Annotated in this window: 51 protein-coding genes (2 of these 51 cut by a window edge); 18 read left to right on the top strand and 33 right to left on the bottom strand. The window is 41.4% G+C overall.

What is annotated here, in order from left to right:
• The 8 genes from E0Y80_RS00520 to E0Y80_RS00485 form a co-directional block, all read right to left on the bottom strand.
• Positions 1-119: the beginning of a nitroreductase family protein gene (locus E0Y80_RS00520; RefSeq protein WP_156305376.1), read on the bottom strand. It extends 907 nt beyond the left edge of the window; only the first 119 of its 1,026 coding nucleotides appear in the window; the start codon lies at positions 117-119; its stop codon lies off the left edge, out of view.
• Complete coding sequence (locus E0Y80_RS00515) at positions 88-1,629, bottom strand: MATE family efflux transporter (protein ID WP_156305375.1); 1,542 nt, start codon at positions 1,627-1,629, stop codon at positions 88-90. The genes E0Y80_RS00520 and E0Y80_RS00515 overlap by 32 nt, the downstream gene beginning before the upstream one ends.
• Before the next feature lie 16 nt (positions 1,630-1,645).
• Positions 1,646-2,926 (bottom strand): nucleotide sugar dehydrogenase, encoded by a 1,281-nt coding sequence (locus E0Y80_RS00510; RefSeq protein WP_156305374.1) that lies wholly within the window; start codon positions 2,924-2,926, stop codon positions 1,646-1,648.
• A 45-nt stretch (positions 2,927-2,971) separates the two neighbouring features.
• Positions 2,972-3,940: an SDR family oxidoreductase gene (locus E0Y80_RS00505; RefSeq protein WP_156305373.1), complete on the bottom strand. Its 969-nt coding sequence runs from the start codon at positions 3,938-3,940 to the stop codon at positions 2,972-2,974.
• 15 nt (positions 3,941-3,955) lie between these two features.
• A complete protein-coding gene (locus E0Y80_RS00500; RefSeq protein ID WP_156305372.1) occupies positions 3,956-4,435 on the bottom strand; it encodes an adenylyltransferase/cytidyltransferase family protein in 480 nt (159 codons plus the stop codon).
• A gap of 20 nt (positions 4,436-4,455) precedes the next feature.
• Complete coding sequence (locus E0Y80_RS00495; protein WP_156305371.1) at positions 4,456-5,835, bottom strand: nucleotide sugar dehydrogenase; 1,380 nt, start codon at positions 5,833-5,835, stop codon at positions 4,456-4,458.
• Positions 5,836-5,881: 46 nt separating this feature from the next.
• Positions 5,882-6,394: a helix-turn-helix domain-containing protein gene (locus E0Y80_RS00490; protein ID WP_156305370.1), complete on the bottom strand. Its 513-nt coding sequence runs from the start codon at positions 6,392-6,394 to the stop codon at positions 5,882-5,884.
• 312 nt (positions 6,395-6,706) lie between these two features.
• Complete coding sequence (locus tag E0Y80_RS00485; RefSeq protein ID WP_156305369.1) at positions 6,707-6,973, bottom strand: transcriptional regulator; 267 nt, start codon at positions 6,971-6,973, stop codon at positions 6,707-6,709.
• A 1,033-nt stretch (positions 6,974-8,006) separates the two neighbouring features.
• Between E0Y80_RS00485 and E0Y80_RS00480 the strand changes: the two genes are divergently transcribed.
• From E0Y80_RS00480 to E0Y80_RS00470, 3 genes are read left to right on the top strand one after another with little or no spacing between them, the layout of a single operon-like run.
• Positions 8,007-11,162: a SusC/RagA family TonB-linked outer membrane protein gene (locus E0Y80_RS00480; RefSeq protein ID WP_197091426.1), complete on the top strand. Its 3,156-nt coding sequence runs from the start codon at positions 8,007-8,009 to the stop codon at positions 11,160-11,162.
• Between the two features lie 4 nt (positions 11,163-11,166).
• Positions 11,167-12,543, top strand: a complete 1,377-nt coding sequence (locus E0Y80_RS00475; RefSeq protein WP_156305367.1) for a RagB/SusD family nutrient uptake outer membrane protein — start codon at positions 11,167-11,169, stop codon at positions 12,541-12,543.
• A 26-nt stretch (positions 12,544-12,569) separates the two neighbouring features.
• Complete coding sequence (locus E0Y80_RS00470) at positions 12,570-14,096, top strand: TlpA family protein disulfide reductase (RefSeq protein WP_156305366.1); 1,527 nt, start codon at positions 12,570-12,572, stop codon at positions 14,094-14,096.
• 90 nt (positions 14,097-14,186) lie between these two features.
• Here E0Y80_RS00470 and E0Y80_RS00465 read toward each other — a convergent pair whose 3' ends face one another.
• A complete protein-coding gene (locus E0Y80_RS00465) occupies positions 14,187-14,522 on the bottom strand; it encodes a hypothetical protein (protein ID WP_156305365.1) in 336 nt (111 codons plus the stop codon).
• Between the two features lie 24 nt (positions 14,523-14,546).
• Complete coding sequence (locus tag E0Y80_RS00460; protein ID WP_394350212.1) at positions 14,547-14,990, bottom strand: MauE/DoxX family redox-associated membrane protein; 444 nt, start codon at positions 14,988-14,990, stop codon at positions 14,547-14,549.
• A 205-nt stretch (positions 14,991-15,195) separates the two neighbouring features.
• Between E0Y80_RS00460 and E0Y80_RS00455 the strand changes: the two genes are divergently transcribed.
• The 5 genes from E0Y80_RS00455 to E0Y80_RS00435 all read left to right on the top strand — a co-directional run bounded on the left by E0Y80_RS00455 (position 15,196) and on the right by E0Y80_RS00435 (position 20,176).
• Positions 15,196-15,345, top strand: coding sequence for a hypothetical protein (locus tag E0Y80_RS00455; protein WP_156305363.1), 150 nt, complete (start codon positions 15,196-15,198; stop codon positions 15,343-15,345).
• Positions 15,346-16,107: 762 nt separating this feature from the next.
• Entirely contained in the window at positions 16,108-17,064 is a 957-nt protein-coding gene (locus E0Y80_RS00450; RefSeq protein WP_156305362.1) for a hypothetical protein, read from the top strand.
• A gap of 117 nt (positions 17,065-17,181) precedes the next feature.
• On the top strand, positions 17,182-18,177 hold the full coding sequence (locus tag E0Y80_RS00445) for a histidine kinase (protein ID WP_197091425.1): 996 nt from the start codon (positions 17,182-17,184) through the stop codon (positions 18,175-18,177).
• A gap of 10 nt (positions 18,178-18,187) precedes the next feature.
• Positions 18,188-18,937, top strand: coding sequence for a LytR/AlgR family response regulator transcription factor (locus tag E0Y80_RS00440; protein ID WP_197091424.1), 750 nt, complete (start codon positions 18,188-18,190; stop codon positions 18,935-18,937).
• 72 nt (positions 18,938-19,009) lie between these two features.
• Positions 19,010-20,176 carry a hypothetical protein gene (locus tag E0Y80_RS00435; protein ID WP_156305359.1) on the top strand — a complete coding sequence of 389 codons (1,167 nt, stop codon included), beginning with the start codon at positions 19,010-19,012 and terminating at the stop codon, positions 20,174-20,176.
• A 169-nt stretch (positions 20,177-20,345) separates the two neighbouring features.
• On the opposite strand, the gene E0Y80_RS00430 is transcribed toward E0Y80_RS00435, so the two are convergent.
• From E0Y80_RS00430 to E0Y80_RS00390, 9 genes are all read right to left on the bottom strand, one after another.
• On the bottom strand, positions 20,346-22,058 hold the full coding sequence (locus tag E0Y80_RS00430) for a hypothetical protein (protein ID WP_156305358.1): 1,713 nt from the start codon (positions 22,056-22,058) through the stop codon (positions 20,346-20,348).
• Between the two features lie 46 nt (positions 22,059-22,104).
• Positions 22,105-22,983, bottom strand: coding sequence for a glucose-1-phosphate thymidylyltransferase RfbA (gene rfbA, locus E0Y80_RS00425; RefSeq protein ID WP_156305357.1), 879 nt, complete (start codon positions 22,981-22,983; stop codon positions 22,105-22,107).
• An 8-nt stretch (positions 22,984-22,991) separates the two neighbouring features.
• Positions 22,992-23,858 (bottom strand): dTDP-4-dehydrorhamnose reductase, encoded by an 867-nt coding sequence (gene rfbD / locus E0Y80_RS00420; RefSeq protein ID WP_156305356.1) that lies wholly within the window; start codon positions 23,856-23,858, stop codon positions 22,992-22,994.
• An 8-nt stretch (positions 23,859-23,866) separates the two neighbouring features.
• Entirely contained in the window at positions 23,867-24,433 is a 567-nt protein-coding gene (rfbC, locus tag E0Y80_RS00415; protein ID WP_156305355.1) for a dTDP-4-dehydrorhamnose 3,5-epimerase, read from the bottom strand.
• Between the two features lie 129 nt (positions 24,434-24,562).
• Positions 24,563-25,621: a dTDP-glucose 4,6-dehydratase gene (gene rfbB / locus E0Y80_RS00410; protein WP_156305354.1), complete on the bottom strand. Its 1,059-nt coding sequence runs from the start codon at positions 25,619-25,621 to the stop codon at positions 24,563-24,565.
• A 525-nt stretch (positions 25,622-26,146) separates the two neighbouring features.
• A complete protein-coding gene (locus E0Y80_RS00405; protein ID WP_156305353.1) occupies positions 26,147-26,932 on the bottom strand; it encodes a tyrosine-protein phosphatase in 786 nt (261 codons plus the stop codon).
• A gap of 113 nt (positions 26,933-27,045) precedes the next feature.
• Entirely contained in the window at positions 27,046-28,035 is a 990-nt protein-coding gene (locus E0Y80_RS00400; RefSeq protein WP_156305352.1) for a mannose-1-phosphate guanylyltransferase, read from the bottom strand.
• A gap of 2 nt (positions 28,036-28,037) precedes the next feature.
• The gene (locus E0Y80_RS00395; RefSeq protein ID WP_156305351.1) at positions 28,038-28,562 is read right to left on the bottom strand and encodes an exonuclease domain-containing protein; all 525 of its coding nucleotides are present in this window, start codon (positions 28,560-28,562) and stop codon (positions 28,038-28,040) included.
• Between the two features lie 26 nt (positions 28,563-28,588).
• On the bottom strand, positions 28,589-29,869 hold the full coding sequence (locus tag E0Y80_RS00390; protein WP_156305350.1) for a replication-associated recombination protein A: 1,281 nt from the start codon (positions 29,867-29,869) through the stop codon (positions 28,589-28,591).
• A 160-nt stretch (positions 29,870-30,029) separates the two neighbouring features.
• On the opposite strand from E0Y80_RS00390, the gene E0Y80_RS00385 reads away from it, so the two are divergent.
• Positions 30,030-31,121, top strand: coding sequence for a tetratricopeptide repeat protein (locus E0Y80_RS00385; RefSeq protein ID WP_156305349.1), 1,092 nt, complete (start codon positions 30,030-30,032; stop codon positions 31,119-31,121).
• Between the two features lie 226 nt (positions 31,122-31,347).
• A complete protein-coding gene (locus E0Y80_RS00380) occupies positions 31,348-33,468 on the top strand; it encodes a carboxy terminal-processing peptidase (protein WP_156305348.1) in 2,121 nt (706 codons plus the stop codon).
• An 82-nt stretch (positions 33,469-33,550) separates the two neighbouring features.
• On the opposite strand, the gene E0Y80_RS00375 is transcribed toward E0Y80_RS00380, so the two are convergent.
• Entirely contained in the window at positions 33,551-35,149 is a 1,599-nt protein-coding gene (locus E0Y80_RS00375; protein ID WP_197091423.1) for a M20/M25/M40 family metallo-hydrolase, read from the bottom strand.
• Positions 35,150-35,479: 330 nt separating this feature from the next.
• A complete protein-coding gene (gene pgi, locus E0Y80_RS00370; RefSeq protein ID WP_156305347.1) occupies positions 35,480-37,141 on the bottom strand; it encodes a glucose-6-phosphate isomerase in 1,662 nt (553 codons plus the stop codon).
• Positions 37,142-37,212: 71 nt separating this feature from the next.
• Between pgi and prfB the strand changes: the two genes are divergently transcribed.
• Positions 37,213-38,296, top strand: a protein-coding gene (gene prfB / locus E0Y80_RS00365; RefSeq protein ID WP_156305346.1) for a peptide chain release factor 2 whose coding sequence is annotated in 2 segments (ribosomal slippage) — positions 37,213-37,272 and positions 37,274-38,296 — 1,083 coding nt in all. Because the reading frame shifts where the segments join, the coding sequence is not laid out codon by codon here.
• A gap of 200 nt (positions 38,297-38,496) precedes the next feature.
• Here the strand turns inward: prfB and E0Y80_RS00360 are convergent.
• The 4 genes from E0Y80_RS00360 to E0Y80_RS00345 form a co-directional block, all read right to left on the bottom strand.
• Positions 38,497-39,030 (bottom strand): dihydrofolate reductase family protein, encoded by a 534-nt coding sequence (locus E0Y80_RS00360; protein WP_156305345.1) that lies wholly within the window; start codon positions 39,028-39,030, stop codon positions 38,497-38,499.
• 70 nt (positions 39,031-39,100) lie between these two features.
• The gene (locus E0Y80_RS00355) at positions 39,101-39,838 is read right to left on the bottom strand and encodes a helix-turn-helix transcriptional regulator (RefSeq protein ID WP_197091422.1); all 738 of its coding nucleotides are present in this window, start codon (positions 39,836-39,838) and stop codon (positions 39,101-39,103) included.
• A gap of 300 nt (positions 39,839-40,138) precedes the next feature.
• Positions 40,139-40,675 carry a dCTP deaminase gene (dcd, locus tag E0Y80_RS00350; protein ID WP_156305344.1) on the bottom strand — a complete coding sequence of 179 codons (537 nt, stop codon included), beginning with the start codon at positions 40,673-40,675 and terminating at the stop codon, positions 40,139-40,141.
• Between the two features lie 140 nt (positions 40,676-40,815).
• Positions 40,816-40,965 (bottom strand): PDDEXK family nuclease, encoded by a 150-nt coding sequence (locus E0Y80_RS00345; protein ID WP_156305343.1) that lies wholly within the window; start codon positions 40,963-40,965, stop codon positions 40,816-40,818.
• Positions 40,966-41,413: 448 nt separating this feature from the next.
• Between E0Y80_RS00345 and E0Y80_RS00340 the strand changes: the two genes are divergently transcribed.
• The 3 genes from E0Y80_RS00340 (at position 41,414) to E0Y80_RS00330 (ending at position 43,945) form a co-directional block, all read left to right on the top strand.
• Positions 41,414-41,977 (top strand): nitroreductase family protein, encoded by a 564-nt coding sequence (locus E0Y80_RS00340; protein ID WP_156305342.1) that lies wholly within the window; start codon positions 41,414-41,416, stop codon positions 41,975-41,977.
• Between the two features lie 173 nt (positions 41,978-42,150).
• Positions 42,151-43,131: a type IV toxin-antitoxin system AbiEi family antitoxin gene (locus E0Y80_RS00335; RefSeq protein WP_156305341.1), complete on the top strand. Its 981-nt coding sequence runs from the start codon at positions 42,151-42,153 to the stop codon at positions 43,129-43,131.
• Positions 43,112-43,945 carry a nucleotidyl transferase AbiEii/AbiGii toxin family protein gene (locus E0Y80_RS00330; protein ID WP_156305340.1) on the top strand — a complete coding sequence of 278 codons (834 nt, stop codon included), beginning with the start codon at positions 43,112-43,114 and terminating at the stop codon, positions 43,943-43,945. The genes E0Y80_RS00335 and E0Y80_RS00330 overlap by 20 nt, the downstream gene beginning before the upstream one ends.
• Positions 43,946-44,214: 269 nt before the next feature.
• On the opposite strand, the gene E0Y80_RS20940 is transcribed toward E0Y80_RS00330, so the two are convergent.
• Entirely contained in the window at positions 44,215-44,307 is a 93-nt protein-coding gene (locus E0Y80_RS20940; protein ID WP_156305913.1) for a helix-turn-helix domain-containing protein, read from the bottom strand.
• Between the two features lie 162 nt (positions 44,308-44,469).
• Between E0Y80_RS20940 and E0Y80_RS00320 the strand changes: the two genes are divergently transcribed.
• Positions 44,470-45,516 carry an AI-2E family transporter gene (locus E0Y80_RS00320; RefSeq protein ID WP_156305339.1) on the top strand — a complete coding sequence of 349 codons (1,047 nt, stop codon included), beginning with the start codon at positions 44,470-44,472 and terminating at the stop codon, positions 45,514-45,516.
• Between the two features lie 79 nt (positions 45,517-45,595).
• Here E0Y80_RS00320 and E0Y80_RS00315 read toward each other — a convergent pair whose 3' ends face one another.
• The 4 genes from E0Y80_RS00315 to E0Y80_RS00300 form a co-directional block, all read right to left on the bottom strand.
• Entirely contained in the window at positions 45,596-46,234 is a 639-nt protein-coding gene (locus E0Y80_RS00315) for a 4'-phosphopantetheinyl transferase family protein (RefSeq protein WP_156305338.1), read from the bottom strand.
• 181 nt (positions 46,235-46,415) lie between these two features.
• On the bottom strand, positions 46,416-47,186 hold the full coding sequence (locus E0Y80_RS00310) for an enoyl-CoA hydratase/isomerase family protein (protein ID WP_156305337.1): 771 nt from the start codon (positions 47,184-47,186) through the stop codon (positions 46,416-46,418).
• Position 47,187: 1 nt separating this feature from the next.
• Positions 47,188-49,635 carry a DUF5686 family protein gene (locus E0Y80_RS00305; protein ID WP_197091421.1) on the bottom strand — a complete coding sequence of 816 codons (2,448 nt, stop codon included), beginning with the start codon at positions 49,633-49,635 and terminating at the stop codon, positions 47,188-47,190.
• A gap of 194 nt (positions 49,636-49,829) precedes the next feature.
• A complete protein-coding gene (locus E0Y80_RS00300) occupies positions 49,830-50,279 on the bottom strand; it encodes an RrF2 family transcriptional regulator (protein ID WP_156305335.1) in 450 nt (149 codons plus the stop codon).
• Positions 50,280-50,478: 199 nt separating this feature from the next.
• Between E0Y80_RS00300 and hmpA the strand changes: the two genes are divergently transcribed.
• The 3 genes from hmpA (at position 50,479) to E0Y80_RS00285 (ending at position 54,184) form a co-directional block, all read left to right on the top strand.
• Positions 50,479-51,687 carry an NO-inducible flavohemoprotein gene (gene hmpA, locus E0Y80_RS00295; protein WP_156305334.1) on the top strand — a complete coding sequence of 403 codons (1,209 nt, stop codon included), beginning with the start codon at positions 50,479-50,481 and terminating at the stop codon, positions 51,685-51,687.
• Positions 51,688-51,766: 79 nt separating this feature from the next.
• The gene (locus tag E0Y80_RS00290; RefSeq protein ID WP_197091420.1) at positions 51,767-52,273 is read left to right on the top strand and encodes a hemerythrin domain-containing protein; all 507 of its coding nucleotides are present in this window, start codon (positions 51,767-51,769) and stop codon (positions 52,271-52,273) included.
• A gap of 228 nt (positions 52,274-52,501) precedes the next feature.
• Positions 52,502-54,184: an AsmA family protein gene (locus E0Y80_RS00285; protein WP_156305333.1), complete on the top strand. Its 1,683-nt coding sequence runs from the start codon at positions 52,502-52,504 to the stop codon at positions 54,182-54,184.
• On the opposite strand, the gene E0Y80_RS00280 is transcribed toward E0Y80_RS00285, so the two are convergent.
• The 3 genes in view from E0Y80_RS00280 to nuoL are tightly spaced (at most 20 nt apart) and all read right to left on the bottom strand, a layout consistent with a single transcriptional unit that may run on beyond the window.
• Positions 54,181-55,563, bottom strand: coding sequence for an NADH-quinone oxidoreductase subunit N (locus E0Y80_RS00280; RefSeq protein WP_156305332.1), 1,383 nt, complete (start codon positions 55,561-55,563; stop codon positions 54,181-54,183). The genes E0Y80_RS00285 and E0Y80_RS00280 overlap by 4 nt on opposite strands.
• 20 nt (positions 55,564-55,583) lie before the next feature.
• Positions 55,584-57,032, bottom strand: a complete 1,449-nt coding sequence (locus E0Y80_RS00275; RefSeq protein WP_156305331.1) for a complex I subunit 4 family protein — start codon at positions 57,030-57,032, stop codon at positions 55,584-55,586.
• 18 nt (positions 57,033-57,050) lie between these two features.
• A protein-coding gene (gene nuoL, locus E0Y80_RS00270) for an NADH-quinone oxidoreductase subunit L (protein WP_156305330.1) crosses the window boundary here: on the bottom strand, positions 57,051-57,671 show its 3' portion. Its footprint extends 1,302 nt past the window's final position; 621 of the gene's 1,923 nt are visible here — the last part of the coding sequence; the start codon falls outside the window, past its right edge; the stop codon is at positions 57,051-57,053.

The raw sequence follows: 57,671 nt of genomic DNA, 5'->3' as shown, positions 1-57,671 counted from the left end.
AATATAAAGTCTATTAAAAAATTATGGATTAATCCTAATAAATTTCTAACCCATAAATAAATTTTCACTAGCTTATTAAATAGGTTTTCACCTAGGATTTTTTTTATTATATTTTTCATAAAAATTATAAAATATGTTTTTTAAAAAAAAACGTTCTTCTTTTTTCAGTCCAAGCGACCATATCAAAATTAATGAGAGCAAAATTATTCCACTAGTATTTAGGATTAACTCCATCCAATTTTCCGAAGTGCCCGTTTTTTTGTAGAGAAATAATACAATTAAAATTAATGTAAAAAAAACAAAACCCATTTTTAATAAATAATCCCTTAGAAATTTCTTAACGTCAAAACCAGGAATATTTTTTAAAAAGAGCATCCTAGTAAAAAGAGCCAAAAAATTAAACAGGATAATTGAAATAAATATAATTGAAGGGTCTTGAATAATATTAAGCAGTAAAAAATTGACAGGTAGATTTAATATAAGAATAGTTCCAATTATTATTTGATATACTTTAATTTTTCCAGTGGCCTGAACTATTGTCATCAACGGACCAGAAATTGAATCTATTAATATACCAATTAAGGCCAATTGAACAAAAACTATTGTATTAGAAGGAAACTCTTTCAACCATTTTTCCAAGATAAAATTCATACTAAAACATATAGGAACTATGATCATCATCATTAAAAAAAATGAAAACTTAGCTCCCCTCATAACCAAATTCGAAGATTTTTCAAAATTTTGACTCGCATAATTTTGAATTATTTGCGGATTAAGAGCTAATTGAAAGTTACTTACAAACATTAGAATTGCAGATTGCACCTGCATCATTATTCCATAAGCAGCATTAATCGTTGTTCCAAAAAACAGATTTAAGACTATGTTATTTCCTTGTACTCGTGAAACAGCTGCTAGGCTCCCAAATAAATTCCATCCGGAATATTCAAGAAGTTCTTTAATATAATCCTTATCAAAAATTAAAGAAAACTTACTCTCTTTAAAATTGAGTCTACAATAGATTTGGTAAAAAACTCGAATTATTAAAGCTACTATAAAAGTCAAAATTGAATAAGTAACTAATTTATCATTACCGAAAGAATTAAGTAAAAAAACTATTATCAACTTTAACATTATTTCGAATATTGACATATATGCAAAAACATTCATTTTTTCCCTAGCCAATATCAAGGAATTATATGGAACTTGAATTATACCTAAAAGAAATGTAAATATTGAAAATTGGTATAAAATACTAACTGCATTAACCCTTTCGATAGGAAAAATCATTCTATTATGAATATACCACAATCCTAAAGTCTCTGCTAAAATCAATAATAGTATGGCAATAATAATATGAATAGTTAGAGCCGAACTAAAAGTTTTTTTTAATTTTTCTTCATTGCCTACTCCAATGTCATAAGACAAATATCTTTGTGTTGCTGCTGACATGGAAGCGTTGAAAAAACCCAGCATGGAAACAATTCCCCCTACTAAACTATAAATTCCAAAATCATTCACACCTAACTCAATTAAAACTATTCTTGAAGTATAGAGTGAAACTCCCATTATCAAAAACATTCTTACATAGAGAAGGAAGGTATTTTTTACTATTTTTTTTGAAGTAGACATGAACTATGTTGCTATTTTAAAGTTTTTTATCTGATTTTTGTAAAACCCCTTTTACATCATAAATAACACATTTGTCTTTTTCTAATAATTCCAGATTTATTACTTCAAATTCCTTGTGAGACACTCCAAGAACAATTACATCAAACAATTTTTCTGGAATTTCATTTAAACTTTCAATCCCATATTCGTGCTTTACCTCAATAGGATTAGCCCAAGGGTCAAAAGTTGTAACTTTAACTCCATAGTCTTCCAAAGCAGTAATAACATCCACGATTTTTGTATTTCTAACATCAGGACAATTCTCTTTAAATGTTACTCCTAACATTAAAGCTTCCGCACCATTAACATTAATTCCTTTTTTTATCATAGTTTTTACTACCTGAGATGCCACATATTCTCCCATAGAATCATTTAAACGACGACCAGCCAGAATAATTTCAGGATGATATCCATGTTCTTGAGCTTTTTGAGCTAAATAATAAGGGTCTACACCTATACAATGACCGCCTACTAATCCCGGTTTGAAGGGTAAGAAATTCCATTTTGTTCCTGCGGCCTCAAGCACTGCATGGGTATCTATTTCAAGAATATTAAAAATTTTAGCCAGTTCATTAACAAAAGCAATGTTAATATCACGTTGTGAATTTTCAATTACTTTAGCTGCCTCAGCAACTTTTATAGCTGGTGCTAAATGAGTACCAGCAGTAATAACTGACTTATATACATCATCAACTTCTTTTCCTATTTCTGGAGTTGAACCTGATGTTACCTTCAAGATTTTCTCAACAGTATGTTGTTTATCTCCTGGATTTATTCTCTCTGGTGAATACCCCGCAAAAAAATCGACATTAAATTTTAAGCCAGACACTCTTTCTAAAACTGGGATACATTCTTCTTCTGTTACTCCAGGGTAGACTGTAGATTCATAGACTACAATATCTCCCTTCTTCAACACCTTACCAACAGTTTCAGAAGCTTTGTATAATGGCGTTAAATCAGGCCTATTGTTCTTGTCCACTGGTGTTGGAACAGTTACTATATAAAAATTTGCATCTTCGATATCTGAAATTTGGTTGGAACAATAAAGACCAATAACTTGATTCTTGAGAGGATTCTCTTTAACTAAAACATTCTGAAGAATTTCATCGTCTACTTCAAGTGTTGAATCTTTTCCTAATTTTAGTTCTTCAATCCTTTTCTGATTGATATCAAATCCTATTACGGGATATTTTGTAGCAAATAATCTCGCTAATGGTAATCCTACATACCCCAAACCTATTATAACTATTTTTTTCATTAATCTTATTTTATAATCCAGTAACGTATTTATCACCTATAAAATTTATTTTAAATTGTTCCAATACCAAATTGTTGCTTCTTTTAATCCATCTTTGATAACATGACTTGGTTCATATCCTAAAAGATGTTTAGCTTTTTCAATAGATGCCAATGAATGAGGAATATCTCCCTGCCTATTAGGACCATGAATCACCTCTACATTCGCTATTTCTGAATCAAATTCAGTTAAAAATTCTTTTAAGTAACCCACTAATTGATTCAAGGTGGTTCGGTCACCTACCGCTGTATTGTAAACTGTATTAACGGCTTCAGGATTATCAGTCAGCATTGCTCTTTCATTCATTTGTATCACATTGTCGATATAGGTAAAATCTCTAGAGTAATCGCCTGTTCCATTAATTACTGGGTTTTCATGATTCATAAATTTCTTAACAAATAATGGGATAACAGCTGCGTAAGAACCATCTGGATCTTGGCGTCTACCAAATACATTAAAATATCGTAATCCAATAGTTTCTATTCCATATGTTTTAGAAAATATTTCAGCATATAATTCATTAACATATTTTGTTATGGCATATGGAGAAAGTGGCTTTCCAATTTTGTCTTCCACTTTAGGAAGTGCCTCCGAATCTCCATATGTTGAAGATGATGCAGCATAAATAAATCTTTTAACTTTTGCATCTCTAGCAGCAACGAGCATATTTAAAAAACCAGAAACATTAACTTCATTTGAGGTTTGGGGATCCTTAATTGATCTAGGTACTGACCCTAACGCAGCTTGATGTAAAACATAATCAACTCCTGTGACTGCTTTTTCACAATCAGCTGTATTACGGATATCACCTTCAATTAATTCAAAATTTGTGTTACCCTCATGTTGAACCAGATTATGTCTATGTCCAGTAGCAAAATTATCCAATACAACAACTTGATGACCTTTTCCTAAAAAATATTCCGTAAGATTCGAACCGATAAAACCAGCTCCGCCAGTAATTAATATTTTACTCATTTATTATGTTGTTAGCTATTTATTATTCTTTTGATTCTCCTTATCCGCCACAATCTTCCTTAACCCGGAACTTGAAAAACGGTGATCTCTACTATTAAAATAAAGTTCAATACCTTTATCTTCACAATATTTTCTACCGGTAAAATCCCTATCTTTGTATTCATCACCAACAATCCTAACATCCAGTTTAAAAGATCTTAAGATATCCTCCAAATCTTGCTCAGTTGAATATGGAACAATCTCATCTACGGAAACACAACCCCTAAGTTGAATGTAACGTTCCACCACTGTTTGTGTTGGTGCATTTTTCTCGGGACGGTCCAAGGTAGGATCCATCTGCAAGCCACAGATTAAATAATCACATTGACGCTTTGCTTCCGCCAACATCATAATATGTCCGGCATGTAATAGGTCAAAAGTTGAAAAAGTGATACCTACACGTGGCCCTGGATTATAATCCTGATGTTTAGCATCTTCTTTAATTTTATCTTTCATATAAGGTTAATCGTTATATTTTATTCACCAATTGCATAATACACAAATCCTAATCCTTCCAACTTTCTCCTATCCAACAACTTCCTTCCGTCAAATACAAAAGCTGGCTTTTTCATGGAATCTTTGATTCTTTTCCAATCCAGATCCTTAAACTCGTCCCATTCAGTAAGAATAGCAAGCCCATGTGCATCTTTTGCAGCTTCATAAGAGTAATTTACGACCTTTAACAAAGATCTATTTTCTTCAGAACTGCGGCTTGCCAGATAATCCAAATCCTTGAAAATTTGATTTTCCTGAACTTTGGGATCATAGACAGCAATATTTGCTTGTTCATCCAATAAATGGTCAGCTACATAAATGGCGGCTGATTCACGGGTGTCATTTGTGTTTTTCTTAAAAGCCCATCCGAGGAAAGCAATTTTCTTGCCATTTACAGTATTATACATCGATCGGATGATCTTTTCCGCAAATCTTGTCTTCTGATGGTCATTGATTAGGATAACCTGCTCCCAATAATTAGCAACCTCAATCAGATTATAAGAACGAGCAATATAGACCAGGTTTAGAAGATCCTTTTGAAAGCAGGAACCACCAAATCCTACAGAGGCCTTTAAAAATTTGGAGCCAATCCTGGTGTCCTGTCCAATCGCATGAGCCACCTCATCTACATTGGCCCCCGTAACCTCACACAATTCCGAAATCGAGTTGATTGAAGATACGCGTTGTGCTAGAAAGGCATTTGCCACCAATTTGGACAATTCTGAAGACCAAAGATTGGTGCTGATAATCCGCTCTGAAGGCACCCAAGCCTCATATATAGATTTCAATGATTGGATTGCCGCCTCATCTTCTCCGCCGATAAGGATACGGTCGGGATTCTGTAAATCAGGAATTGCCGTTCCTTCGGCTAAAAATTCAGGGTTCGACAAAACATGGAATTGAACGCCTTTTCCGGTATGGTCCAATATACTTTTAATTGTTGCAGCAGTACGTACAGGAATGGTTGATTTCTCGACAATAATTTTAGAACTTGTTGCAACATCAGCAATCTGCCTGGCGCAAAGTTCTATAAATTTCAGGTCAGCTGCCTGACCCTTGCCTTTTCCGTATGTTTTTGTGGGAGTGTTGACCGAAATAAAGACCATATCGGCTTCCTCTATGGCTTTCTCTACTTCTGTGGTAAAAAATAAGTTGCGGCCTCTAGCCTCCGCGACAACAGCATCCAAACCAGGTTCATAGACCGGTAATTCCTCTAAATCGGATGAATTCCAAGCCTCAATCCTTGACTCATTTAAATCAACGACCGTCACTTGTATATGCGGGTTTTTCTGGGCAATAACGGACATAGTTGGCCCCCCAACATATCCTGCTCCTATACATGCAATCTTTTTGATTTCCATTTTTGGTCCACCGAGTAAAATTGGCAATCTACCAATTTACAACTTTTTAATTCTCTTTTTGATACAAAATAATCTGTTGATTCACTTCCTCAGGTTTCTCTAGGTAAATCTTAATCTTCTTCCCCAGTAACTTCTCGGTTTTGCCGCTTATCTGCAATAAATATGCCGAATCGAGATCCCGACCGCTAACAAGAATTTCAATTATCCCTGAATCAATCCCATTCGCATAGTCTCCTACCAACGATACTTGCTCTACATCGCCTGTACGTTCGAGCACATGGTCGATTGCCTGGTCGATGCCCAAAAACGTACGGACCAACCCCTGCAAACTCTTAAACAGAGGATGCCTTATATTCGCTCGGTAGTAAATTTTATTGTTTTCTTGAGATTTATTGAGATAACCCGCATCTGAAAGCTGGTTCAGTTCTTTGCGAATCGAATTTGTCGACTCATTGAATTCTTCCGCAATACCACGTAAATATCCTTTATTTGTCGAGTTTACAAAAAACTTGATCAACAGTTTTAATCGGGTCTTGGACGTAATCAATGAATCCAACATACTTTTGAAAGTGAGCAACAAAAGTACTCATTAAAATTTTAACTTCAAAAACTATTAAAACAATACCGTGAATAAATATTAAAACTTAGTCAAACTAATATTGCCTTTTTTGTTTTAAAAAGATAATTCAAGTTACTTTAAAAGAATAGTATTAAGTTTTTTTAATGATATGAGATTTAATAAACAAACACATATTTCAAGTCCGAAAGAGTACCAAAATCCCATAAAGAAAAAAAATACAGACTATTTTCAAGGACAAATTATTGATCGAGGGACTTTTTTATGAAACAAACAAATCTATAATCTTTCTATTCATTTAGTTTGGACTGCAAACTCTGCGAAAAAATCAGCCAAATCAATTTTTTCAAATTCAAGAATCAAATAAATCGTTGATACCGGAATATTATATCCTTCTGAATCATTTATTTTAGAAATGGTGGATGACGATAAATTACATGCTTTAGCATATTTGTTCAAACTTGTTTCTTTTCCATTTATTTTAAAAGGATTAAAGAATTTATTTTTTATAAATAGGCATAGATTTTTATTTAATCTAATTATGGATGTTGATTTTGTCATAATTTAAGGCGACGAATTATTTTTTTTTAAAAAAAAACTGTTCGCTTTAGCGAATAGTTTAATTTTTATTATTATCTTTGTATTAATTAACATACAGCGACAACTAGAATAGAGGAAATCTCTATTAATACGATGTCACTCATATTAGGAAGCCGCTAAATATTTCCCTATGAGTTGTGACCTTGGGTTCGCTTTCTATTGGATTTTTTTATTTTTACAAAAATAAATGTCCAGTAGGGCGATTCCCTTGTCAGTCTTCGGGGAACCATGACTTCAGTCATGGGGGTACTTAGCGGCACCACTATCGAAGCTTTGGGATTCGCCCTATTGGTATTTTAAGTCCAATTAGTTTTCTAAACTTCATTGAGTTCCATCGTTATCATAACCAAAATAAACAGTATGATACGATTTAAAACCACCACGAATTCCCCACGTCAAATGATTCAACATCGTTCGCGTATGTTTTCTCGCAAACAACTGACAAAGAACATTATTCGAAATCCAGAATAATTATCTGTCAACATAGCTGGAGGCAAAAGGGCCCTTAGAATCGCAGTTTCAGGCCAAATCCCTCTAGCTTTCCTGTTCCACCAGCCACCTTCTTAAAACAAATGACAAGGTCCATTTTGCCTATGTTAAGGTTAGCAGAACGGTTTACTTCTCGACAATTTAAATCTAGGCTAATTTTTCCATACTGTCAAGTGTACCGGAGATAGTTTGCAGGTCAATTCGATCTGGGAAGGGGCTGGTATATGTTAATTATTTTCCTAATTAGCTCCAATCAAGCCATTTATAAACCAAATATTCAACAAAGAGCTGTTATGGAAGAAATGTTCACATATGAAGTATGTACATCTTTTTGGATTGTCTAAATCTTCATATAACTATTTAACCAATGCAACAAGTAAATCAAAAAGGCCCTCTGAACCTTTTGATATCTAGGAAATCGTCCGATGTCCGTAGGTGTCTTCAAAAGGATACTATTGTTTTTATACGAATTATCCCAATAATAATCTTTACAATATGTTTCAGTTTGTTTAATAATCAGTTAGTAGCCCAGGAGCCCCTTCATGGGGCAAATGGGAAATTTACTATTACTGGAACAGTTCGGGATTCTCAAACCAATAGGACCTTGATCGGTGCAACACTTAAGCTAGGAGAGTTAACCACTAAAAGCGATAAGGAAGGTAAATTCTCTATTAGTGGACTATTCTCAACGAATAAACTTTCAATATCCCATTTAGGATATAACGATACTATCTTAACTATCACCTCACCTAATAAAATCCTAGAGATTGCTTTGAATCCTAAAGATAATCAAATCGAGGAAGTTGAAGTGGTCAGTACCGGATACCAGAAAATCCCCAAAGAAAGGGCCACAGGGAGCTTTACTTACGTAGATTCCAAAACCCTCCAACGCAATACTGGCATGGCGCTTTTATCAAGATTGAATGGAGTAGCCAATGGACTTCTCATAGACAGAAACACAGGAAATTCGGATGGAATCAGCGTTCGGGGTCGAAGCACGATCTTTTCCAGCACAAGGCCTTTGATCGTGGTCGATAATTTTCCTTACGAGGGAAATCTGGAAAACATCAATCCCAATGACATTGAAAGCGTCACGGTGTTAAAAGATGCAACGGCAGCCTCGATCTGGGGAGTACGCTCAGCAAACGGAGTCATTGTGGTCACCACCAAGAAGGCAAAGGACCATTTTCGGGCCGAGTTTTCCTCTACTTTTTCAACCGCCAGCAAACCCGATCTTTTCTATCAGCCCCAGATGTCATCAGAAGATTTCATCGATGTAGAAAAATACCTGTTCCAACAGGGATATTATGACAAAACAATCAATACACGATATGAAGATATATCTGCTGTGGTGGAGGTACTGGACCAGGTACGTACAGGTAAATTATCGGCTGAACAGGCCGATAGAAAACTCTCGGAATACGGCAAGATCGACAGTAGGGAAGATTACGGGAAATATTTTTTCAGGAACAAGTTGGAAAGCCAGCAATATTTGGGTATTTCCTCCGCCTCATCCCAGTTCAGCAACGTGATCGGTGTCGGATATGACAAATCCCTAGGCGAAAGAGTATCGGTGGATCAGCAAAGATTTAACCTACGCACATCAAGCCAATGGACAGGATTGAACGATCGGGTAAATGTGGACCTAAATATTTGGTATACCGGAAACAGGCACAACAATGGCAACGCAGCCGGGTATACGCCACGCTATCCCTATGGCCGGTTTATAGGCAAGGATGGGCAGCCGGTGGAAGCATCGGGCGCAGGAAGCCTTCGCAGATCGTATACCGATACGGTCGCAAATGGTCTTCTATTGGACTGGAAATACCGCCCCTTGGAAGAATTAAACAATCGGTGGAACGATTTTACCAGCAGCGATCAACAATTGCGGTATGATCTGGGACTTGCCGGCAGGCTGTACCGATCGATTTCCCTGAAGTTGAACTTTCTCTCCTCTAGGAACTGGACGGATAATATCCAGCACTACGATAAGAATTCATTTTTCGTAAGGGATCGCGTGAATCAATTTACCAGTATCGATCCTGCCACCGGAATCCTGAGCAGGCCCCTTCCCTATGGTGATATCCTTGACCGCAATACGACGAAATTGGATTCCAGATACGCAAGGGCTCAGCTCGAGTGGAACGAAACATTCAGTGCAGACCATAGGCTCAGCGGCCTATTGGGGACGGAATGGAGACAGGACCGGTTGCTTTTCGACAGTCCCGGTTACCTATATGGATACAACCCCGATCTGGAAAATTTCCAGGAGGTAGATATCTTCAGTTACTTCCCCATTTATCATAATGCCGACTATAGCAAGATCCAACGGTACGCCTCTAGACGTAGGCAGGTTGACAATAACCGGTCCTGGTTTGGGCTGTTTTCCTATTCCTACAAAGACAACCTTACCCTGACCGGAAGTATCAGGAAGGATGCCTCAAATATCTTTGGGGTCGCTGCAAATCAGAAAGGCGTGCCGCTATGGTCGGTGGGCTCTTCGTATTCCTTCCATCACCTAATACCCTGGGAGCCGATTGACAGGCTGAAGTTAAGGATGACCTACGGTTACAATGGAAATGTCGACAAGAACACCACTGCATACCTGACCTCCAGACTCTATCAGAACATGAACCTTTGGGGGAGCCCTTCAGATGTCATTATCAATCCGCCCAACAGTACCTTGAGATGGGAACGGGTATCCAACACCAACCTGGGGGTGGATTTCGAGATCTTTAAAGGCCTTATGGGAGGTTCTTTTGAATATTTTATCAAAAAAGGGAAAGACCTGATGGGAAATAGCCCCATTGCCCCACAAACAGGAATAAGTGAATTCTATGGTAATGTTGCGAGCACTACCACAAGGGGAATAGATCTGCAGTTATGGATTGAATGGATGCGAAGGAAGGAATTAACCCTCCGGACAGATCTGATCCTAAATATCGTAAAGGACAGAGTTGACGACTACTATAAACTGCCTTCAACCAATACCGATATCGTGACTGCATTTGACATAGTCCCACTGGTGGGGGCTCCGATCAATGCTTTGACCCTATACCGATCTTCTGGGCTTAATTCCCAGGGGGACCCCTTGGGATACCTTCAGGGAAAGCCTTCGAGTGACTACGGTGCTATCTTGAACGGATTCGACAGGGAGAGCATTCAGATCGTGGGGTCCAGGGTGCCCACCCATTTCGGAAGTCTCGGAAATACAATGGCCTATAAAGGATTTGAATTGTCGTTTCAGATCCTGTACAAGTTTGGAAATTTCCTGCGAAAGACCAATTCCCTGAATTCCACGCAATTGATCGCAGGAAATTATCGTTTTGACAACTATCCCGACCGCTGGAAAAAACAGGGTGATGAGCAGTTCACCAATGTCCCTAAATTCATCTATCCACTGGACATAAATAGGGAAGAGTTCTACCAACGTTCCACTACCCTGGCCTACAGTGCGAGCTTGGTTCGACTTCAGGATGTCAGGTTTTCCTACACGATGCAGCCTTTTTCAAGACAAAGGACCTCCAGTCTTCAATTCTTCCTGTTTGCTGATAATCTTGGAATTATCTGGAAAAGCAATGACATGAACCTGGATCCGGAGGTGCTCTCCGGTTATCCAAGCCCTTTGGGGCTATCCCTGGGAATAAAATTTAATTATTAAAATTATGGAAAGATTAACATTATACCTGATTGCCCTACTTTTCCTTGCCTCCTGTTCATCGGAGTTTCTGGAGGAAAGGCCCAACAGCAATATTATCGTTCCAAGCAATGAAGAGGACTTTCAACGCTTGTTGGATAATTTCAATGAAGTGGGACAGGCCTCAGTCCTGCCACATTTGGCTGCCGATGAATATTTTATCCCCACCAGGTCCGATTGGACCTCCTCCAGGACGGCTGTAGAGCGCAGCTCCTACATTTGGGATGCCGATGTCTATGGAGGCGAGGTCAATATTGAGGACTGGAACGGCCCGTACAGGAGTATATTCTATGCCAATAGCATTATCGAGAAAATACAGAAAGCCATCGGTACTCCCGATGGGGGAACCCTGATGGCGGACGCCTATGGGCAGGCCCTTTTTCACCGTGCTAAGGCAAATTTCGACCTGCTGAAGAACTTCTCTGTCCCATACGATGCCACAACCCAAAAAACCGATCTGGGCATTCCCCTAAGGACCGATCCTTCAATCGATTACCTTCAACAAAGAGCTACCGTGGAGGAATGCTACCAAGCCATTTTCCATGACCTGGATGAAGCGCTTCGCTATCTGATTCACCAAGTTCCCGTACCCCAGCGCAACCGGGCGACCAGACTGGCCGTCTATGCGCAATTATCCAGGATCTATCTCTATCGGGGCGACTATGGGAATGCCGAACTGTTTTCGGACAGCGTACTGAACAGGTATGACAGACTTATCGACTATAACACCATCTCCGGGGAATCCAACACGCCTTTCTCACTTGTCAACGAGGAACTGATCATGTACGGCAGTACCAACCGCTATAACAACACGGATCAGCTCAATCAGAATAGTACCGTATTTCTGGACACCAATCTTCTAGCCCTGTATGACAGCAACGATCTGCGGTTACAGGTCTACTTCAAAAAGTACGCTGAAGGCAGGTACATCATGAAAAGGGGCTACAATGGTTCGGGGCTGGCTCCTTTTAATGGACTGGCGGTCGACGAGGTGATGCTGACAAAGATGGAATGCCTGGTACGCAGGGGAGAGCTGGCGGCGGCCTCCGACCTATTCAACAAGCTGCTTGGCAAGCGGTTCCGCACGGGAACCTATGCCCAGGTGACCTTTACCGAGGCGGACCGGGCCCTTGGCGCGGTGCTGACCGAGCGAAGGAAGGAACTGGTATGGAGGGCCCTGAGATGGGACGATATCAAGAGGCTGAATAAACAGGGTGCCGGGATAATACTGACCCGGATGCTCGGGGGTACGGAATATACCCTCGAGCCCAATTCAAAAAGATATGTCTTTAACATCCCCCAGGATGAAATTAACCGTAGCGGAATCACTCAAAACGAACGATAAACACATTGAACCAAAAACAGAAAGTCATGAAAAACTACATCTTTTTTTATCTGGCACTTTTCGTGCTGACAGTTGGCCCAATCCTGCAAACCAGGGCACAGGCCGTCTTTAAGGGTACCGTTGACCCCGCCCTTCAAATAGACTCCATTGAGCTGATGTATGCGACCACCCAGGCACAGATCGGTAAAATATTTACCCTTGGCATACCCAGGACATGCAAGGTAGAGAATGGAAGGTTTCAGATGGATTTCCCTGAGGCCCCAGGGGTTTTCTACCTGCTTATTTCACCCAACCGCTCCAAAGATCCCGATGTGGCGAGAATTTTTTCCCCCATAACCTTACACAACATTCGAATGGGCAATAGCGATACGCTGGACCTCCGTATAGCCCAAAAGGGGATTTCCCCGGGCAGAGGCTCCAGTCGTTCCATAAAGTGCCAGATGGATCTCATTGAACTTAATGAAAAAAATATCCAACAACGCATCGAACTCTATCGTAGCTATCGTCTAGAGGAGGATACGGTTAACCTAAGTGAAAGGGCGTTGAAATTTTTCAGCGACCATCGGAAGTTCTATGACCGCTGGGAGAATCAGATCCGCAAAATAGTAAAAGAAGACTATAGCGACCTCCCCAAGGAAACTGCAGATGCTATCATGTACAATAAGATCGGCAAGGCACGGGCCATGGAAATCGCGAATTTTGGATTAAAGGTGGAGAGAGGAAGCGGTGGACTTCGGCTGATGGCCCGTAAATATTATCTGGAACATTACCTGGGCCAGAAAAGGGACACTTCGCTTTTGGCATACCCGGGCGGCGCTCCGGACTATACATCCTTCCTGTACATGAAAGTGGTATACGATTTACTGGTAGCTCAGGATCTGGTGGAAAGGAATATGGCTATTCAGCTGCCCCCGGTCCTTGCCGTCATTGAAAAAAGGTTTAAGGGACAGCTATACGATGAGGTTGCCTTTGCCGCATTCCTGGACCGTGCCAGCAGGAAGTACGTTGACCAGAAGACTTATTCCATCCTGACCTCACAGATCCAGACCCCGGAATTCCGGGACTATATTGTTCAACAGCGGGATCGCAGCACCGAGGGCAGCAAGTTCTTTCAATATGAGCTCCCGAACGAATATGGAAGGACCGTCAGCAACAGGGATCTGCTGGGCAAGGTGGTCATCTATGACTTCTGGTTTACCGGCTGTCATGGATGTGCCGACTTGAGCAAAAGTATGGAACCGATAAAAGCTCATTTTAAGGACAACCCAAATGTCGTATTTGTAAGCATCAGCATAGACAATGAGGAAGATGTCTGGAAAAGGTCCCTGAAAAGTGGAAATTATTCCCACCAGGGGGATACCAATCTATGGCTTGGAAAACTAAGCGATTCCCATCCTATGATACTGCACTATTCGATCAATTCATACCCCACCCAGATCATCGTGGACGCAGACAATCGGATAGTGGCGATGAATCCGCCCGATGTTCGCAAATCGGGGGAAGAAAAGGCATTTGTGGGGATGGTCCAACAGGCCCTGGACAAGTATAAATAGCTGAAAATATTCAGGGGACAAAAGAAACAGCTTCATTTAGGATAAGATAAAAATGGGTGTTCCAAGGACAAGGAACACCCACTTTTAGGATTACGGAATATAGACACCTTTTTTGGAATCCATCTCCTCGATCAGTCCCTGACTCTTGAGGTTATCGGCCTCTGTGGCTGAAAACTGGTTGGGTACGGTCCCCGGCTTGTCGGTCCTTTTCCATGCGCAGGTATTCGGACTGGAATTCAGACAGTTGTTACTGTCATAAGGACTTGTTAGGAGATTATACTCACCCGCTGACGAGTTGTAGTAAACTTCCCCGGCAAATTTACTCCGTTCTTTCTCAGAGTCTGTAAAAGCACTGGTAGACAGTGCAAGTCCGATCACGGTCAGTCCCAATAGGAACGAACCGGATAATCTTTTAATAAAGTTCATGATGTTTATTTTTATGTTTATAAATCAGTTCTTCTTTCGGGCAGCCCGCAGACCCAGTCCTAAAATGATAAAATTTAGGACCAGATGCTGCGTCCATCCCAATGATCCGATCGCACCACCGCAATGACATAACTTATCTTTGACCAGCGAGACCATCAATAACAGGTAGATCGTAAAAACAGCCATAAGTACAACAGAGATTCTCAAGGACCACTTTTGGACTTTTACAAAGGGCAGGATCATACCCATCGCTAGCATAAGCTCCATAATTGGTATTCCCCACCCGATAAGCTCGGCTTGGTCTCCAAAAAATGGAACTTTCCGGATTCCTTTTGCGAAGGATCCTATATCCTGAAGTTTACTGAAACCCGTGTAGGTAAACAAAAAGACGTAGAGAAACCGGATTGCGGCCGGAATCCAGGAAAAATTCCATAAACGGTCTTTATCGGTAGCCGGTTCAGGAACCATACTCTGTGGGCCCGTTCTATGATGATCATGTTGATTCATTGGATAATTGATGATGTTAAAAAGTATGATGTATCGAATATTTCCCTAAAGGCTCGAAGATATATTCCTTAAGCCTAAAATTTTACCGTTCCTTACCCCAGCCTTGGGGGAAGACGGCAAATTTTCTGGTATGTGGCTTTATTTCATTCATGACTGAACTATTTTAATGATTGAAAGAGAGAAATTCGGGAATACCTATCTTGAAGGGGTAAGAACTTCTTTATCTCAGGGAATCCTATGGAATCGGGTTATCTCTTTTGACCTTTTGACAGGTGTGGTATCGGCTAAAATCCTAAGTCCCAAAATGGGAATATGAAGCAGGAATTCATCAGGTCGGGTATCCTGATTCCTTCGGCATATCTTTTCGAATTGGTCACCGTAAAGTTCAGTAATTAAAGCTTTGGGGCAAAATCGAAAATCAACAGGTAAGCTGTTTAACGACATAGACTTACAATGTTATCATACCAAGTGCCATAATAAAGTGTCCAAATCACTTTTCGGTTATTTGGCTTCCTTATAAAAAATTTAAATGTTAAAAAGTGGTTTACGGCCCTTTAAACAAACGCTTGCTAATTACTGAATTTCAACACTTTACCGCGACAAAACAGGTTCGAAACATTATATTTAACGTTCGAAGTCGCTTTTTTAACGGAAAATCTAGCTTATTTTCATTTAGTTAAAAAGCACGCCCTTTTCGAACCTTCTCATTTTGTTTTATCATTGGCTTTCCTTCATTTTGGGGATGATATATCGAAAGACTTCATGGCCTGAAGCCGCTATTCCGATGCGAAATCGGAGCATGTTATTAATTTAAAAGGAACCACAACATGGAATGGATTCAACAGTTAGACCGCTATGGCCTCCTGTCAGATGACCCCGTAAGCCCTCGGGAGATGATGGAGTTGACAAAAGACGAACCTGACGACCCGAAATGCAACATCGTATTTCCCCGTTAGGGCACCCAAATGCGTACAGCCCACTTAGCTGTGCGCTTTTTTGGCATTCTGTCGTCCCTCATTGCAATATGGCGTTACTATATCTTCCCTGTTAGGTGCCTTTCTAGAAATCATCGATGCTCATGAAGACCGAAACTATCGAAAAAATCTATAAACAGCTTACTCCCGAATCATCAAGGGAATTCGCCTACTTTTCAGCGAACCTGCAGCATATCTGCGGGCTGCCCTTGGGAGCAGCCCACCTCCATCATTATCACCGGCTCAAGCAGTACTTCACCGAACAGGCCGCCTTAGACCTGCGAAGTGGCCTGAGCGCCGGCACAACCAATCAGCCATTGAAACACGCTATAGATCAGGGCCCCTCCCTATTTGTCTCCTTTCATTATGGTTCCTACCGAACCCTTCCTTTAAAGATCTTAGCCCAGGGAAGGTCCATCTGCGTACTGTTGTCGCAGGATGTATATGATGTATATGCTGATTACTACCGCAAGCTCCTGGATATCCCGCGTGTTCACGGAGAATCCCGAGCATGTCTTTATTTGCTTAAAGCAGAGGACCCTACTCTCTACTTTAAACTGCGTGAGATGGTTGCAAACGACATCTCCATATTCGTGTATGCCGATGGAGCGAAAGGAACTCTGTCATTGCCCTCAGAGCGGGGCTTGCAAAAGGTTAGGCTTTTAAATGCCACAATTCCCGTTCGGACAGGTTACCTAAATTTTTCCTACCTATTGGGAATTGCCTCGTATGTCGTTATAGATCTGGCCTCGGATCCCGCCAAAGCAAAAGAGGGCGAATCTGCAGTTTTTTGTTACAAAATCCCCGCAAGGGAAAACCGCAAAGAATTTGTTGCAGATTCCTCGGTGGAAATTTATAGGTCTTTCGGCAAAATATTGGACGGACGCCCTTTCCTCTGGGAGGCCCTATTGTACCTGCATCGCAGTTCCGTACCCGTTTCAGAATCTTTCGGCCAACAAGCAGATGATCGTATCATCCCATTCCTCTGGCAGCAGGAGCGCTATATATTAGACCGTTACACGTATCAATCCTTTAGGGTTGACACCGGAAATCCGCTGTAAGTTTCAGGTTTTTTTTCAATGTGCGTTTTTTCTATTTAATTTTAATCTCCTAATTGGGGCCCAACCCCCGTAAAAACTAACCACATGAACCAAAATCACAAGACCATATTGCGGCACTTGATTTTATGGACACTCTATGCGGCCTATTTCTTCGGTATTAATCGATTGGGGAATGAGAACATCTCGATTATAACGGTTCTATATTCCTTGCCGGTTTTTATACTGATCTATTATGGGATATCCTATAGTTTGAATGTCCATCTGTACCGTAAGCATTACCTACGTGCCATTGGAATGGCCCTCCTGATTTATGGAGTGACCTTCATAGCGGTCTACAACCTCACCAACGGCAGGACTAACCTGAGCAGATTATTTACCGACTATATGACCTCTGAACCGGATTTCAAGCTAAATAAATTCATGCAGACCTATCTGCAGCTCATCGGGAGCTTTTCGATCTGGGCATTGCTGGGGTACCTTAATCGATTGAAGGTATTATCGATGCAAAAGGAACGGCAAGAGTTTGAATCGCGCAGACGTTACGAATACACCACCCTGGCCCAACAGGTATCACCCCATCTGCTGGCGAACATTTTCCAATTTCTGGAATATCAGCTAAAGGATTTGCGGCCTGAACTGCGCAATCAGTTGCTGGAGCTCTATTCCTTAATGCGCTATTTTATGGATTCCAGCAGGCCAGATGGCCCGACCTCTGTAATTTTGGAAGATGAAATCCTAATAACCAAACAGTACATATCCATCAACGACACCATAGCCTCCAAGAAATCCAACTTCATCTGGGATATAACGGGGAATACCTACGGGTCAATCGTTCCTTCAACATGTCTCCTCACCTTGGTCAACAACGTATACAAGCACGGTGACCCTTACAGTATAATGCACCCTATAAAAATCAGTGTAAATATCCAGCAAGAAGGCTTTAAGATTACAATGACAAATAAGGTCCGTTCTTCGAATTGTGGTTTAGATAGCCATAGAATGGGATTGGAAAACTTAAAAGGTCGGCTTAAATATGTTTACGATCAGAATTTCAAAATGTTCTATTCGATGGAAGATGAAATTTTTACGGTACGCCTACTCGTTGATTTTTAAAAGAATTACTATGAGAAACTTCAATGCAGTCATCGTCGATGACCACCAATCGAGCATCGACCACCTACTGGACTATTTCCAAACAGTTAAGCATGTCCAGGTCATTGGCACCTTTACGGACCCCCTCCGTGCATTGACCTTCGTGAGGGTCAATCCCGTGGACCTGGTCATTCTGGACGTGGATCTGGGCCAACAGATTAACGGCTTGGAATGGATATCTACCGTTACCCGATTTAATCTCAAGATCATCCTCTATACCGGCTTTAGACAGTTTGAGGACGATGGCTACGCCAGAGATGTGATCGACGTATTGCTAAAGCCCGTTACTTATATCCGGTTTATGACGGCTATTCACCGTTTAGATATGGACTACCGCCTAAATAATCCTCCGAGCACACAGTCCGATTCACTTGGGGATTCCTATAACTACTTCATGGTCAAGGTCGACAATGTATACGGCCGGGTGAAGATTCTCTTCAAGAACATCATTTACATAGAGGCTAAAAGCAGATATGTCGCTATTCATGTGACAACAGAATCAAAATTGTATACGAGTATCTCAACCTTTCGGGACCTCTGTGACCTATTGCCGCAGGAGTGGTTTAAGCAATGTTCCAGATCGATCGCCTTTAACATTAACTTCTTCCAATCGTATAACAAAAAAAAGATCCGCCTAAATCATGTTAAACATGACATTGCTGCCGGGAATCTAAAAATATACGAGCAGTTCCGTAAGTTCCTGGACCACAACCATATTTAGTGGTTTAGCACCATTAGACCTACCTGAGCTATCCATTCCATGTTGGGTTCAGACCAGTAAGCAAAGTCTATTATGGAAACGTTAAATAAAGAAGGGTTGTTCTTTTTTGAAGAGCTCCTAAACCTGAAAGGATTAAATCAAGGAATTAAAAACGACAATGAAATCGACCTGGAAAGGGTGAGACAAAAAATGAAATCGGAAAGTATTAGGCTTCTTGAGAGAATCAGAAGCCTTGAGATGGATCTGGCAGGAAATAAAAGCTTTTCTATCTGTATAAGTACCTATTACAAGGAAGCTGGCCGCCTGCTCGAATTAGCTGAGAAATTATTGAAATCTTCCGGTGATCGAAGCGCACTGATTCAATCGGCAAAGGACTATATGGTGAATTTCTGCAAGATTTTGGAAAAAGATTACGGAAAGGTTATATGCGGTGAGGTGATCGTACCTGTGCCATTGAAAATGGCCGTGCTCAATCATATCGCCAGACAATTCGAACTCATGCGTACAAATTTGCCACAGGACCACATAGGCGGTCTTGTGATCGAAAAAATAGTAAATTTCGTCGAAGAAAAAGGCCTCAACTTTGAGATCACAAGACGTTCTTTACATTATAAGCTGGAGTTCACGCGCCGACTCGCGGATTGGGATTGGTCAAAACAGGAGATTCACTACGCCGCAGGTGAACGGTTTCTAATCTATATCAACTTCAATAGTAAGGAATTTATGGACATGCTTATAGGTCGTATAGGCGAACAGATAACCATGCAGAAAGACCCTAATAAAAAACTGTTAATGTTAATGGATTACCATAGGGCATTCAACCAATTGCATCGAAAACCCGGACTTGTTCTAAACCCCGGTTATCATTCGCTCGATTGGTTTATCAACAACTGGTTCGAAAATGAAATTGACTATGTTCAACATTGTGCAGCATTGAACAGTACCGACGCAAAAGGCTCCGGTTCTCCCGCTCCGGGGGTTGGGATGGAAAAACTTCAATGCAATATGTCCGCCGATCAGCTCGCAATCTACCTGAGGCTGATAGATGAAGAGCACCTGGTCGCCGCCAGGTCCCTGAACCAGGTGTACCAGACCATTGTACCCTTTCTGTCCACCAAGCACCGCACCGACCTTTCTCCTTCATCGGTCAGGGTAAAGTCATACCATCCCGAAGACCCTGATAAACAAAAGGTAATCAACGCCCTGGAGCGCATGGCGGAAAGGGTAAGGGAATATTAACCCCTTTTATCCAGGCTTCACTACCAGCAGTCCCAAAGGCCGGTATGCCATTCTCCGTCCATGGACGTCCATACGGGAACATTGTTTTTTTGGGGGGCAATAAATACGGTTCCGCCTGGAATTCAGGTACATGGATGTACCTATTCAAAAAATACCGGGAAGTCAGGTCCTACTGCTTTTTCTTCAGCCTCTGCTTGGCCTTCTTGACCCCTTCTAGGGTAATTCCCAGAAGGGAGGCCATGCTCCTGTTGTTTAGCCCGAGCTTTATCAGGGCTAATAGCCTGAGCTCCTTCTGTGATAGCGGCTGAAAGCTCTGCTTCTGGAGGTCAAGGTATCCGGGATATACCCTTTCAAAGATATCTTGGAACTTGGTCCATCTCTCCTCGTTCATGAACTCTCCCCCCATGATCTCCTCGATGTTCTCGGAAAGGGTTTCCTGCTTCTCGGGAAAGTTGTCCAGGTTGCGGATTACCTCGTTCCTTAATCGCTGAATGGTCTGGTCGTTCTGCTGGATGGTACGGGTAAATTCCTGAAGGGAATTCTGCAGCTCACCGAGTTCCCTGTCGACCAGCTCCTTCTGAAAGGCCATCCTGATCTGTTCACCCTCCAGCTCAGCATTCTTAAGCCGGATCTTATTCTTGGATCCGTTTACCGAAAGGATAATGATCAAAAGGAAAAGTACGACGAACCCCACGACAAACAAAAACGTAAGGTTGACCTGCTTTCTCTTCAGGTCCGCATCTTTAATCGACCTCCGATACTTTTCCGCCTCCCATTGCCAGGACACCCTAAGGACCCTTTGCCGATCCTGCAGCCTCTCCAGGCTGTCGTTAAGGACCATATAGCTGCTCAGATAGCCAAGTTCAGAGAGACTGTTGCCGGTTCCATGGGCAATATCCGCCTGTACCTTCTTGGCCTTTGTCATATAGGGCAGGAAATAGGGCTTATTTTCCATTAAGGGCAAAGCCTGATCAACGTGGGCTCTTGCAGAATCCCACCTTCCCAACTTGACGTACATTCCGGCCAGTGCAAGGTTTGCCCTCATCGCATCGATCGGTTCGTTGAATTTAGTTGAGTAGTTAATATTTCTCTTTACCAAACTGACCGCTTTGCTATAGTGGCCCGATTCCCATTCCGCAGAAGAAAGGTTGCCCGAGAGAATACCGATCCAGACGGAATCCCGGACAAGTTCGGCCATACCGAGCGCACGCCTATAGAACTTTATGGATTCACCCTTCAGCGAATCCCTTTCATGAAAGACCCCGATTGAGTTCAGCATGTCTATCCCCTTGCGGCTCCGCTCCTCCGTATACGGCAGGGCCTCCATAAGGTACCTTGCAGCCTTCCTGTGATTTCCTATGAAGCTAAAGAAACCGGAAATGAAACCATAATGCTCGGCTAGGAACGGAACCCGGGAAGGCCGGACCTTTCCCATCATGTCATCGGCGCGAAGGAACCAAGGGAATGCTTTTGGAATGTCACGGTATACGAAGAAATAGTATCCCTCCCGGATCATACCCACCTGCTGCAACTCCATGTTATCGGTCTGCTCAATCAGCTGCTCGGCGAGTCTATAGTAATGGTCGGACCGGGGGTTGACCCCGTCGTGGGCAATCGAGAAGCCGTCGGCCATAAGCTGGTAGTAGGCCCATTTTAACGGAATGCTCCTACGTTCTTCGGCTTCCATCAGGATGGAATCGAGATATACTTTCATCGAGGAGGTATCTTGCCCAAAATTGATCCTCTTTTCGAACAGGCCCTCGATCTCCACCTTGAGCTCCTTACTATCGCTAGGTTCCCGATCTGATAAAACGATGGTCAGTAAAAGCAGCATGAGGCCAGCGGCGATGCAGGCCCCAAGGTTTTTTTTGTAAAATCTCACTTGGTGGTTTGGCTAATTAGTTACAGAACAGCTGTTCCTCAAGAGTCTACAACCCAGATTGGCATATTTTTTTCAGGTAGTCATAATAAACCCCCTTTAGGTCCTTGATTTGGCCGTACAACGCTTCACTCTGTATATATCCCCTGGAAAGGGCTATCTCCTCAAGGCAGGCCACCTTAAGAGACGTTCTCTTTTCAATGGTCTTGATGAATTCGGTTGCCTCCGACAGGGATTCGTGCGTGCCCGTATCAAGCCATGCAAAACCACGTCCCATTAGTTGCAACTGTAGGGTACCCTGGTTCAGGAACTCTTGGTTGACGGAGGTGATTTCCAATTCGCCGCGATGCGAAGGCTTAACATGCTTGGCAATTTCAATCACCGAATTGGGATAGAAATATAGCCCGACTATAGCATAATTGGATTTCGGGTCCTTGGGCTTCTCCTCAATATCGTACACTTTGCCAGTTTCGTCGAATGCCGCAACACCATAGCGCTCCGGATCATCGACATAGTAGCCGAAAACAACGGCCTGGTTCTGCTCCTCAACTTTTGCCCTTGCCTCCAACAGTTGCTGTTGCAAACCCGCACCATAGAAGATATTGTCCCCCAGGATAAGGCAGACATCGTCATGGCCAATAAAATCCTCGCCAATAATAAAAGCTTGGGCTAGCCCATCTGGCGATGGCTGCTCGGCATAGCTTATCGAAATCCCCAGCTGACCCCCATCCCCGAACAACCTTTGGAAATTTGGCAGGTCTTGGGGAGTGGAAATAATTAATACATCCTTAATCCCCGACAGCATCAAAACCGATAGTGGATAATAGATCATCGGTTTGTCGTAGACGGGCAGCAGCTGCTTGGATACAACCTGCGTTAGCGGATGAAGCCTTGTGCCGGAACCTCCAGCTAAAATTATTCCTTTCATAATATTTTCTAGGTTAATTGATCTTGATCTATTTTACTTACCATCTGAATTAAACTATCTTTCCAAAACGGCACCTCAACCCCAAAAATCGACTTCACCTTACCCTTGTCAAGTAGTGAAAAGCCAGGACGTTTCGCCGCTGTAGGAAATCCTGAACTATCGATCGGATTTACCCGGCAGTCCAGGCCCGACAGATCCCTAATGGCTATGGCGAAATCATACCAGCTGATCCGACCTTCATTGGAATAGTGGTAAACACCGCCCACCCATATACCCCGGTCGACAATATGCTTGATCAGAACTGCTAAGTCATATGCATAGGTCGGAGAACCAATTTGATCGGCGACCACATTGATTTCCGGACGGCTTCGCATAAGGTTCAGCATGGTCTTAACGAAATTCCTACCGTATATGGAATAGACCCAGGAGGTTCGGATAATGATAGCATCTTTTACCTGTGCCAATACGGCCAGTTCCCCCCTACGCTTGGTTTCTCCATATACATTAATGGGATTTGTTGGATGATCTTCCTTTAAGGCCGCATCGACAGTCCCTTGAAAGACATAGTCGGTCGAAATATAGATTAATTTAGCAGACCCTTTTTTTGCAAATTCAGCAATCTCCCGCGTGGCCAAATGGTTGATCCGGTCGGCCAGTTCCCTTTCTCCCTCCGCTAGGTCAACAGCCGTATAGGCTCCTGCATGTACAATAGCATCTGGATTTAAGGCCTCGAGCTTTCCCGAGATCTCCTCCGGCTTGGAAAGGTCCAAGTCCGAACGATCTAAAAAAGTAACTTGATGCCCACTTTGATCGCCAAATACGTCCTTCAATTCCGAACCTAGCTGTCCCGTCCCTCCCGTTATTACGATTTTCATCCTATCGCTTATTTATTTTTAAAAGACAAACTTTCCACAGCGGACTTAAATCCCGGTAGGATTTGGTCCTTCTCCGAAATAAGGAACTCACTTTCCGGCATTCCCCAATCGATCCCTAGATTCTTATCGCTGAAGATCACGCCCCATTCGGCTTCCTTTTTATATAGATTGTCACATTTATAGAAAAACTCTGCGGTATCCGACAGAACGACAAAGCCATGCAGGAATCCTCTCGGAACGAACAGCTGTCTCTTATTTTCAGCAGATAGCAGTACGGCCACATGCCTGCCAAAAGTTTCCGAATCCGGCCTGGCATCAACTGCAACATCCAGGACTTCACCCTGCAGGACACGTACTAATTTCGCCTGTGCGAACTCCCCAGATTGGGCATGCAGGCCCCGCAAGACACCACGCGAGGAAAACGACTGGTTATCCTGTACAAAATCTACATCCAGACCGGTGGCCGCATCAAATGCAGATTTATTGTAGCTCTCGAAAAAATACCCCCGATTATCCCCAAAAACCCTCGGCTCTAAAATATAACAGTCCTTAAGACCCGTATCTATCGCATTCATATAAATTATCTAAATTCTTCACCATAACATAAACAAATTTCACCATTTCCCTTGACAAACCCAGCCTCCAGATCTACCTATAACAGCATATCTCCAACTCGCCCCTGTCAATACCCTCGATCCTGAAATTTATAATCCTGTCACGTAGCGTTCCTGGTAATACCGCTGGTAATCCCCCGAGGCAACCTTCGCCAACCATTCCTGATTGGCCAAGAACCATTCAATAGTCTTTTCCAGCCCCTGTTCAAAAGTTACGCTAGGCTCCCAGCCCAATTCTTCCTTGATTTTTGTAGCATCGATCGCATAACGCAGGTCATGTCCGGGCCTATCTTTCACAAACTGGATCAGTTTAGCTGAAGTTCCTGGATCCCGGCCCAATTTATCATCCATCTGTCTGCACAGCTCCCTTACCAGGTCGATATTCTTCCACTCGTTAAAACCGCCTACATTATAGGACTGTCCGTTTAGACCTTCATGGTAAACCGTATCGATTGCCCTTGCATGGTCGATTACAAATAACCAGTCGCGTGTATATTTTCCGTCACCATAAATTGGTAGGGGACGGTTATTGATGATATTTAAGATACACAGGGGAATCAGTTTTTCGGGAAAATGGTTAGGTCCATAGTTATTGGAGCAGTTTGTTATGACGACCGGCAGGCCATATGTATCGTGGTAGGCACGAACAAAGTGATCCGAAGCGGCTTTGGAAGCTGAATATGGAGAATGCGGGTCATAGCTCGTTTCCTCAGTAAAGAAACCGGTATCGCCCAGAGCACCGAAAACCTCATCGGTTGAGATGTGGTGAAACCTCTTTCCCTCATGATTATCCTTCCAAAGTTCTTTGGAGGCATTCAGCAAGTTTACCGTACCGATCACATTCGTATTGACGAATGCATTTGGATCGGTAATGGAACGGTCGACATGCGATTCGGCAGCTAAATGAATAACCCCATCCGGCCTATATGTCGCAAAGACCTCCCTAATAGCAGCCTCATCACAGATATCGGCCTTTACAAAAGTGTAATTGGAGCTATTATCGATATCGACGAGATTCTCCAAATTACCTGCGTACGTCAGCGCATCCAGGTTGACGATCTTGTATTGCGGATATTTGAGGACAAAGTGCCTGACAACGTGCGAACCGATAAACCCAGCACCGCCAGTAATTAGAATCGTTTTATTCATATCACAAAATAAACAAATAAATGCACTTACATATATCAACAGCTTTCTGTTTACTTAAAATTGTAGTTGAAAGTCTAATTTATAGTGCCCTGAACAGTCTAATGTGCTTAATTTCACCCTATTGTTGCACCATTAACTTTTCCCATTTGGGGCGGTTTGAACGAGACCTCTTCTAACGGTAAATAGCGGTACTTGGAAGTTGATCACCTGAGGTCCTTTTGGAATGCCTTGAATATTGTATCTATAAAACAGCAGAATAGGTCATCCCAAATAGGCTATTTGTACTGTTCCATTTCCCGGATCCCTTCACTTGCTCCGGACAGTTCCTTCCTACATGGCTATATTCCAATCAATTCCTAACCCCACCCACCACGAAAAAAAGGCTTATGAAATTTTTCAATAAGCCCTTGCTTTTCAATATCTAAATTCGTTAACTACCTTCTGAACTTATAACCACCTATTTACCAATATAAAAAAATGGACCTCACGCACTGAACGCAAATCTCACAACCATATAAGGCTGAACTATGCGGTCTTCATTTCCCGCTTGGACTCAAATAGCTTATAATTCTTAATCGGATTCCCTTGAAGCAATTCCTTGGTGTCATACTTGATAACAACACCCTTTAATGCCTCTAAATGCCTGGTATGGTGCATGTCGGTGCCCACAAAATCATACATTCCTGCACGGATTAAGGTTAAGGCACATGTCTTCACATTCTCACCATAATACTTACTGATGGAAAGCAGGTTAAGCTGTAGAAAGCAGCCCGCATTTTTAATCTCTTCGAAAATCTTGAAATTATTATGGAAATAGTTGTAACGTTCCGGATGGGCTAGGATGGGCTGGTACCCACGATCTTGGATTGCTTTGATAATGCTGAAGAGGGCCTTGGATTCTGAAAGATAGGACATTTCGATAAGCATATATTTATCGGCGATCAGACAGAGCTTGTCGCTGGAGATCCACTGATCGATCTGGTCATCGATCATATATTCGGCGCTAAAGCCCAATTTAAAATCTATGGAATTTGCTTTTAAATGGTCGCTAAGTTTGTTATGTGCAGCCTTGATCGTTTCGGGCGTATTGTTATGGACACCCGCCATGACGTGCGGTGTAGATATACTGTTGTGGATTCCTAAGGATTTTAACCCTTCTATTAAAATGACCGAATCTTCAACGCTTGGGCTACCATCATCGATCCCTGGTAGGATATGATTGTGAATGTCCCATCCGATCCATTCCAGGCGGTTATGATAAGCCGACTGCTCTTTCTTGTTTGCTCCAAATAAATTACTCCAAAATCCCATAGTTTCTCAAAATATTAAGTTGTTTGGTAATAGGTTATATCTTTCTATTAGACGTTAAGAACCCTTCAAAGGTTTAATTTATACGTGCAATTATCCCTAATTGCTACAATAGATTAGATTAACGTCGAATTCTCTTTTTCCAATTGTTCATAAACCTGTTTAACATCCTGCGCCCGATTCCTGTCCAGTACCAAAACTGCATCTTCCGTATTCACTAGCATACAGTTACTTAAGCCTACAAATACGGTATGCTTATTAGTACCTACAACAATATTGCCATTCTCGTCAACAGGGTGTCCTTTGCCCTTAAAATATTCGAACAGGGAGTCAAATGCCCCCATATCTGACCACTCGAAACGAGCAGGGACAACCTTAATCAATTCACTTCGCTCCATCACAGCATAATCTATGCTCTTGGATGGAATAAGCTTTGAATGTTCTTCATCCAAAACAAGGTCCTCGGCATATTCAAAAGCCACTTCAGCAGCATTGTACAGCTTCGGTTCGAAACGCATAAGTTCCTCCAGATATACCCCCGCCTTAAAACAGAAAATACCCGAGTTCCATAGAAAATTCCCCTTCTTTAAAAAGTCCTTTGCTGTTTCTTCGTTCGGTTTCTCCCGAAATGAAAGTACGGTATTGCCCTCGTGCTCAATATAGCCATACCCCGTCTCCGGACGTGTCGGAACGATTCCGAAAGTCGCTATATAACCCTCCTGCGCATACATAACGCCCTGGTTTATCGCCTCACGGTAGTTCACCAGGCCCTCTATCAAATGATCCGAAGGGGTCACGATCAATATATCGTCGGGGTCTGCGTGAAACGCCGCAAAAGCAATCGCGGCAGCTGTATTGCGGGGCGCCGCCTCTGCGATGATATCGTAATCGTACTGCTGCAGATAGGGTTCCGCTAATGTCTTGTTCTGAACGGATCCAACTAAAATAACCTTCGAGGAAATTTCCTGATTCCGATCAACTGTCCACTCGAATAAGGTTTTCCCATCAAAGATCGGAAGGTATTGCTTCGGTTTCGATTTCCGGGATAAGGGCCACAACCGTGAGCCAACTCCCCCTGATAAAATCACATTTATAATTTTCCCCATGATTACCCAAGTTTCTTCATTTGCATTGCTTCTTCCACTTTTAAATATAGCTCGGCTGTAGCACGTGCGTCGGATAGGGCATCATGATGCTTCAACTCCACTCCCATCAATTCACAGCAGATACTTAATTTGGTCCGCTCAAACCCTAATGACCTATATATCTTACTGGTACAGTCCCAAATAGCCGGCAATCCTAATTTCTCATACGCCAAGGAATAAAAGCCCATAGTTTCCTTTAATACAGAACGATCTAACAGTTCATCATGTGCAACCATATGTTTGGAAGCCAGAAGCTGTTCAATACTCGGAAATAGCTCCTCAAATGTTGGCGCTGAAGAGGTATGTTTGGGCTTTATCCCATGAACCCGTGAGGTCTGCCACATATATTTGTTCTGTGGCGGCTTAACTAAACTGTAAAATTCATTCACAATCTCGCCATTGACTACCTCTACAATACCAACTGAACAAACACTACTGTATTTGGCGGTTGCTAATTCAAAATCTATAGCCGTAAACGTATCTAACATCTTTCTGTAAAAGTAAATATTTAAACTCAATAATTATATCTCCTCTTCCATTTTTCACGAAGGGAAAGTCTCATCTTTTCTTCCGCCGGATTCTTCCCTGGATCGTACAGCTGGACGGAACCTAGTTCCGTTGGCAAATACTCCTGCTCCACGAAGTTTCCCGCATAGGAATGCGCGTACATATATTCGGTACCGTAGTCTAATTCCTTCATTAATTTTGTCGGTGCGTTCCTCAAATGTAACGGAACGGATAAGGTTCCGGTCTTGCGAACCAAGGCCTGTGCCTTATTGATCGCTTCATAGGAGGCATTGCTCTTAACAGAACAAGCCAGATAGATAACGGTTTGCGACAAAATGATCCGGGATTCCGGCCAGCCGATTACATTTACCGCCTGAAAGCAGTTGTTGGCCAATAATAGTGCATTGGGATTGGCATTGCCAATATCTTCCGACGCTAAGATCAATAAGCGCCTGGCAATAAACTTTGGTTCCTCTCCCCCCTCTATCATCCGGGCCAGCCAGTACACCGCAGCATTCGGATCACTCCCGCGTATCGACTTTATAAAAGCTGATATCACATCGTAATGCTGCTCCCCGGACTTGTCGTAGCGTACCCTATTCTGCTGCACATGCCTGGCAACGAACTCATTGGTGATCTCATCTTTGCTATGAACAGAGGCCTGGGATACCAATTCCAAGATGTTCAATAACTTTCGGGCATCTCCCCCAGAAAGCTGTAATAAAGCCTCATACTCTTTTACCTTGATATGTTCAGCCTTCAGATATTCGTCTTCCGAAATGGCCTGATCCACGATCCGCACCAACTCCTGCTTGCTGAGTTCCTTCAGGACATACACCTGGCACCTGGAAAGCAACGCTGAAATGACCTCAAAGGATGGATTCTCTGTGGTCGCACCGATCAGTGTTACAGTTCCCCGTTCTACTGCCCCCAGCAATGAATCCTGTTGGGATTTCGAAAACCGGTGGATCTCGTCGATGAATAGAATAGGCTGCTCTTGGTTAAACTGACGCATCTGCTCAGCCTTCTCGATTACTTCTCGAACTTCCTTAACACCTGATTGAATCGCACTTAGACTATAAAAGGGTCGATCCAACGATTTGGCAATCAATAGGGCCAAGGTCGTCTTACCAACCCCCGGCGGACCCCAAAAAATCATCGAGGGGATAACCTTCTGCTCGATCGCGTTCCACAATACCGCACCCTGGCCGATAATATGCTCTTGACCAACATAATCTGCAAGACGTTTCGGACGCATCCGTTCTGCCAAAGGTATCCTTGTCACCATAATTCACAAAGCTATCGAATTTTCATAGTAAACCCAATGATATGACACTTTAGTAATATGAATGTGGCAATAATTCTATAATGTCATACTCAAGTTGTCTTATACCCCCTGCTATTGCCTATTTCAAATTATTTGATATTTTTGAAAAAAAGAATTGCGAATGATTGATAAAGTGCGTGTTATAATGGCCCTCGGCTTATTCTTTGCAGGATTTGCCGCAAATGCTCAAAACAACAATAAACCCTTGGATCCGGCAGGATTTGTTACAAAATACGATAGCACCTTCGCTGGGATTGGACCTAAGGTTTATATTCTACCCCCTCCCAGAACCAAAGAAGAAGAATTGGTCGACTCCTATAAAGAAAAGACGGGATTCTTTGACTCCATTGCTCGACAATTGGACTATCAAAATATTATTGAGGATTATAAATTAACCTCGAACACTTCCTACATCAAACAGAATTTCGACCCCCTCCCCACTACGGAGCAGGAATGGAATAGTTTGATCGGCAAATTGGAGACTAACAGAAACCTTCCCCTTGCGGCAGGACTGTCCAACAATTATGCCCTTCAATTGCTAAAGCAAGGTGAAATAGACAAATCCATCGCCATCCTCATTCGTGGACTCAATGCCGCTAAATCTTCAGGATCGGGCGAAAAATCTGTCCTTGAACATAATTTGGCAAACACCTACCTGTTCAATGGCAACCTATCGGATGCCGCAGCTATGCAGGAGGCCTTCCTTCAATCGGCAGTCGAGAACAAAGCACCCGTCGACCAGGCAAATACCCTGGTGAGAATCGCCCTGGTGCAGGCATACCAAAAAAATTATCGGTCAGCAGAAAATACGATTATACGCCGTGCATTCCCCATTTTTAACAAAACAAAAAATCACGAAGGAAAAGTAAATGCGTTGATTAGCCTTGCCAAGATTTACCAGCTTCAGAACAAGCATACTGAAGCTCAGTGGTTCTTAATTCAGGCCAAGGATCTTGCTACCCTTCGAAATGTAAAAAATCAACTGCCAGAAATCGAATATATGCTGGCATTCTCAAAATACGTACAGCAAAATTATAAGGTCGCACAGCTTGAGTTTGAAAAGGCAAGAAATTTAGCAGATGACGAAAACAACAAGGTGTTGCAGCTGGCAATCCACGATAAGCTAGGGGACATCTATCTCATGATGGGAAATTTTAAGGATGCTGAACAGGAACTATTAAATTATTGGAAATTAAGAAACGAATTGTTCTAAAATATCATTGGGACTAATCGTGAAAACCTCCATGCAGCAGATGGCCGGAAAAGTTAATAAACCTTAAATATTCCGTTTTTTAGTAATTGAAATGAATATTTTACGTTGTCAATCATACATTGGCCTGATTTTTAACTAAATTTAGCGGTTACAATAATCCGCTAATGATATTAAGCAATTTAATTATTGTCAAACTTTAATGAACAATTTCAAGAATTATACATATATGTTTAAACATCTCATTTTCTGCCTTGCGTTAATTTCTGTCGTAGCCTGTGGGGCGAAACCTCGCATCAATCTTGATCAGCAGGGATTGGAACTTAAACCAACAACGCAACACGAAATCATCGCTAAAGAAGTCGCTAATCTATTGGAGAACTTTAGCTATAAAAAAGTCCCAATGGGCGATTCCCTTTCAAATATCGTATTCGACAACCTCCTTGAGGGCGTTGACCAAGGTAAGAACTATATGCTGAAATCTGATATTGAGGATTTTCAACAGTTTAAAAACACGATCAGCCAGGATTTTAGACAGGGGGATCTTTCCAGTGCATTCTATATCTTCAACAAATATACCAACAGATACTTGCAGTGCATGAATTTTGCACTGGAGCAGATCGATGCGGCACATGATTTTAATAAGGATGAAACCTATACAAGCTTCAGGGAAAAGCAGGAGTGGTTCAGTACGGAAGCAGAACTCAAGGATCAATGGAGAAAACGTGTTAAATACGACCTGTTGAACCTAAGGCTTACTGCCGGTGACTCTGCCAAAGTGGATATTGAAAAGAATAAGGAAACGCTTCGAAGTAGATATAACAACCTGATATCTCAGGCTAAGAAAACCAATGCCAATGATGCATTCCAAATGATCATGACCGCCTTGACGGACGCCGTTGATCCACATACGACCTATTATAACCCTTCATTTGCGCAAGCATTCAATGAAAGCATGTCCAATACCTTAGAGGGTATCGGCGCCCAGCTACAAATGGAAAATGAAATGGTTACCATTAAGCAGATCATTGCCGGCGGACCCGCTTTTAAGGACAAATCGCTGCATATTAACGATCGGATCGTAGGTGTTGCGCAGGGTGATAATGGCGAATTCGAAGATATTATCGGCTGGAGACTGGACGCAGCTGTGGCTAAGATCAAAGGAAAAAAAGGCACGGTCGTAAGATTGAAGATCTTACCTGCTGGCGCTGACAATGCCTCTGCGCCGAAAATCGTAAAATTAACCCGCGAAAAAATCATCCTTGCCGAGGAGTCAGCAAAACGGGAAATCAAAACGATCAAAGGTGAAGATGGTAAATCCTACAAAATCGGGGTTATCAACCTGCCGAAATTCTATATTGACTTCGATGCGGTACGCCGTGGCGACAAAGACTACAAAAGTACCACCCGTGATGTTAGGCTATTATTGGATAGCCTGAAACAAGATGGTGTGGACGCTGTCTTAATGGATTTACGCAATAATGGTGGGGGATCCCTACAGGAGGCCATTGAGCTGACAGGTTTATTTGTTGATCAGGGCCCTGTAGTTCAGGTTAGAGATACCAGAAACCGAGTTCAGGTTGATAGCGATGAGGAAGTAGGATTAGCATGGGAAGGACCGTTTGGCGTAATTATCAACCGCTTTTCGGCTTCGGCATCTGAAATTTTTGCCGGTGCCATTCAGGATTATGGAAGAGGAATCATCCTAGGTTCGACCAGTTACGGTAAAGGTACGGTACAGAATGCAGTAGATATGTCCCGCTTCATTAGCGCAACCAACAAGCTGCTGATAAAAGCTGCCGGAGAATCTGATCCTGACACTCCCAATGGAGCTCCCGAATTTGGTCAGATCAATATCACCATGGGTAAATTTTACCGTGTAACAGGTAGCAGTACCCAACATAAGGGGGTAACTCCAGACGTTACATTCCCAACCCAATATTCTGCTGAAAAATTCGGCGAAAGCTCCGAGCCCTCAGCTCTGCCTTGGGATCAGATCAAGCCTACTAAATTCGCAAGAATAGGAGATCTTTCTCCAATCAACACACAGCTTGAAGAAATTCACAAAGCACGTATGCAAAAATCGCCTGCCTATTCATTCTTATTGGAGGACATTGCAGAGTTCAACAAAAACGAAACAATGCCTGCAATCTCTTTGAATGAAGCAAAACTGAAAGCTGAACGCGAAAAAAATAGACTAAAACAACGCGAACGGATTAACAAGCAACTGTCCTTCTTAGGCGAGCCCCTATGGAAAGAAGGCCAACCACAACCGAAATTGGAGTACGACTTCGTCCTTGAAGAAAGTGCAAACGTACTTACCGATTACATCAAGTTGAATAAAAAATAATTCATTACACTACTAATAACAAAATAGGTCCGAAAAATTTTTCGGACCTATTTTGTTATTTAACCACGAGCCTTAGATCATATCAATAGCCGACCCCCGATCTTCTGGGCTGCCTTATAGCGGGCCAAACCGCATCCCGGCCATTGGCATCCTTCGGCAGGACCCTTTGTTCACGATCCACCAATTTCGGTTCTTCCGAAGCCTTGTATGTCAATACTGCAGTCAAGATAACATTCGATAGCAGATCATCAAAGACCAATTTATCATAGGTGTCCAGGTTTGTGTGCCAGGTATTGCTAAAATACCCCCAGGATAATGAGCTCAACATAAAGCCCGGTACTCCGGCTGCAACAAATGAAGCATGGTCTGAACCTCCCCCTCCTGGTGATCCCGGAAACTGTGTTTTGATATCTTTCGTAATTTCATTTGGAACCGCCTCCAACCAACGTCCCATAAAATCATAGGAATGAACGAAGCCGGACCCGTTGATATTGGCCACCCGACCTGTGCCATTGTCCAAGTTGAAAACTGCTTGAGTTTTCTCAATAACCTCAGGATTATCAAGCACAAAGGACCTAGAACCATTCAAGCCCTGTTCTTCACTGCCCCATAGCCCGATTAGGATCGTACGTTTAGGATTAGGAAGAACCTGTTTTAATACACGAGCTACTTCCATCATGGCAATAGTACCGGTACCGTTGTCCGTCGCTCCAGATCCCCCTTCCCAAGAATCAAGGTGTGCGGAAAGAATTACATATTCATCAGGGAATTCCGATCCCTTGATTTCTGCGATGGTATTGAAGGAAGGAACATTCCCCAGATGCTTGGAGGAAGTCTCTACCTTTATTCTTGGAGCATATCCCTTTTCGGCAAGGCGGTATAGAATACCATAGTCTTCCAGGGAAATATCCAGGGAAGGTGCTTTATGCGTACGAGCACCAAAAATTTTATTGGCACCAAACTCACCGGACCAGTAGCTGCTTAATATCCCGACAGCACCGGCATCTTCGAGAACCGAAGGGATGGAGTTTGGCGCTAAACCGGTTGCTTTGATTCTGTTATTCCATGATGCACCGATAGAGTCGCGCTGCTTATTCATTTTGGCGATCGATTCTGGGGTACCATACTCTTTCCAGTTCCAGTCTGGCCTTCCGGAAGGCTGAGGCATCGAAACCATAACATATTTACCCTTAACCTTCGGAAGCCAGGCACGGAATGCTATTGAATCTCTAAATGCTGGCAGTGCAATAACTTCAGCTTCGATTGCTTTCCCTTTTGTTGTGGGGCTCCACGCCAGCTGAGTTCCTGCCAGGGTTTTCTGTCTTGGATGGGTCATATCGATATGGGAGATTCCACGCTCCCAGCCATGCCATTCACCAAACTGTTGGTTCTTTGCAGGGATACCCCAGCGTTGAAACGTCTTTAATGCCCATTCGTTCGCGTGCGTCATCTGTGGAGTACCCACCAATCTTGGACCGACCACATCCAATAGCTCAAATGCCAGTTGCTCCAGTTCCGAATTATCCTTGGCTTCCTTAACAATCTTTTCTACAACAGGATCCAATTTCTGAACCTGTGATGCGGGAAGTCGCTGCGCATTTAAATGAACTGCATAGCCTGTAGCAACAAACAGCATTGCCAGCCTCCCGAAATAAGTAATAGCTCGATTTTTGAATTTCATATCTATTATTTGGGTTAATTTTTTTAGGTACACCCTAAGGTCGGGATTTTTTGCCAATTTCCCTAAACAACACCATTCCAAACTATTCCATTCCCTTCCCACAGACTTTCACCAAAACTATTTAATCTCTACCCTTAAAATAACTATAATTCCACAAACCTCCTTTTATCAAAACCCATGAAAAAAGGAAAAACAGACTAACCTGTTTCCCCTTTTATACAAATTCATATAATTGTTTATATTTACCTCACTTTATCTCAGACCTTACATCCATCAAGCCATCACAAATCCATCCCCATACTTTCCGACATAAAATCTTTCCGACCTTTATCATCCTATAATCCTGTCTGTCCAGGTCTTATACTGATTAATCAGCCCATTGGTCGAGGAATCATGCGTATCAACCTTCCCTTTACCATCCAACTCCGGTAGAATCTTATTGGCCAGCTGTTTTCCTAGTTCCACGCCCCATTGGTCGAAGCTGAATATATTCCAGATTATACCTTGAACAAAGATTTTATGTTCATATAATGCAATCAATGCACCCAATGTTTTAGGTGTAATTTCTTTAATTAAAAAGGAGTTGGTAGGTCTATTACCTTCAAAAACCTTAAAAGGAGCCAATTCTTTAATTTCTTCCTCCGTTTTTCCGGCTTTTTGAAGCTCTGCGATCACTTCGGCTTCCGATTTACCATTCATTAGGGCCTCGGTTTGAGCAAAGAAATTCGAGAGCAGCATTTGATGGTGTTTGCCTAATGGGTTGTGTGAATTTGCTGGAGCGATAAAATCGCAAGGAATTAGTTTCGTTCCCTGGTGGATCAATTGGTAGAAGGCATGCTGACCGTTAGTCCCTGGTTCACCCCAGATGATGGGACCAGTTTCATAGTCCACGCGATTACCGTTTCTATCGATATATTTACCGTTGCTTTCCATGTCGCCCTGTTGGAAATAGGCTGCAAACCGATGCAGGTATTGGTCATATGGCAGGATGGCACTGCTTTCCGCTTCAAAGAAATTGTTGTACCAGATTCCCAACAACGCAAGGATAACGGGTATATTTTCTTCAAATTCGACATTTCTAAAATGCTCGTCGGCCTCAAAAGCACCGTTCAATAATTTTTCAAAATTATCAAATCCGATGGCCAGGCAGATGGAAAGTCCGATTGCCGACCATAGGGAATAGCGTCCCCCGACCCAGTCCCAAAACTCAAACATGTTTTTCGTATCGATACCGAATGCTGAAACACCGGCTTCATTGGTACTTAATGCCGCAAAATGCTTCGCAACATCCGATTCCTCAGCCCCGGATTTCAAGAACCACTCCTTCGCTGAATTCGCATTGGCCATGGTTTCCTGCGTTGTAAAGGTCTTGGAGGCGATAAGGAAAAGCGTTGTCTCTGGATCCAATTTTTTTAAAGTTTCGGCTATTTGTGTGCCATCAACATTCGATACAAAATGAAGGTTCAAACGGGTCTTGTAGGCCTTTAATCCTTCTGTGACCATCACGGGTCCTAAATCCGATCCGCCGATTCCGATATTCACAACATCGGTAATCTCCTTCCCAGTGAACCCATTCCATGCTCCTGAAATAACACGCTCCGAAAAATCCTTCATCCTTGCAAGGACGGCCTGGATTTCAGGCATCACATCTTTTCCTTCGGTTAATACCGGTTTTCCGGACTGATTCCTCAACGCGGTATGAAGAACAGCTCGATCTTCCGTCTGATTGATCTTTTCGCCATTGAACATCGCTTCAATTGCATCTTTCAACTGACATTCGCGTGCCAACTGAATCAATAGGGCCATCGTTTCCTCGTTAATCCGATTCTTTGAATAGTCCAACAGGATATCCCCTAGATAGAGAGAAAACTTTTGAAAGCGAGCCGGATCGCTGGCGAACATTTCCTTGATGCTCGTCTCATTAATACTTATGTAATGATCCGCTAAATATTTAAATGCTTGGGTAGTCGTAAAATCAATTTTTGGCAACATATATTCTTAATTTGCTCAAATATAAGGATTACAGCCTAATCAATCCTCAATTTTATGTTATCTTTGTTCTTATGACCAAAGAACAGATTCAAGACTTGAGGGATCGTATTACATCCCTGAGGAGGCATCTTTGACATCGATGCCAAGAAAGGTGAAATAGACCAAAACACACAGATTACCCTGCAGCCAACATTTTGGGATGATCCCAAAGCCGCAGAAAAAGTATTGCATGAGATCAAGAACCTGAAAGTTTGGACCGACCAGTTCGACCAGGTCAATGCCTCAGTAGAAGATACTGGAGTATTGTATGAATTCTTTCAGGCCGGTGATGCTACAGATAAAGAATTAGAGGATCAATACCAGATTGCCCTAGACGAAATTGAAGGACTGGAATTCAAGAATATGCTAAGTGCGGAGGAAGATCAGTTGGATGCCATCCTTCAGATAACGGCAGGTGCCGGTGGCACTGAATCCTGTGACTGGGCCGCTATGTTGATGCGTATGTATATTATGTGGGGTGAAAAGCATGGCTGTAAAGTAACCGAGCAGGATTATCAGGAAGGTGATGTGGCCGGCATTAAAACGGTGACCTTACAGTTCTCCGGAAACTTTGCATACGGTTACCTCAAAGGAGAAAACGGCGTACACAGATTGGTCAGAATCTCTCCTTTTGATTCCAATGCAAAAAGGCACACATCTTTCGCCTCGGTATATGTTTACCCCTTGGTGGATGACAATATCGAAATTGAGGTAAAGGATTCTGAAATCGAATGGGATACTTTCCGTTCTGGGGGTGCCGGTGGCCAGAATGTCAACAAGGTCGAAACTGCCGTTAGGTTACACCACAGGCCGACTGGAATTATCATCAAAAACCAGGAGTCAAGGTCACAGCTTCAGAACAAGGAAAATGCCCTCCGTTTGTTGAAATCACAGCTCTACGAAATCGAAATGCGCAAGCGCCAGGAAGCGACGGCCGCAATTGAAGGTTCCAAGAAAAAAATAGAATGGGGTTCTCAGATCCGCAACTATGTGCTGCACCCTTATAAATTAATCAAGGACCTAAGGACCAATACCGAAACCTCAAACACACAGGCAGTGCTTGATGGAGACCTCGATCAATTCCTTAAGTCCTACCTAATGGAATTCGGTGGATAAACATTATTAAGCAAAAGAAGTTGTCCATATTGCAGTGCCCCCAAAAGTTAGGCATTTTCTGGGGGCTTTCCATAATGCCACCCTCTTCTGTTTTATCTTTTTTAGGAAAAAAAAAACCGAAAAAGAATCATAGAAATAACTTTGTTATGAATATCCCAACGAAAGATCAATAAAATTAAAACATTTCACCAGAAAATTATCTATCGCTTGCATTGGTATCGTAACTGCACAAGTCCTGATTCAAAAGTTTTTGTATTTACCAGTTCAATTAGCTGCTCATTTTGAGGCCCTTTAAATAGTCTTACTCCATCCCCCAATAATACGGGAACTACAGAAATAATAAATTCATCGATCAATTTAAGTTTTAACAATTCGTTTATGACTTCAGCCCCTCCGTCACAATAAATATTCTTCCCTTCTTGAGATTTTAATTTTTTGACTAATTCCCCCAGGTCCCCTGAATAAAAATTTGTTTTCCCGATGCTGGGCCTTGCATTTCTTGTAATGACATAAACATCTCGCAGTCCATTATCATAATGATTTGGTCCAACTTCTTTTAGAACGTAATCATACGTTTTCCTACCTATGATTATGGTGTCGATGTTTTCTGTAAATTCTGCATAGCCATAATCCTCTCCCTGTCTTTCAACAAGTTTTAAGAAACTTAGGTCGTCGTTTGGCTTTGCAATAAAACCGTCCAAGCTCATTGCTATAAATACCGATATTTTTCGCATGTTATTAAGATTTTATTTTATGCAAAAATAGCCTTAGATAATCATCCACACTTTGTAAAAATGCGACATTTTAAAGTTGACTTGGATATTTTCCTGTGATCCTCTTGATTTCATTGGAAATATGAGAATGATCATAATACCCACATTCAAACGAAATATCCGACAAACTACGATTCTGAGCCGTCTCTTTGATAATGGTTAAAGCATTACGAAATCTTACGATATTTGAATATTCCTTCGGTGACATTCCAACATGTTTTTTAAAATTACGTTCGAGCTGCCTTATGGTCATATAGTTTCTCCTCGATATATCATTAATTCGCAATTGTCCGTTCGATGCATCTATATCGTTTATCACAGAATTTAATATATTGGTTCTTTTCCTGTTCCTTTCAGTAAAATATCTGTTTAAATATTCGATTGGGTCATTTATGATTTTATCAGCATTGAGGCCATCAGGCACATTAAATTCAATGGTATCATTGTGCAGAATATTTTCTGGGGTATGGTTATAAAAGTTTGAGAGTGTGGCAGGCCTTAAACAGACTCCGACTAAATGGGAATTACGATCAATCAAAGTATCCTTGAATGAGGTCATTGCACCTACTACATATGTTTTTCCAAATTTTAAAGATCTCGATCCGTTATCCGTCAGACAATTTTTACCCAAATTTATAAGTATCCCTAAACATCCATCGGGAAAAACTCTCTCCCAATGATAGTCTGATTCTATTCCTTTTAACTCCCAAAAGAAATTAATAAATGGGCTCAAATCCCAGTGCGGTTTTGTTTCTATATATTTCATCATTAAAATATAACTCTTCAACGTTCAGAACATGATTCTTCATATAGCACTCCATTGCTAAAGATCTCCAATTTTTCAATATTTTCAGAATAGTTTCTCCATCCTTTGGAACACATATGTCAGTTTCATGGAATTGGAAGCATATGGATATTAAAACAACATAAATATTTATAAGTGCAAAAGGTCTGAGCGAATGCTCAGACCTTTTATATATCTCTTAAAATTATTCCTAAAATCTTCCTTCTTTTCCCACGTACCTAGACAACTATCTCAGTTCATTTGTCTTATGTCTAATTTCTATCCCTAAAACAAATTCTTCCACATCATACTTTCCACAGGGCGAATAGTTTTATTATTATATTTAGCATTCCCTTTGCTGTTGTACATGGTCTCGATATCACCTTCGACAACAAAATAGATCAATTGTCCGATAGGCATTCCGGCATACACACGTACGGGCTGCGCAACTGAAATTTCCAATGTCCAGGTATTGCAGAAACCAACATCGCCCTTCCCGGCTGTAGCATGTATATCGATTCCCAATCTTCCTGTACTTGATTTACCTTCTAGAAAGGGAACATGCCCATGACTTTCTGTATATTCCAACGTAACGCCAAGGTATAGGGTACCTGGTTCGAGAACAAATCCTTCAGCAGGAATTTCGAAATGCTCAATTTCATTATGCTTCTTGGCATCTAAAACCTCGTCCTTGTAGGTTGCTAGGTACTTCCCTAAATGCACATCGTAAGAATTTGTCCCTAAACACTTTCTATCGAAAGGCTCGATAACGATCATACCCTTTTCGATTTCCTTTAAAATACGCTTGTCTGATAATATCATGATACTATGGCTAATTCGCAGGATTCAAAAATACATTAAAAAACCAAATAGGGCAAGGAGAATTTTATCGGTGAACTTTCCCCATCTTGCCACCGAAACCGAACAAATCTCTAAACATTTTTTTTGAAGATCTGGAACGGCTAACTCCTTGCCATTTTCTCATCATGTAACCGATAGCATAATCCTTTGGCAAAAAGAGATTTCCTGACCAGAATTTCGGGTTTGGTATCTTTTCCGTTAATTCTGCTCATTTTATAGATTCTTACTTCTTTAAAATGTACATCCGTCATTACTCTTTTTTTATATGCTTTTATACCAATAGAAAAACGCTTCCGGATTGGTCTTTTTTAATTTATTGCAGGATGGATCTTCAATCAACCAATCCTTAATTCCCAATGGATTTTAAACCTTTCTATTTCCTGATTTCCTTTATTAAACAATGAAAGTCAGATAGGAAACTTTAGATGATGCTGTTATGTGTAATGGTAGGCTCTGTAAAATCTGATGGATTTCACAAAGACTGTACTGAAAAATTTTATCAGTTACTTGACGACTTATCGAGTTATCAAGAAGGTCGGATATCGATAATAATTCCTGCAATTCATTACACATCAGCAGAACTCTTTTACGCGTCAAACGTACCTGACAATTTGCTATTATAGGCACATTCTAGCCATAAGTCAAATTCTCCATGTGGAAAATGTCGGGGGTGCAATATGTACCTTTAAGTAAGGTACGATGTCAAAGGAGGTCCTTATGAATCCTACACCTAGAACAAAGTCAATCAGTGTCAATTCTTATGCTTATCCCTACCTAGGAATAAAAAAGGAGCTAACTCGACCTAGTAAACCAAATCATATAAATTTCTTTAAGGTTATTGAAGAACGACGGAGCAACAAGGACTTATTACCCTTAGAAGAGAATCAACTTGATTCTCTTTTATGGTATAGCAGTCGAACTCGGGATGCGTATCTTGATGAAGATTACATTCTTTCCAAGCGGCCTTCTCCATCCGCAGGCGCCGTTCATCCTATAGATATACTGATCAATCATGCAGGGGATAATTTCTTCTCCATCTATAGTCCATTTGAACACGGAGTATATAGGCTAGATTTTTTAGAAGAAAAAGTGCAAAGCTTTATTAAACATATCTCATTGGCTTTTCCCGGTAGAAAAGGAACTTTACTCTGGTTTATTATCCATCAATATAGAACGGATAAATATTATAAAAATTCCGAAAGTCTTGGCTGGCGTGATGCCGGAGCACTTATGCAAACAATGCTCTTACCTGTAGTGCTTTAGGAATAGGCTGTTGCCCTGTAGGAACCTTAGGTGAACCATATATTTACGAATTGCACAACAATTTTGAAGGCATATCCAGTGGAGGTGGAATTATTATCGGAAATACTTGACAATGTCAAATGTTCACTATAAATTAGTGTTCACAAAAAAGTGAACACTACACAAACGTGAACATGAAGATACAGCCAATATTTCAAATTCTGTACGAACTTCAGAATAAGACATCATTAAAAGGTCGGTGGTATGATAAAAATGATGGTCATAGCATTGATGGTGTTCTGGAACTCGATAACTCAAAAGTAATTTACGCATTACCCGCCGAATATAAAAAAGAGATCAAGCCATTCCACCTAATCGCTCTCAAAGATTTAAAGGAAACTAATAAAAATCTAATTGTCCTTTCTGAACAGATATTTCCCACAATAAGAGATCGTCTAAGAGAAATGGGAATTAACTATATTGACAGTACAGGCAACTGTTTTATACAAATTAATGACTGGCACTTTCTCATTGATGGCCTGCGAGCTCCCTCTAAGAAAAGTGTTCAGAAAAATGGCTTCACTCGAACAGGTCTCATTCTCGCATTTCATTTTCTCAATGATGAAAATTATCTCAACACGACATACAGGCAAATTGCGGAAGACTATAAAATATCCTTAGGTAATGTCAATAAAATAATAAATTCTCTTAAGGAACAAAACTACATTGCCAAAGGCAAAAATAAGACATTGCGAATAATAAACCGAGATAAACTGCTAGAACAATGGATTTTAGAATATGATGAAAAATTAAAACCTACATTATTTTTAGGAGAATTTCGTTTTATTAACGAGTATGCAAAAGATTGGACGAAAGTCCCTTTGGGTGTAAACAGTCAATGGGGAGGTGAACCTGCGGGCGATTTACTGACCAATTATTTACAGCCTGCAGAGTTAACACTTTATACAAAAGAAAACAGTATGGACTTAATAAAGAAACTCAAAATAGCACCTGGGAAAGGAAACCTTAAAATATATTCTAGGTTCTGGATGTTCAACGACAAAAGACCAAATGTAGTTCCTACAATTTTAGTATATGCTGATTTAGTAAACACCGGAGACCCTAGAAATATCGAAACTGCAAAAATGCTGATTGATGGACTTTTTAGAGATTAATATAGAAAAGCTTCGAAACGGCGAAATGAAAAATACTTTCAGAGCATTAGAAAATGTATTTGAAAAGTACAACATTGATTTTTACCTGATTGGTGCGTTTGCTCGTGAAATATGGTTAAGTCATATAGAAGACCTCCCCATGAGAAGAATTACCAGAGACATTGACTTTTCTCTATTTATCAATGAGTATAGGGACTTTGAAAACGTTAAAGAATATCTATCAAGCCATGAAGGATTTATAGAGTTTGCTGAGCCATTTCGTATGCAATCTCCAGACCATGTAGTTGTAGATCTATTACCGTTTGGCGGAATAGAAAACGATCGACACGTACATCTAAATGGAAAAACGGAGTTACAAATATCTGTTTTTGGAAATATGGAGGTGCTTAGCCATGCTGCAAATATTACTAAAGACGGGCGGAGGTTCAAAGTTTGCACTCTGCCTGGCCTCTGTATAATGAAACTAATATCAGCCCATGAAAAAAGTGATCGGTATGTAAAGGATTTAGGAGATTTTTACTACATCCTCTTAAATTATTTCACTATTGCAGGAGAAGAACTCTATGACACCTATCATGATGATCTGATCGAAGAAAATTTCGAACCTTCAATTGCTTCTGCCAGGATGCTTGGAAGGCAGATGAATCAAATCCTCACTGAATCGAAAGACCTGAAAACCATGATCGTAAAACACTTAGAAAAGATGAATGGACCTTTTTCATATGATGATATCCACGAAATGTATGAACATGAAAGAACAGACAAATACATCATAAAAAGGAAACTAATAAGTGAGGTATTAAGGGAGCTATAATGAAGCCCTCTTGATAGGAGAAAATCTAACTTATTCTCTGATTAAATGATTTCTAAAAGAAAGGGAAACTTGAGGTATTTTATTTCACGAATATAATTTTGCTAACCAGGTGAACACCATGGAAAACACATTTATTAACACTCGCTTCATTGATCAATGAAGCTAAATACCAACCAAAACTCCTTATAAATGTTTATCTTTTAAGGTCGACTTACGCTGGATGCACGGAATAATTCCAACTGATCAAAACTTCTTCCATTTGTTTTTGCTTAACCTTGCTCTTTTATTTCTTCCCAACGTTTAACGGTCACAGGGTCTACACCCATGTTCTTTGCCAAACTCTTCTGACTTAGTCCATTTATATCTAGATCCTTCTGGGTCTATTATATCGATCTTGCTGAGCATGTCCACCACCTTCGTAAGCCGATTCCATGTTAAAAATTGTTGAATGTTGTATATGTCCAAATAAAAACCATTTATAAACTAAATTTTCAAAAAATTGTTATATTAATTTAAAATCAATTATGAGCAACAACGATGTATTTTCACAGAAGGAACGCAACGTCATTATCCTGATCATTGTTATTATATTGGGCGGCATTATTCTTTATGCTACCTCAGGTATTTTCGGGGCGTTCTTAGGGACAATGGTCATGTATACCTTATTCCGTAACTTAAATATCTTTTTGATCGAAAGATGGAACTGGCCAAAACCTGTCTCTTCCATTTTTATCATCATTATTTCCATATTCATTATTGTACTTCCTTTCTTAGGAATTGGGAAGATGCTTTTCGACAAAGCGGTCGAGCTGCAGCAGAATCCACAATGGGTAAAGAAGATTATGGATGCGATCAAACACTTTGTCGGGGACAAACTTGGACAGCCTGACCTTATCGAAAAACAGTTAGAAGCTAGCTCCACTTATTTTGGTGCGCTCCTAACCTCAGCCCTTAGTGGTGCAGCAAATATTTTTCTGGAAATTGCGGTGATGTATTTTCTCCTGTACTTTCTCTTTGTAAACTATCGCGGATTTGAAGGCAGCCTCGTTCACTACCTTCCTTTTGACGACGAAAGTGCCGTCGTATTTGGAGAAGAACTCAAGAACATAACCTACTCCAACATTATCGGACAAACGATTATTGCCATCATCCAAGGGGCATGTCTGGCCGTTGGATTTTGGATTTTCGGCGCCAAGGACCCCTTATTCTGGGGGGTAATATGTGCCATACTTTCCTTTATTCCCCTTTTGGGACCACCTTTGATCTTTGTCCCTGCCGCAGTGATGTTGCTAGCCGATGGCCAAAATTGGCAAGGTATAGGTCTGTTGATCTGGGGATTTGGACTGGTGATCAACATCGATAACGTCCTTAGATTGGTCATCGCAAAGAAAATTGGGGATATACACCCAATTATTACTGTCGTAGGGGTAATCATCGGCATTCCTCTTTTTGGATTGATCGGCTTAGTTTACGGGCCCTTACTGCTTGCTTATTTCTTGATTGCGGTCCGGATTTATAAAGCCAACAAGCGACTCTCGTTGAAACGAGACCAGCTGGAGGACAGTATTTAGTTGTAGGATTTTTTTGGTGAGGCAAGCCTGTTTGAATGCAATTCCAAGCTGAGGGCATGGGTGAACTTTGGAACGGAATTCATTCGACTACATAGCCGAGCATATATTCATTGAATCTTTCATAGTAGACCTGAAATGTTTGGATTTCACTACCTTTGCTAAGATTTACTTGCATGACTCCCTGTGGGGTGAAGGTAAAAGGAAGAACGGACATATCATCATAAAAGGACACCCCCTTGTTACCCTGAAGTTTGTAAACCGCTTCTTTGGCACACCAACAGGCATATAACTGATCGACGAATTGTTCCTCTTCCAAGAATGCCTGCTCCTGCGGTTTTAAGAATTTATCCTTAATGCGGACGACTTTATCCTTAACGATTTCTAGGTCAATACCACAAGCGCCTGCTGTGCTTAGCATTACCCCGGCATAATCAAAGGAATGGGTCAAAGATATTTCATAGGGAAAATCAGGAAGATAGGGTTTGCCATTTACATCGGAAGGACAGCTGATAAATTCCGGAGTCTGAAGCAGGTACCGCAATAGTACTCTTGTTGCCAGCCAATGTAAAGTCCTTTTCCCTTTAGCCATGCTGCTCAGCTTGGCCAATTCTGATTCATCTAATTGCAGCATCGCAATCAACTCCTCTTCGGATTCCTCAATTTTCCACAGCGCAATTCTACTGTGCAAATCCAATTCTTTAAGATAGGCTAGTGACATAATCAAAGATAAAGATTTGTTTACAAATCGATAGCGATAGAATTACCCTTTAATTTCAAGCCGCGTACTTATCTTGCATTTTAATATAATCCACCAAGACTTGGTTATTGGTTCATACCAAAATTCAACTCCCTCATCCCCCATTCAGACCTCTTGTGTGTTTCGTCTTATGTCCATCCCCCTAAAACCTTGGTTTGCGCTTCTCTAAAAACGCGCTAACGCCTTCCTGAAATTCCTCTGAGCCAAAACATTTCCCAAAGGCATCGATCTCGGATTGATAGCCGTCCTTTTGTTTGCTCAACCCGGCATTTACCACTCCAATTGCCGTCGCCACTGCATTTCTGGAGCGGGAATAGATCTTGTTCAATATATTTTGGGCGGTTCCTTCAAGCTCATAGAGCTCGACAACCTGATTTACCAAACCCCATTGGTATGCATCTTGGGCCTCGACCATTTCTCCGGTGAGGATCATCTCCAAGGCTTTACCTTTACCTACCAATTCTACAAGCCTTTGCGTACCACCGTAGCCAGGAATAAGGCCAAGGGAAACCTCCGGAAGACCCATCTTGGCGGTTTTCGAAGCTATCCTGACATGACAGGCCAAGGCTAATTCCAGGCCTCCACCTAAGGCATATCCATTGATGCCCGCAATTACGGGTTTTGAAAAATTAGCAATTTTGTCCATCAGTTCATGTCCGAAAGAAGACAGTGACTTACCCTCTTCCGAGGACTTTCCTAAAAATTCCTGAATGTCTGCCCCTGCAACAAATGCTTTCTGTCCTGCTCCGGTGATAAAAATTCCACGAACGGAATCATCATGCTCTACTGAATCTACCGCAGCCTTCAGTTCTGCAATGGTATCTTGGTTTAAGGCATTTAGCTTAGTCTCTCTGTTGATGGTAATATATGCGGTGCTTTCCTTGATCGAAAGAATGATATTTTGGTAGCTCATATTAAAAATTGATGTTGATGGATAACCTAAACCGATCGCTTCTTGCATTTGGGAGTCCGTGGTAGCTTAACCGCTTCACATATTCAACCTTTAAAACATTCAGGATATTGTCAATCCCAACCGTCCCTTCCCAATAAGGCCCGGGATTGGGAACATGGGTCAATATTTCTCCTTCTTTATTCCTGTCAAATTGAACGACCTCCTGACTAATATACGGGTTATTTCGGTCACTTAACTTCCCGTAGAACATTTGCGCCCCCCAGACCTCTCGTAAGTTCAGCCTCTTAATCAATGGAATTTTATTGAACAGGAATCCCTGCATCTGGTGATAGAATCCTACCTTCATATAGCGATCGGCAACAAATTCCATCGGGTTCATCATATCAAAATCGATCTGATGCCGGTCTTCCTTCTGTTTGACATTCGGTAGCTCCAGCATGGTATAGGGAAGTGTTCCCCAGATCTTGCCCCCGGAAACCCTTACATCTGCAAACCCCAGCTGATTCAGAAAAAATCGCTTCGATGCGGCGGCAGTCAATTTTTCATACGCATAGGTCGTATTCCAAAAACCGTCCAAACTCCGTGTATAGGTCACATTAAAAACTGGATGTTTCTCAATAATGGTTTTTCTAGACAGATTGCGATAATAGAACTTCTCGAATGGTGCCCATCTAACATCCACATGGGCTTCATTACTTTGAATATGGGTTAACAGGAGATCCGGATCCCTACTGCTTATTAGGCGCAAATCCCCAACCGTAGATTGATCCCGATGGGTAAGTCCCGTTGTTATACTGAAATGGTTACCAAATTCAAAGACATGCTGCAGCTGATAGGCTTGGGTATCGAACCATTTCGTTGGCCTGTTCCTTCGGATGGACCGAAAGAAGCTATCCCCCTTTAAAAAGCCGATCTGCTGACCCGGCTCCATAATATCACTCTGGATGGATCCTTCAATATAATGTGCGGGAAAGGTAACGATGGACCGCCGATTTAAGGAGACCGCAGACTTTAGATAATATTTTGCGCGAGCATCTTCAAGGCCATAAGCCAGGTACCCTTCAAAAAACGCCTTGTCCGTTAAGTTTTGTGTCGTGCGGCCACCAATCCTAAAACGGTTGCCCTCCACATTGTTCTGGCTATACAGGTATTCTAGGGGACCAAGCTCAAATTTACCCAGATTATAATACCCCTGTGAAACAAGATACCCGACTGCAAGGAGCGTTTTGAAGCTCTTCTTATTGTTTAGCGTCTCAATATTTTGATAGGTATTCTGCTCCGTGGGATTCAGTGCAATAGGTCGATTTGGAATGGTAATCTCAGCTTGGGGCAAAATCTCCGTTGGCGGTCCTCCAAAAATGTTATCCGGAAATTTGGAGTCCAATACATAATTCTCATTCACGGTGACACGATCAGCAAAGTGCGATTCGCCTTTTCGGATGCCAAATGTTAGAAAGGTACGTGTACTGTCCATCAACATGATACCGGCCTCATTTTTTATATAATGAAAGCTGATCACACCCTCTTTAACCCAGTTTAGATTGGTCTCCCGGTTTATTTTCAGTTCGGCCTGTTTAACCGCGTAACTGCCATCCATACTGATCTGAAGGACGCCATTGAATAAAAGATCCGTGCTGTTCCTAGGCTCAAACTTTAACTGTATAAAATATCCCTCATCATTGAAAATGGTATCTGTGATATAATATTTATAGAATACTTTGCCGTTATCTGCAATTGGACTCAAGAATTGTTTGTTCAGGATATAGATACTCTCATCATAAACATCTACCTGCTGGAACATATAGTTCAAAAAAGACTGGATATTGGGATTGTTAATATACCGTTTGTCAAATTCTGTCTTGCGTTGGGCAGTGATGACCTTCTTAAATTTTGATGGATCTTTTTTTCCATAGACCTTCGCATTGCTTTCTTCCAGATAAAGGGCCAGTAACTTCTTACCAGCTTGACTTGTGCTGTCTATATTGTTAAACAGAAAATTCAGTCCCAGCATGCCCTCCCGCTTGGATATTTTTGGATCAAGCATCCCAAACTTGAGCTTTTCATATTGGTCGAACGCTAAGCTATCTTTTCCAGAAAGCCTATTTTTATGCTTATTGCGAATAACTAGGTCAATCAACTCGACGGCCTTATTATTCCTATTCCGATATTTAGATTTATGACTGATTGAAACCGCCTCGATCCGATTGGATTCATGGTCCAATTCGATGATTAACATAGAATCGCCGGGCAATGAATCCACAAGGAGGCTCTTATAGCCCAACGCTCGAACCTCGAGCTGTTTGCTATTTCCTGAAACCTGTAGGCTAAACCTTCCATTTTTATCAGCAGATGTGCCGTTTTGGCCCTGCAGATCGGTAATCGTGGCCCCCATAATGGGCTGCTTGCTGTCTTTATCCTGAACCAGACCCCTAATGAGGGATTGGGCCAACGAACTGTTGACCGTTAAGCAAAAAACAAAGACGTATGTGCACAAAAAATAGAAGAAAGGGACGCTCCTCATAATTAAACCTGAACTTTATAAAGATACAATTTGTTGTGAAAGTTCAAATTATTAAACGAAAAAAGGAGAATATTTATGTTGCTAAGACTCAAATTTTTCCAAAAAATGAACGCTTCGATCATCTATGAATTTTTCGATCGATTCAATTTCAGCTGACCTAAAACTAATTCATCATTGAATTTCGCTAGGGTAACCCCATTCAGAATCCGTGTCAGTTCTGCCCGAACAGCCTTAAACTCACCATGTAAGGGACAGGGAAATTCCTCCGAACATTGTGACAGCCCCATGGCACAGCCAATAAAAATCTCATCCCCATCGATTGCCTTGATGACCTCTGATAATTTCTTGTTCATCTCTTCATCCGTCAGGTAAAACCCTCCATTGGGTCCTTTGCTCGAACGCACAATCCCATTCCTACTGAGCTGCTGCAGAATCTTCCCAAGGAAGGGCTCGGGAGAATCAATATTATTCGCAATCTCCTTAATGCCTACCTTTTTATCCAAATAACTCGACTTGGCAATAAAAAATACAGCACGGATCGCATATTCAGCTGACTTTGAAAACATTCCCATAAACCAAAATTATCGATAAATAATGACAACAATCATATTTTCAAGAATCATTGAACAAAGCATTGATAGCCAATATCTTAAAATCATATTTTTTTAGCTAAAGTGGCAAAAGTATATTAAAAGACTTTTTTGTCCTTTATTATTTTTAAATTTGTATATAGCTTATAATTAAATAGTTGAGAAAACAAAGATTTACGTGATGACAGAACAACAAATAGCATTAATTAAGGGTACGATACCCGTGCTAAAAGAAAACGGAGTATTGTTAACGAGTTATTTTTATGAAAGGATGTTTAAGCATAATCCCGAACTCAAACATATCTTCAACATGGGAAACCAAAAATCAGGAAAACAACAGACTGCTCTAGCAATGGCCGTTTTAGCATACGCTGAAAACATTGAAAACCCATCGGTCTTGTTGGGGGTAGTCGACCATATCGGCCACAAACACACCAGTTTGGACATCAGGCCGGAACATTATCAGATCGTGGGCAAGCACCTGATATCCTCCATCAAAGAAGTTTTGGGGGAGTCAGCGTCCCAAGAGCTGCTTGAAGCTTGGGGAATTGCTTACAACCAACTGTCCGCAATTATGTCCGGACATGAAGCACATATTTATCAAGACAAGGTCAGCAGCATTGGCGGTTGGACGGGATGGAGGCCTTTTATGGTCAAAGATAAAATTAAAGAGTCCGAGGAAATAACTTCATTCTACCTTTACCCTACCGACAATGGTGAAATAGCAGAGCATTTGCCTGGTCAGTATATCTCAGTAAGGCTGTTTCTCCCTGAATTGAACTTATTACAGCCGCGACAGTACAGTATCTCCAGTTCTGCGAACGGCAAATATTATAGGATTTCTGTTAAAAAAGAACGGGGCAACAATAATCCGGACGGACTCATCAGCAATAGATTGCATGATCATATTCAGACCGGAGATACTATAGACCTGACCTCACCTTCCGGAAATTTTGTTCTAAGTGCCGATGGCAGTTCAAAACCCCAAGTTTTCATCAGCGGGGGAATTGGACAGACCCCTTTATTGGCGATGGTGGAGGATCTAATTCTAAACCATAAAACAGACCAGCCAATCATCTGGGTCCATGGTTGTAGGAACGAACAGGTTCATGCCTTTAAAGATAGGCTGAAGGAACTATCGTCCTTGAACGATACTTTTCAAAATCTACTTTTCTATGAACAGATCCAGGAAGACAGGGAAAACACAAAAATTGGAATGGTAGACCTGAAAGCTATTGAACAGGAAATTCTATTACCCAAGGCGGATTACTACCTATGTGGTCCTGCCGGATTCATCAGGAAGCATTATACTTTCCTAAAGGATGCTGGCGTTGACAGCAGATCAATCCATTTTGAAGAATTCGGCCCGGCATCATTAACGCTGAATTAGCAAAATCCGGGACAATGAATGTTGGCTCAATGTATTCTGAAGTCGACATTCATTTCCATTTTAAAAAGGTTAAAGCTGCTTGCGAAGAATTAATTCCTCATTTACGTACATTATGGATACAAAACCTCTAAAAAGACATCAGGCTTTACAGCCGTTGAGCAAGGAACATCATTTTGCATTACTGTTATGCTGGAAGATCCGTAAAGGGCAGGAACTTAATATAGAACCGAACCGAATAGGAGATTTTGTAAAGCAGATGTGGGACCACCAGATCGCGGAACATTTCGAGATTGAGGAGAAATACATCTTTTCCATATTGGAGCCAGACAATAAACTCCTACATGAGGCATTATCCGACCATAAGACCATCAAGCGCCTTATCCTGAACGAACCCTTCACCGAAAAGTCCCTAAACAGGCTTGAAGAAAAACTGGAGCAGCACATACGCATGGAAGAAAGACAATTATTTCCGCATATCCAATCCATTGCATCCAATGAACAGCTCAAGGCTGTTCAAACCCATCATACCCTCCCCATCGCTGAAATGCCTTGGAACGATCGTTTCTGGGAAACAGGGCCGAGATAGGATCTCCCTCTATGGGGGTTTTGCATGGCTTTAGCCATTCCGTGTTAATGGACCTTTTTTACCCAAATCTCATTCTCAATCTCCACTAATACTCTTTTCTCTTACCAACGCTCCCATATTATACTTTCCTACCCTTTGAAGCCCTTACCAATTCCATCCTATCATATCCTCCAGTTCCTATAATCCGCTCCTCTGCCAACCAATTCCCCTTTCAATTGTTATCCTATAATGAACACGACCACCAAATCCAAAAAATGGAAAATCTGGATAGCTATTCTTATTGCCTTTACTTTGTTGATAACCGCTGCCCTCTACTTTATTTCCTACAAGCTAGAACCTATGTTGGACAAAAAGCTGAAGGAAGGAATCGCAAAAGCCTCCAATGGATTGTACAGTTTAACATATAGTGATTTGAACTTGGATTTAACTCAAGGAAATATCCGCTTGGAAAACCTGAACCTTCAAAATGACAGTACCGTCTATCTGCAGCTCGACAAGGCAGAGAAAGCACCAAATGCACTTTTTGAAGCAACAGCTCAGCAGTTGAGCATAAACGGGGTAAGTCTTTGGGGAATTCTGATTAATAAGAGAATTGAGATTTCGGATATTGGGCTTGACTCTTTAAAAGGAAAGGTGGTCCTTAATGAAAGGTCCTATAATAATAAAAAAGAAAGCAAGGATCCTTATTCCATAATTAAGGAAAGCTTTAAATCATTGGAAATTCAGAAATTTCGGGCTGAAAGGATGCAAATAGTGATGCAAGACCATTCAAAACAAGGTAATAAACCAAAAATTGTCAAGGGAATAGACCTTGCAATGGAAAACTTTTTGATTGATGAAAATTCAGGAAATGACAGTACTAGATTTTTATATTCTAAGGATCTTTCAATACATATCCCAGAATTTAAAACCACTCTTGATGGCGCTCCATACAGCTTAGGTTTTAAGGAACTTAAATTTAGCGCAAAGGATAAAGATACACGAATATCAAAGTTAGAATTATTGCCAACCATAGATTTGGAGAGTTTTGCCAAAAGAGATAAGTTGAATAAACCTCGAATGGAGCTAAGTTTGGATTCGGTATGGCTTACGGGAATAGATATCCAAAAACTTTGGAAAGAAAAAAGGCTGTTGGCCGACAGTGCACATATTAGCAAGGGACAATTTGATTTAGCAAAAGACAAGCGATACCAATTGGAAAATGTTTCAAAAATAGGACAGTCACCGGCACAGCAACTCATGAAGGTCAATCAAACATTCAGCATCAAAACGGTTAAGGTAAATGGCATTGACCTAAGCTATGCACAAATAAGCGATAAATATGCCCGACAGGGGAAGATAGATTTTAAAAATATCCGCGGAACCTTAAAGAATGTCACAAATGATAAGGCCCTATTAAGGAGAAATAAAGATATGACGGCAGATCTGGTAGGAAATGTTTACGGTAAAGGGACATTATCTGCCTTTTTCACATTTGATATGCTAAGTAAGGCAGGAGATTTTTCCTACAAAGGCGGATTGACAGCGATGACAGTTAGTCCATATAACCGAATATTAGAGCCCCTATTAAATATCCGGCTTGCAGAAGGAAACATTGAGAAAATAACCTTTGACATGCATGGAAATGATGCTAAGAATTGGGGCAAATTCACATTTGACTATAACCGTTTAAAAGTTGATGTCTTGAAGGATCCAGAAAAAGGTCCAGGGAAGAAAGGAATTCTATCCTTTATAGCAAACCGGTTTTTTATCAATGACAGCAATCCCGATGCGAATGGGAAATACCATGTCGCACAAGTGGAATATAATCGAGTCCCCGAACATCCTTTCTTTAAAGTAATATGGAAAAGCCTGCTCCAAGGAATCATTGAATGCACCGGAACAGACCCCAAATACCTACCCGGTATCTAAATGAACCTTAATATCAAATCCGGGTAAACACCCAAGACAATGGTTAAAATGACAGCAACCACGAAGACAACCTGAAAGTTGACCGGCATCGAGACTGTTTGCTCAGCTTCCGATTTCATAAAGTACATATGAACAACCACACGTAGGTAATAATAAACACCTACGGCCGCATTGATGGCAGCTAAAATCAAGAGAACGGTATGATAATCATTCATAACGTTTGAAAACATCATGAATTTACCGATAAAACCGGCAGTTAATGGTATACCCGCTAAAGAAAGCATAGCAATGGTTATGGAGAATGCCAGCCAAGGATTTCTTTTACCCAATCCGTTGAAAGATTCAAAATGATCCGAACCTACCTGACGCTTCACCAGGATCAGTCCACCGAACGCCACGATCGATGCCAATCCATACGCTGCAGAATAGGCAAGTATTCCGGATGCAGAGTTTGCACCGATCGACAGGATGGCAAATAACATATAGCCTGCATGCGAAATACTTGAATAGGCTAGCATGCGTTTGAAACTAGTCTGCATCAGGGCCGTAACGTTTCCAAGGAAAAGGGTAATGATCACCACCGTCAATAAAACTGGAGTCCAAAACTCATTCAATGGAACCAGCACCATACTGAACAGCTTCAAGAAACCCGCAAAGGAGGCAATCTTTACTACCGTACTCATAAAGGTAGTAATCAAGATCGGAGAGCCATCGTATACATCTGGAGTCCAGAAATGGAACGGAGCTGCACCGACTTTAAAACATAATCCTACTAATAATAAGAGGATACCACCATAGAACATGGGAGATATACCCGTCGGATTATCGACAATATGTTGCTTGATGGCCGCCAGATCAAAAGATCCAGTGGAACCATATAACAAGGTAATGCCAAATAATAGAAATCCTGTTGAAAATGCACCCATCAAGAAATACTTCAAGGAAGCTTCGTTAGAGGCTTTATCATTCCTTCGGATACCCGCCAAAATATATAGGGCCACGGACATAATTTCCAGACCTATGAATAGCATCGCAAAATTATGGTATGAACAAACCAAGATTGCGCCAGTAAGCGAAAATAAAATTAAGGTATAGTACTCTGCAATATTATTCGATATTGCCCTAAAGTATTCCTTTGATAGCAAAAGAATCAATATCGTTAGGGCAATGCACAACATGGAGAAGGAAAGCGAAAAATGATCAAAGATAACCATCCCGCTATATAGAGGATCCGCCTCTACATTCCAATAGTATGCTTCAAATCCCAAGGCAAGTAACAAGCCCAATATACTCACAGGCAATAATGCATTTTTGGCCTTATATAAACCTAAATACAGAACTAGTATACCTAACAAAGAAAGCGTAATAATCGCACCCATAATATATCCTTAAACTTGTACTATTTAATATTCTCTAATAATTGTGTAACTGATGCCTCAGAAAGATGAAGTAGGCCATTTGGCAATACACCGATTAAAATAATCAAAATTACCAAAATCGATAATACCAGAACTTCGTATCCGCTGACATCCTTCACTGACATATGACCATCGTTGATCGGTCCAAGCATCGTTTTCTGATAAAAGCGAAGCATATAAACCGCTCCAAAGATCAAGGTTGTTCCTCCGATAACTGCAAACCAAACTCCGTTCCAAGCACTGCCAAATATCCCTTTCAACAATAAGAACTCACCAATAAATCCATTGGTCAAAGGAAGTCCGACTGCCCCCATGATGATAATTAAAAAGGCAATCGCCAAGATTGGCATATTGCTCGCTAAGCCTCCAAGGTCCGACAAGTCCCTCGTACCCGTTCTACGTTGTATGATATCAATAACGAAGAACAGCCCCACTACCGAAATACCATGGTTGATCATCTGAAGGATCGCGCCCTGTATTCCCTCCTGTGTGAATGAAAAGATTCCAGCGGCAATTAAACCTACGTGGGCGATCGAAGAATAGGCAATTAATCGTTTTGCATCCTTCATTTTAAAGGCTATGATCGATCCATAGACAACACCGATAATCCCCATTATTAGGGCTATATTACCATATTGCATAACCGCTTCGGGCGTTAAGGGCAACAACCAGCGTAATAGTCCAAATAAACCCATCTTCAACATGATACCCGACAGTAACATCGTTCCCGTACTTGGCGCATGGGTGTATGTATCGGGCTGCCAGGAATGTAATGGAAATAATGGAATCTTAATGGCAAAAGCTATGAAAAATGCCCAAAAAACCCAATTCTGTGCCCCTTCAGTTAATTCCAACCCGGTAAGTGCCGTCCAGGACATTGCTCTTCCGCCTGTTTGTTGATATAAATAGATAATTGCTATCAACATTAATAGGCTTCCGAAGAACGTATAGACGAAGAATTTAAGATTGACTTTGATTCGATCCCCATCGCCCCAAAGTGCACAGATAAAATAAATCGGTATTAATGCAGCTTCCCATCCTACGTAAAACGAAAAGGCATCCAGCGATATAAATACCAAGACTAAGCCCGCCTGCATAAACGAAACCAAACCATAAAATCCACCTTTTTGATCGTGGCCAAAACTCGCCAGTATAATAAGTGGAATTAATCCGTTCGTTAAAATAAGCATCGGTAAACTGATTCCATCTAAGCCAATTTGAAATTGAATTCCCAAACTGTTAATCCAATCCCAGGATGCAGCAAACTGTACACTTGCATCCGGAACAAAATGACAGATAAATGGAATGGTTAAGCCTAATTGAATAAGTGACAGTACCAACGCAGCCCATTTTGCTGAGCTCGTTTTGATAAAGGCTAAGATAATAGCGCTTATTACAGGTAATAATAGCAGTATAATAAGGTTGTCCATTGATTCCTAAATTCTGTTCTAGATAGTAAATAATCCATATAACATGAAGGCTATTACTCCAACAACCATCATGAATATATAAAACCCAACATTTCCACTTTGCAATTGACGGATCCCCTTCCCTGAGGAAACAAATAGGTCGCCAATACCATTTACCAAACGGTCGATCCCTAATTTCTCCACATATGTATGTAGAAACTTCGAAAGACCATTCAGAGGACGTACAAATAACGTATCATATATTTGATCGATGTACAATTTATGATACGAAAGTTTATATAATCCACTTTGTTCCGAACTACCGTCCGCTTCTGGTATTTCTGATTTTTTAACGTATTTATTATAGGCAAACAAAGCCATAATAATTGCGCCCAATGCTGAGGCGCCCATTAGAATGTATTCAGTACTATGGGATAGATGGAAAGGTTCAACAACAGCATTGGTTTGTGCAAATACTGGACTTAGGAAATCTGCTAACCATGTGCCTCCATGTAGGGCTTCAGGCAAATTGATGACGCCTCCAAGCACGGATAGCACCGCCAATACGATCAACGGAATCGTCATCTGAACCGGTGACTCATGTAGATGATGTTTCTGGTTTTCTGTTCCTCTGAATGATCCAAAAAAAGTCAGGTATAA

It is taken from the genome of Sphingobacterium endophyticum (assembly GCF_009733535.1).
Classification (GTDB): Bacteria; Bacteroidota; Bacteroidia; order Sphingobacteriales; family Sphingobacteriaceae; genus Sphingobacterium; species Sphingobacterium endophyticum.
This window is presented reverse-complemented; position numbering and strand designations above follow the sequence as displayed.

Coding starts and splice junctions, on each gene's coding strand:
- E0Y80_RS00515 (WP_156305375.1), bottom strand. CDS start 1,629: ATGTCTACTTCAAAAAAAATAGTAAAAAATACCTTCCTTCTCTATGTA.
- E0Y80_RS00510 (WP_156305374.1), bottom strand. CDS start 2,926: ATGAAAAAAATAGTTATAATAGGTTTGGGGTATGTAGGATTACCATTA.
- E0Y80_RS00505 (WP_156305373.1), bottom strand. CDS start 3,940: ATGAGTAAAATATTAATTACTGGCGGAGCTGGTTTTATCGGTTCGAAT.
- E0Y80_RS00500 (WP_156305372.1), bottom strand. CDS start 4,435: ATGAAAGATAAAATTAAAGAAGATGCTAAACATCAGGATTATAATCCA.
- E0Y80_RS00495 (WP_156305371.1), bottom strand. CDS start 5,835: ATGGAAATCAAAAAGATTGCATGTATAGGAGCAGGATATGTTGGGGGG.
- E0Y80_RS00490 (WP_156305370.1), bottom strand. CDS start 6,394: ATGTTGGATTCATTGATTACGTCCAAGACCCGATTAAAACTGTTGATC.
- E0Y80_RS00485 (WP_156305369.1), bottom strand. CDS start 6,973: ATGACAAAATCAACATCCATAATTAGATTAAATAAAAATCTATGCCTA.
- E0Y80_RS00475 (WP_156305367.1), top strand. CDS start 11,167: ATGGAAAGATTAACATTATACCTGATTGCCCTACTTTTCCTTGCCTCC.
- E0Y80_RS00470 (WP_156305366.1), top strand. CDS start 12,570: ATGAAAAACTACATCTTTTTTTATCTGGCACTTTTCGTGCTGACAGTT.
- E0Y80_RS00465 (WP_156305365.1), bottom strand. CDS start 14,522: ATGAACTTTATTAAAAGATTATCCGGTTCGTTCCTATTGGGACTGACC.
- E0Y80_RS00460 (WP_394350212.1), bottom strand. CDS start 14,990: ATGGTTCCTGAACCGGCTACCGATAAAGACCGTTTATGGAATTTTTCC.
- E0Y80_RS00455 (WP_156305363.1), top strand. CDS start 15,196: ATGATTGAAAGAGAGAAATTCGGGAATACCTATCTTGAAGGGGTAAGA.
- E0Y80_RS00450 (WP_156305362.1), top strand. CDS start 16,108: ATGAAGACCGAAACTATCGAAAAAATCTATAAACAGCTTACTCCCGAA.
- E0Y80_RS00440 (WP_197091424.1), top strand. CDS start 18,188: ATGAGAAACTTCAATGCAGTCATCGTCGATGACCACCAATCGAGCATC.
- E0Y80_RS00435 (WP_156305359.1), top strand. CDS start 19,010: ATGGAAACGTTAAATAAAGAAGGGTTGTTCTTTTTTGAAGAGCTCCTA.
- rfbA (WP_156305357.1), bottom strand. CDS start 22,983: ATGAAAGGAATAATTTTAGCTGGAGGTTCCGGCACAAGGCTTCATCCG.
- rfbD (WP_156305356.1), bottom strand. CDS start 23,858: ATGAAAATCGTAATAACGGGAGGGACGGGACAGCTAGGTTCGGAATTG.
- rfbC (WP_156305355.1), bottom strand. CDS start 24,433: ATGAATGCGATAGATACGGGTCTTAAGGACTGTTATATTTTAGAGCCG.
- rfbB (WP_156305354.1), bottom strand. CDS start 25,621: ATGAATAAAACGATTCTAATTACTGGCGGTGCTGGGTTTATCGGTTCG.
- E0Y80_RS00405 (WP_156305353.1), bottom strand. CDS start 26,932: ATGGGATTTTGGAGTAATTTATTTGGAGCAAACAAGAAAGAGCAGTCG.
- E0Y80_RS00400 (WP_156305352.1), bottom strand. CDS start 28,035: ATGGGGAAAATTATAAATGTGATTTTATCAGGGGGAGTTGGCTCACGG.
- E0Y80_RS00395 (WP_156305351.1), bottom strand. CDS start 28,562: ATGTTAGATACGTTTACGGCTATAGATTTTGAATTAGCAACCGCCAAA.
- E0Y80_RS00390 (WP_156305350.1), bottom strand. CDS start 29,869: ATGGTGACAAGGATACCTTTGGCAGAACGGATGCGTCCGAAACGTCTT.
- E0Y80_RS00385 (WP_156305349.1), top strand. CDS start 30,030: ATGATTGATAAAGTGCGTGTTATAATGGCCCTCGGCTTATTCTTTGCA.
- E0Y80_RS00380 (WP_156305348.1), top strand. CDS start 31,348: ATGTTTAAACATCTCATTTTCTGCCTTGCGTTAATTTCTGTCGTAGCC.
- E0Y80_RS00375 (WP_197091423.1), bottom strand. CDS start 35,149: ATGAAATTCAAAAATCGAGCTATTACTTATTTCGGGAGGCTGGCAATG.
- pgi (WP_156305347.1), bottom strand. CDS start 37,141: ATGTTGCCAAAAATTGATTTTACGACTACCCAAGCATTTAAATATTTA.
- E0Y80_RS00360 (WP_156305345.1), bottom strand. CDS start 39,030: ATGCGAAAAATATCGGTATTTATAGCAATGAGCTTGGACGGTTTTATT.
- E0Y80_RS00355 (WP_197091422.1), bottom strand. CDS start 39,838: ATGATGAAATATATAGAAACAAAACCGCACTGGGATTTGAGCCCATTT.
- dcd (WP_156305344.1), bottom strand. CDS start 40,675: ATGATATTATCAGACAAGCGTATTTTAAAGGAAATCGAAAAGGGTATG.
- E0Y80_RS00345 (WP_156305343.1), bottom strand. CDS start 40,965: ATGACGGATGTACATTTTAAAGAAGTAAGAATCTATAAAATGAGCAGA.
- E0Y80_RS00340 (WP_156305342.1), top strand. CDS start 41,414: ATGTCAAAGGAGGTCCTTATGAATCCTACACCTAGAACAAAGTCAATC.
- E0Y80_RS00335 (WP_156305341.1), top strand. CDS start 42,151: ATGAAGATACAGCCAATATTTCAAATTCTGTACGAACTTCAGAATAAG.
- E0Y80_RS00330 (WP_156305340.1), top strand. CDS start 43,112: ATGGACTTTTTAGAGATTAATATAGAAAAGCTTCGAAACGGCGAAATG.
- E0Y80_RS00320 (WP_156305339.1), top strand. CDS start 44,470: ATGAGCAACAACGATGTATTTTCACAGAAGGAACGCAACGTCATTATC.
- E0Y80_RS00315 (WP_156305338.1), bottom strand. CDS start 46,234: ATGTCACTAGCCTATCTTAAAGAATTGGATTTGCACAGTAGAATTGCG.
- E0Y80_RS00310 (WP_156305337.1), bottom strand. CDS start 47,186: ATGAGCTACCAAAATATCATTCTTTCGATCAAGGAAAGCACCGCATAT.
- E0Y80_RS00300 (WP_156305335.1), bottom strand. CDS start 50,279: ATGGGAATGTTTTCAAAGTCAGCTGAATATGCGATCCGTGCTGTATTT.
- hmpA (WP_156305334.1), top strand. CDS start 50,479: ATGACAGAACAACAAATAGCATTAATTAAGGGTACGATACCCGTGCTA.
- E0Y80_RS00285 (WP_156305333.1), top strand. CDS start 52,502: ATGAACACGACCACCAAATCCAAAAAATGGAAAATCTGGATAGCTATT.
- E0Y80_RS00280 (WP_156305332.1), bottom strand. CDS start 55,563: ATGGGTGCGATTATTACGCTTTCTTTGTTAGGTATACTAGTTCTGTAT.
- E0Y80_RS00275 (WP_156305331.1), bottom strand. CDS start 57,032: ATGGACAACCTTATTATACTGCTATTATTACCTGTAATAAGCGCTATT.